This window comes from Brevibacillus jepli (assembly GCF_047229145.1).
GTDB lineage: Bacteria > Bacillota > Bacilli > Brevibacillales > Brevibacillaceae > Brevibacillus.
On sequence record NZ_JBFEFW010000025.1, the window covers coordinates 1 to 56,250 of the forward strand.

62 protein-coding genes, 2 tRNA genes and 1 pseudogene are annotated in these 56,250 nt (G+C 48.1%); 40 read left to right on the forward strand and 25 right to left on the reverse strand.

The window, feature by feature from the left end; all coding sequences use genetic code 11:
• Positions 1-163: 163 nt before the first annotated feature.
• The 4 genes from AB1L17_RS23030 to AB1L17_RS23045 all read left to right on the forward strand — a co-directional run bounded on the left by AB1L17_RS23030 (position 164) and on the right by AB1L17_RS23045 (position 4,995).
• Positions 164-2,167 carry an oxidoreductase gene (locus AB1L17_RS23030; protein ID WP_412847372.1) on the forward strand — a complete coding sequence of 668 codons (2,004 nt, stop codon included), beginning with the start codon at positions 164-166 and terminating at the stop codon, positions 2,165-2,167.
• Between the two features lie 164 nt (positions 2,168-2,331).
• Complete coding sequence (locus AB1L17_RS23035; protein WP_106782606.1) at positions 2,332-2,628, forward strand: hypothetical protein; 297 nt, start codon at positions 2,332-2,334, stop codon at positions 2,626-2,628.
• Between the two features lie 74 nt (positions 2,629-2,702).
• Positions 2,703-3,551, forward strand: coding sequence for a YtnP family quorum-quenching lactonase (locus AB1L17_RS23040; RefSeq protein ID WP_412847371.1), 849 nt, complete (start codon positions 2,703-2,705; stop codon positions 3,549-3,551).
• A 220-nt stretch (positions 3,552-3,771) separates the two neighbouring features.
• On the forward strand, positions 3,772-4,995 hold the full coding sequence (locus AB1L17_RS23045; protein ID WP_412847370.1) for an MDR family MFS transporter: 1,224 nt from the start codon (positions 3,772-3,774) through the stop codon (positions 4,993-4,995).
• 2 nt (positions 4,996-4,997) lie between these two features.
• On the opposite strand, the gene AB1L17_RS23050 is transcribed toward AB1L17_RS23045, so the two are convergent.
• Positions 4,998-5,786, reverse strand: coding sequence for a GDSL-type esterase/lipase family protein (locus AB1L17_RS23050; protein ID WP_412847369.1), 789 nt, complete (start codon positions 5,784-5,786; stop codon positions 4,998-5,000).
• 129 nt (positions 5,787-5,915) lie between these two features.
• Between AB1L17_RS23050 and AB1L17_RS23055 the strand changes: the two genes are divergently transcribed.
• The 4 genes from AB1L17_RS23055 (at position 5,916) to AB1L17_RS23070 (ending at position 8,714) form a co-directional block, all read left to right on the forward strand.
• A complete protein-coding gene (locus AB1L17_RS23055; RefSeq protein ID WP_412847368.1) occupies positions 5,916-6,875 on the forward strand; it encodes an ABC transporter ATP-binding protein in 960 nt (319 codons plus the stop codon).
• Positions 6,841-7,836 carry an ABC transporter permease gene (locus AB1L17_RS23060; protein ID WP_412847367.1) on the forward strand — a complete coding sequence of 332 codons (996 nt, stop codon included), beginning with the start codon at positions 6,841-6,843 and terminating at the stop codon, positions 7,834-7,836. Before AB1L17_RS23055 ends, AB1L17_RS23060 begins: the two co-directional genes overlap by 35 nt.
• 90 nt (positions 7,837-7,926) lie before the next feature.
• Positions 7,927-8,367, forward strand: coding sequence for a small multi-drug export protein (locus AB1L17_RS23065; protein ID WP_412847366.1), 441 nt, complete (start codon positions 7,927-7,929; stop codon positions 8,365-8,367).
• Positions 8,368-8,453: 86 nt separating this feature from the next.
• Positions 8,454-8,714, forward strand: a complete 261-nt coding sequence (locus tag AB1L17_RS23070) for a DUF2573 family protein (RefSeq protein WP_412847365.1) — start codon at positions 8,454-8,456, stop codon at positions 8,712-8,714.
• A 51-nt stretch (positions 8,715-8,765) separates the two neighbouring features.
• Here the strand turns inward: AB1L17_RS23070 and AB1L17_RS23075 are convergent, their stop codons facing one another.
• The 5 genes from AB1L17_RS23075 to AB1L17_RS23095 all read right to left on the reverse strand — a co-directional run bounded on the left by AB1L17_RS23075 (position 8,766) and on the right by AB1L17_RS23095 (position 14,694).
• On the reverse strand, positions 8,766-9,599 hold the full coding sequence (locus tag AB1L17_RS23075) for a DUF1835 domain-containing protein (protein ID WP_412847364.1): 834 nt from the start codon (positions 9,597-9,599) through the stop codon (positions 8,766-8,768).
• Positions 9,600-9,653: 54 nt separating this feature from the next.
• Positions 9,654-10,889, reverse strand: coding sequence for an MFS transporter (locus AB1L17_RS23080; protein WP_412847363.1), 1,236 nt, complete (start codon positions 10,887-10,889; stop codon positions 9,654-9,656).
• A gap of 138 nt (positions 10,890-11,027) precedes the next feature.
• A complete protein-coding gene (locus AB1L17_RS23085; protein WP_412847362.1) occupies positions 11,028-12,428 on the reverse strand; it encodes a hypothetical protein in 1,401 nt (466 codons plus the stop codon).
• On the reverse strand, positions 12,409-12,978 hold the full coding sequence (locus tag AB1L17_RS23090; protein ID WP_412847361.1) for an RNA polymerase sigma factor: 570 nt from the start codon (positions 12,976-12,978) through the stop codon (positions 12,409-12,411). Before AB1L17_RS23090 ends, AB1L17_RS23085 begins: the two co-directional genes overlap by 20 nt.
• A gap of 51 nt (positions 12,979-13,029) precedes the next feature.
• Positions 13,030-14,694 (reverse strand): DNA repair helicase XPB, encoded by a 1,665-nt coding sequence (locus tag AB1L17_RS23095; protein ID WP_412847360.1) that lies wholly within the window; start codon positions 14,692-14,694, stop codon positions 13,030-13,032.
• Between the two features lie 141 nt (positions 14,695-14,835).
• Here AB1L17_RS23095 and AB1L17_RS23100 point away from each other — a divergent pair, with 141 nt between their 5' ends.
• From AB1L17_RS23100 to AB1L17_RS23120, 5 genes are all read left to right on the forward strand, one after another.
• Positions 14,836-16,155, forward strand: a complete 1,320-nt coding sequence (locus AB1L17_RS23100) for a hemolysin family protein (RefSeq protein WP_412847359.1) — start codon at positions 14,836-14,838, stop codon at positions 16,153-16,155.
• A 128-nt stretch (positions 16,156-16,283) separates the two neighbouring features.
• Complete coding sequence (locus AB1L17_RS23105) at positions 16,284-17,291, forward strand: ABC transporter substrate-binding protein (RefSeq protein WP_412847358.1); 1,008 nt, start codon at positions 16,284-16,286, stop codon at positions 17,289-17,291.
• Positions 17,292-17,381: 90 nt separating this feature from the next.
• Entirely contained in the window at positions 17,382-18,443 is a 1,062-nt protein-coding gene (locus AB1L17_RS23110; protein WP_412847357.1) for an ABC transporter substrate-binding protein, read from the forward strand.
• 28 nt (positions 18,444-18,471) lie between these two features.
• Complete coding sequence (locus AB1L17_RS23115; protein WP_412847356.1) at positions 18,472-19,407, forward strand: ABC transporter permease; 936 nt, start codon at positions 18,472-18,474, stop codon at positions 19,405-19,407.
• Complete coding sequence (locus AB1L17_RS23120) at positions 19,400-20,197, forward strand: ABC transporter ATP-binding protein (protein WP_412847355.1); 798 nt, start codon at positions 19,400-19,402, stop codon at positions 20,195-20,197. The genes AB1L17_RS23115 and AB1L17_RS23120 overlap by 8 nt, the downstream gene beginning before the upstream one ends.
• Positions 20,198-20,205: 8 nt before the next feature.
• Here AB1L17_RS23120 and AB1L17_RS23125 read toward each other — a convergent pair whose 3' ends face one another.
• The gene (locus AB1L17_RS23125) at positions 20,206-21,429 is read right to left on the reverse strand and encodes an MDR family MFS transporter (RefSeq protein WP_412847354.1); all 1,224 of its coding nucleotides are present in this window, start codon (positions 21,427-21,429) and stop codon (positions 20,206-20,208) included.
• Positions 21,430-21,559: 130 nt separating this feature from the next.
• Between AB1L17_RS23125 and AB1L17_RS23130 the strand changes: the two genes are divergently transcribed.
• From AB1L17_RS23130 to AB1L17_RS23160, 7 genes are all read left to right on the forward strand, one after another.
• Positions 21,560-23,362 carry an SgrR family transcriptional regulator gene (locus AB1L17_RS23130; RefSeq protein WP_412847353.1) on the forward strand — a complete coding sequence of 601 codons (1,803 nt, stop codon included), beginning with the start codon at positions 21,560-21,562 and terminating at the stop codon, positions 23,360-23,362.
• A 104-nt stretch (positions 23,363-23,466) separates the two neighbouring features.
• On the forward strand, positions 23,467-23,898 hold the full coding sequence (locus tag AB1L17_RS23135; RefSeq protein ID WP_412847352.1) for a tellurite resistance TerB family protein: 432 nt from the start codon (positions 23,467-23,469) through the stop codon (positions 23,896-23,898).
• A gap of 131 nt (positions 23,899-24,029) precedes the next feature.
• The gene (gene surE / locus AB1L17_RS23140; protein WP_412847351.1) at positions 24,030-24,827 is read left to right on the forward strand and encodes a 5'/3'-nucleotidase SurE; all 798 of its coding nucleotides are present in this window, start codon (positions 24,030-24,032) and stop codon (positions 24,825-24,827) included.
• Positions 24,828-24,831: 4 nt separating this feature from the next.
• Complete coding sequence (locus AB1L17_RS23145) at positions 24,832-25,872, forward strand: hypothetical protein (RefSeq protein ID WP_412847350.1); 1,041 nt, start codon at positions 24,832-24,834, stop codon at positions 25,870-25,872.
• A 148-nt stretch (positions 25,873-26,020) separates the two neighbouring features.
• Entirely contained in the window at positions 26,021-26,503 is a 483-nt protein-coding gene (locus AB1L17_RS23150; protein WP_412847349.1) for a hypothetical protein, read from the forward strand.
• A gap of 64 nt (positions 26,504-26,567) precedes the next feature.
• Positions 26,568-27,164 (forward strand): RNA 2',3'-cyclic phosphodiesterase, encoded by a 597-nt coding sequence (thpR, locus tag AB1L17_RS23155; RefSeq protein WP_412847348.1) that lies wholly within the window; start codon positions 26,568-26,570, stop codon positions 27,162-27,164.
• 49 nt (positions 27,165-27,213) lie between these two features.
• Positions 27,214-27,882 carry a hypothetical protein gene (locus AB1L17_RS23160; protein ID WP_409174864.1) on the forward strand — a complete coding sequence of 223 codons (669 nt, stop codon included), beginning with the start codon at positions 27,214-27,216 and terminating at the stop codon, positions 27,880-27,882.
• Positions 27,883-27,937: 55 nt separating this feature from the next.
• Here the strand turns inward: AB1L17_RS23160 and AB1L17_RS23165 are convergent, their stop codons facing one another.
• From AB1L17_RS23165 to AB1L17_RS23180, 4 genes are all read right to left on the reverse strand, one after another.
• Positions 27,938-28,417, reverse strand: coding sequence for a chemotaxis protein CheW (locus tag AB1L17_RS23165; protein WP_412847347.1), 480 nt, complete (start codon positions 28,415-28,417; stop codon positions 27,938-27,940).
• 107 nt (positions 28,418-28,524) lie between these two features.
• A complete protein-coding gene (locus tag AB1L17_RS23170; protein ID WP_412847346.1) occupies positions 28,525-28,836 on the reverse strand; it encodes a branched-chain amino acid transport AzlD family protein in 312 nt (103 codons plus the stop codon).
• The gene (locus AB1L17_RS23175) at positions 28,833-29,576 is read right to left on the reverse strand and encodes an AzlC family ABC transporter permease (RefSeq protein WP_412847345.1); all 744 of its coding nucleotides are present in this window, start codon (positions 29,574-29,576) and stop codon (positions 28,833-28,835) included. Before AB1L17_RS23175 ends, AB1L17_RS23170 begins: the two co-directional genes overlap by 4 nt.
• Positions 29,577-29,775: 199 nt before the next feature.
• Positions 29,776-30,297: an ADP-heptose synthase gene (locus AB1L17_RS23180; RefSeq protein ID WP_412847344.1), complete on the reverse strand. Its 522-nt coding sequence runs from the start codon at positions 30,295-30,297 to the stop codon at positions 29,776-29,778.
• Between the two features lie 94 nt (positions 30,298-30,391).
• Here AB1L17_RS23180 and AB1L17_RS23185 point away from each other — a divergent pair, with 94 nt between their 5' ends.
• Positions 30,392-31,072, forward strand: a complete 681-nt coding sequence (locus AB1L17_RS23185) for a TerC family protein (RefSeq protein WP_412847343.1) — start codon at positions 30,392-30,394, stop codon at positions 31,070-31,072.
• Between the two features lie 31 nt (positions 31,073-31,103).
• Here AB1L17_RS23185 and AB1L17_RS23190 read toward each other — a convergent pair whose 3' ends face one another.
• Together AB1L17_RS23190 and AB1L17_RS23195 are read right to left on the reverse strand one after the other, a co-directional pair.
• On the reverse strand, positions 31,104-32,192 hold the full coding sequence (locus AB1L17_RS23190; protein ID WP_412847342.1) for an HD-GYP domain-containing protein: 1,089 nt from the start codon (positions 32,190-32,192) through the stop codon (positions 31,104-31,106).
• Positions 32,193-32,346: 154 nt separating this feature from the next.
• On the reverse strand, positions 32,347-32,964 hold the full coding sequence (locus AB1L17_RS23195; RefSeq protein ID WP_412847341.1) for a MerR family transcriptional regulator: 618 nt from the start codon (positions 32,962-32,964) through the stop codon (positions 32,347-32,349).
• 238 nt (positions 32,965-33,202) lie between these two features.
• Here AB1L17_RS23195 and AB1L17_RS23200 point away from each other — a divergent pair, with 238 nt between their 5' ends.
• The 3 genes from AB1L17_RS23200 to fabI all read left to right on the forward strand — a co-directional run bounded on the left by AB1L17_RS23200 (position 33,203) and on the right by fabI (position 35,039).
• A complete protein-coding gene (locus AB1L17_RS23200; RefSeq protein WP_412847340.1) occupies positions 33,203-33,928 on the forward strand; it encodes a ZIP family metal transporter in 726 nt (241 codons plus the stop codon).
• A gap of 39 nt (positions 33,929-33,967) precedes the next feature.
• Positions 33,968-34,135 (forward strand): hypothetical protein, encoded by a 168-nt coding sequence (locus AB1L17_RS23205; RefSeq protein WP_412847339.1) that lies wholly within the window; start codon positions 33,968-33,970, stop codon positions 34,133-34,135.
• A 130-nt stretch (positions 34,136-34,265) separates the two neighbouring features.
• Positions 34,266-35,039 (forward strand): enoyl-ACP reductase FabI, encoded by a 774-nt coding sequence (gene fabI, locus AB1L17_RS23210; protein WP_106782677.1) that lies wholly within the window; start codon positions 34,266-34,268, stop codon positions 35,037-35,039.
• Positions 35,040-35,186: 147 nt separating this feature from the next.
• Here fabI and AB1L17_RS23215 read toward each other — a convergent pair whose 3' ends face one another.
• Positions 35,187-37,568 carry a UvrD-helicase domain-containing protein gene (locus tag AB1L17_RS23215; RefSeq protein WP_412847376.1) on the reverse strand — a complete coding sequence of 794 codons (2,382 nt, stop codon included), beginning with the start codon at positions 37,566-37,568 and terminating at the stop codon, positions 35,187-35,189.
• Between the two features lie 70 nt (positions 37,569-37,638).
• A complete protein-coding gene (locus tag AB1L17_RS23220) occupies positions 37,639-39,003 on the reverse strand; it encodes a hemolysin family protein (protein ID WP_412847337.1) in 1,365 nt (454 codons plus the stop codon).
• A gap of 284 nt (positions 39,004-39,287) precedes the next feature.
• Between AB1L17_RS23220 and AB1L17_RS23225 the strand changes: the two genes are divergently transcribed.
• The gene (locus tag AB1L17_RS23225; RefSeq protein ID WP_412847336.1) at positions 39,288-39,911 is read left to right on the forward strand and encodes a YitT family protein; all 624 of its coding nucleotides are present in this window, start codon (positions 39,288-39,290) and stop codon (positions 39,909-39,911) included.
• A gap of 109 nt (positions 39,912-40,020) precedes the next feature.
• On the forward strand, positions 40,021-40,950 hold the full coding sequence (locus AB1L17_RS23230) for an MBL fold metallo-hydrolase (protein ID WP_412847335.1): 930 nt from the start codon (positions 40,021-40,023) through the stop codon (positions 40,948-40,950).
• Here AB1L17_RS23230 and AB1L17_RS23235 read toward each other — a convergent pair.
• The gene (locus tag AB1L17_RS23235; RefSeq protein ID WP_106840203.1) at positions 40,920-41,282 is read right to left on the reverse strand and encodes a hypothetical protein; all 363 of its coding nucleotides are present in this window, start codon (positions 41,280-41,282) and stop codon (positions 40,920-40,922) included. The two genes, AB1L17_RS23230 and AB1L17_RS23235, sit on opposite strands and share 31 nt — an antisense overlap.
• Before the next feature lie 106 nt (positions 41,283-41,388).
• Between AB1L17_RS23235 and AB1L17_RS23240 the strand changes: the two genes are divergently transcribed.
• A complete protein-coding gene (locus AB1L17_RS23240) occupies positions 41,389-42,231 on the forward strand; it encodes a PHP domain-containing protein (RefSeq protein WP_412847334.1) in 843 nt (280 codons plus the stop codon).
• A 131-nt stretch (positions 42,232-42,362) separates the two neighbouring features.
• On the opposite strand, the pseudogene AB1L17_RS23245 reads toward AB1L17_RS23240, so the two are convergent.
• The 3 genes and pseudogenes from AB1L17_RS23245 to AB1L17_RS23255 form a co-directional block, all read right to left on the reverse strand.
• A pseudogene (locus AB1L17_RS23245) lies at positions 42,363-42,710 on the reverse strand (DUF3995 domain-containing protein).
• A gap of 312 nt (positions 42,711-43,022) precedes the next feature.
• A complete protein-coding gene (locus AB1L17_RS23250) occupies positions 43,023-43,478 on the reverse strand; it encodes a GNAT family N-acetyltransferase (RefSeq protein WP_412847333.1) in 456 nt (151 codons plus the stop codon).
• A gap of 87 nt (positions 43,479-43,565) precedes the next feature.
• Positions 43,566-44,075, reverse strand: coding sequence for a YjcG family protein (locus tag AB1L17_RS23255; RefSeq protein ID WP_412847332.1), 510 nt, complete (start codon positions 44,073-44,075; stop codon positions 43,566-43,568).
• A 145-nt stretch (positions 44,076-44,220) separates the two neighbouring features.
• On the opposite strand from AB1L17_RS23255, the gene AB1L17_RS23260 reads away from it, so the two are divergent.
• Positions 44,221-44,379, forward strand: coding sequence for a hypothetical protein (locus AB1L17_RS23260; RefSeq protein ID WP_412847331.1), 159 nt, complete (start codon positions 44,221-44,223; stop codon positions 44,377-44,379).
• Between the two features lie 2 nt (positions 44,380-44,381).
• Here AB1L17_RS23260 and AB1L17_RS23265 read toward each other — a convergent pair whose 3' ends face one another.
• Positions 44,382-45,086 carry an alpha/beta hydrolase gene (locus AB1L17_RS23265; RefSeq protein WP_412847330.1) on the reverse strand — a complete coding sequence of 235 codons (705 nt, stop codon included), beginning with the start codon at positions 45,084-45,086 and terminating at the stop codon, positions 44,382-44,384.
• A gap of 176 nt (positions 45,087-45,262) precedes the next feature.
• On the opposite strand from AB1L17_RS23265, the gene AB1L17_RS23270 reads away from it, so the two are divergent.
• The 3 genes from AB1L17_RS23270 to AB1L17_RS23280 all read left to right on the forward strand — a co-directional run bounded on the left by AB1L17_RS23270 (position 45,263) and on the right by AB1L17_RS23280 (position 46,519).
• Complete coding sequence (locus AB1L17_RS23270) at positions 45,263-45,856, forward strand: phosphatidylglycerophosphatase A family protein (RefSeq protein ID WP_412847375.1); 594 nt, start codon at positions 45,263-45,265, stop codon at positions 45,854-45,856.
• A 484-nt stretch (positions 45,857-46,340) separates the two neighbouring features.
• Positions 46,341-46,417: transfer RNA gene (locus AB1L17_RS23275), tRNA-Ile, on the forward strand.
• Positions 46,418-46,443: 26 nt separating this feature from the next.
• A tRNA-Val gene (locus AB1L17_RS23280) sits at positions 46,444-46,519 on the forward strand.
• Between the two features lie 132 nt (positions 46,520-46,651).
• On the opposite strand, the gene AB1L17_RS23285 is transcribed toward AB1L17_RS23280, so the two are convergent.
• The 4 genes from AB1L17_RS23285 to AB1L17_RS23300 form a co-directional block, all read right to left on the reverse strand.
• Positions 46,652-47,863, reverse strand: a complete 1,212-nt coding sequence (locus AB1L17_RS23285) for a site-specific integrase (RefSeq protein WP_412847329.1) — start codon at positions 47,861-47,863, stop codon at positions 46,652-46,654.
• A 7-nt stretch (positions 47,864-47,870) separates the two neighbouring features.
• A complete protein-coding gene (locus tag AB1L17_RS23290) occupies positions 47,871-48,221 on the reverse strand; it encodes a hypothetical protein (RefSeq protein ID WP_024983301.1) in 351 nt (116 codons plus the stop codon).
• Complete coding sequence (locus AB1L17_RS23295) at positions 48,218-48,850, reverse strand: ImmA/IrrE family metallo-endopeptidase (protein ID WP_122915422.1); 633 nt, start codon at positions 48,848-48,850, stop codon at positions 48,218-48,220. Before AB1L17_RS23295 ends, AB1L17_RS23290 begins: the two co-directional genes overlap by 4 nt.
• An 89-nt stretch (positions 48,851-48,939) precedes the next feature.
• A complete protein-coding gene (locus tag AB1L17_RS23300) occupies positions 48,940-49,320 on the reverse strand; it encodes a helix-turn-helix domain-containing protein (protein ID WP_412847328.1) in 381 nt (126 codons plus the stop codon).
• Between the two features lie 163 nt (positions 49,321-49,483).
• On the opposite strand from AB1L17_RS23300, the gene AB1L17_RS23305 reads away from it, so the two are divergent.
• The 6 genes from AB1L17_RS23305 to recD2 all read left to right on the forward strand — a co-directional run bounded on the left by AB1L17_RS23305 (position 49,484) and on the right by recD2 (position 53,909).
• Positions 49,484-49,720, forward strand: coding sequence for a helix-turn-helix domain-containing protein (locus AB1L17_RS23305; protein WP_412847374.1), 237 nt, complete (start codon positions 49,484-49,486; stop codon positions 49,718-49,720).
• Positions 49,721-49,744: 24 nt separating this feature from the next.
• The gene (locus AB1L17_RS23310) at positions 49,745-49,936 is read left to right on the forward strand and encodes a helix-turn-helix domain-containing protein (protein WP_412847327.1); all 192 of its coding nucleotides are present in this window, start codon (positions 49,745-49,747) and stop codon (positions 49,934-49,936) included.
• Positions 49,937-50,119: 183 nt separating this feature from the next.
• Positions 50,120-50,266 carry a hypothetical protein gene (locus AB1L17_RS23315; protein ID WP_310769124.1) on the forward strand — a complete coding sequence of 49 codons (147 nt, stop codon included), beginning with the start codon at positions 50,120-50,122 and terminating at the stop codon, positions 50,264-50,266.
• A gap of 138 nt (positions 50,267-50,404) precedes the next feature.
• Positions 50,405-51,151, forward strand: a complete 747-nt coding sequence (locus AB1L17_RS23320; RefSeq protein ID WP_412847326.1) for a hypothetical protein — start codon at positions 50,405-50,407, stop codon at positions 51,149-51,151.
• Positions 51,152-51,184: 33 nt separating this feature from the next.
• Positions 51,185-51,358 (forward strand): DUF6906 family protein, encoded by a 174-nt coding sequence (locus AB1L17_RS23325; RefSeq protein WP_197029771.1) that lies wholly within the window; start codon positions 51,185-51,187, stop codon positions 51,356-51,358.
• 292 nt (positions 51,359-51,650) lie between these two features.
• Entirely contained in the window at positions 51,651-53,909 is a 2,259-nt protein-coding gene (gene recD2, locus AB1L17_RS23330) for an SF1B family DNA helicase RecD2 (protein WP_412847325.1), read from the forward strand.
• Positions 53,910-53,951: 42 nt separating this feature from the next.
• Here the strand turns inward: recD2 and AB1L17_RS23335 are convergent, their stop codons facing one another.
• Positions 53,952-54,167 (reverse strand): hypothetical protein, encoded by a 216-nt coding sequence (locus tag AB1L17_RS23335; RefSeq protein WP_412847324.1) that lies wholly within the window; start codon positions 54,165-54,167, stop codon positions 53,952-53,954.
• Between the two features lie 128 nt (positions 54,168-54,295).
• On the opposite strand from AB1L17_RS23335, the gene AB1L17_RS23340 reads away from it, so the two are divergent.
• The 3 genes from AB1L17_RS23340 to AB1L17_RS23350 all read left to right on the forward strand — a co-directional run bounded on the left by AB1L17_RS23340 (position 54,296) and on the right by AB1L17_RS23350 (position 56,042).
• The gene (locus AB1L17_RS23340) at positions 54,296-54,499 is read left to right on the forward strand and encodes a hypothetical protein (RefSeq protein WP_412847323.1); all 204 of its coding nucleotides are present in this window, start codon (positions 54,296-54,298) and stop codon (positions 54,497-54,499) included.
• Positions 54,500-54,628: 129 nt separating this feature from the next.
• Entirely contained in the window at positions 54,629-55,681 is a 1,053-nt protein-coding gene (locus AB1L17_RS23345) for an N-acetyltransferase (RefSeq protein WP_412847322.1), read from the forward strand.
• Positions 55,659-56,042 carry an ASCH domain-containing protein gene (locus AB1L17_RS23350; protein ID WP_412847321.1) on the forward strand — a complete coding sequence of 128 codons (384 nt, stop codon included), beginning with the start codon at positions 55,659-55,661 and terminating at the stop codon, positions 56,040-56,042. Before AB1L17_RS23345 ends, AB1L17_RS23350 begins: the two co-directional genes overlap by 23 nt.
• Positions 56,043-56,250 lie beyond the last annotated feature (208 nt).

The window sequence follows — 56,250 nt, forward strand, 5'->3', positions numbered from 1 at the left end:
TGAACCGCCGTATACCGAACGGTACGTACGGTGGTGTGAGAGGACGGGGGTTAGTCACCCCCTCCTACTCGATTACTAATAAAGAAGAAGGATTCTGTGATGGAGAAGGAGAATCGTATAAGAATAAAATGAATGAGCATTCACTCGTTAGGGGGCAATTAACGTGGAACTTTCGAAAGTATGGGAGCCGATTCAAATCGGTTCGATGATGTTGCCAAATCGGATCATGATGGGGTCGATGCACGTCGGATTTGAAAAACTTCAGGACGGTGTAGCTCGGCTGGCCACCTTTTACGCAGAACGTGCCAGCGGAGAGGCAGGCTTGATCGTGACAGGTGGAGCAGCCGTACATCCAGTGGGTGGAATGGGCGACGTGTATTGCAATGTATATCAAGACACGGATATCGAGAAATTGCGCCAAATCACGCAAGAGGTTCATCAGGCAAAAGGAAAAATTGCGTTGCAGCTGTTCCATGCTGGACGTTATGCGTACAAGGAAGCCACAGGGTTAGACCCGGTAGCACCGTCACCATTGCAGGCGCCGATTAACCGCTGGAAGCCGCGTGAGCTAAGTGCAGAGGAGATCGAGGTAACGGTCCAATGCTTTGCGGATGGTGCCGTCCGCGCACAAAAAGCCGGCTTTGATGCTGTAGAAGTTATGGGTTCGGAAGGATACTTGATCAATCAGTTTTTGTCCCCAGTTACGAATAAGCGTGAAGATGAGTGGGGTGGTGACTTTTTACGAAGAGCTCGATTTGGTGTAGAGGTGGCTAAGCGCGTCCGTCAAGCAGTAGGACCTGATTATCCAATCATCTATCGTATGTCAGGATTAGACTTGATGCCAGATAGTACGACGATGGACGAGACACTGCAATTTGCCAGACTGCTTGAGGAGGCAGGAGTTGATGCCCTCAATATCGGGATCGGCTGGCATGAGTCACAAGTACCGACCATTGGTATGATGGTTCCGCGTGGCGCGTATGTATGGGTGGCTCAGCAAATCAAGCAAGTGGTCAGCATCCCGGTTATTGCCAGCAATCGAATCAACGATATGCGCCAGGCAGAAAAGATTTTGTACGAGGATTGCTGTGATATGGTTTCGATGGCGCGCCCATTTTTGGCAGACCCGCATATCGTTCTGAAAAGCAAGGAGGGACGCTTTGATCAAGTAAACACATGTATTGCTTGCAATCAGGCTTGTCTCGACCATATCTTTGATGGTAAGGTAGCATCCTGTCTGGTTAATCCACTCGTGGGCAGAGAAGCGGAGTGGCAGCTGGTACCGACGGAAAACAGTAAGAAGGTAGCAGTAATCGGGGCTGGGCCTGCCGGCTTGGAGGCTGCTCGTGTGCTAGCAGAACGAGGGCATCAGGTGGTCATCATGGAGGCCAAAAATCAGATCGGCGGCCAATTGAACTACGCAAGACAGGTGCCAGGCAAGGAGGAATTCAATGAAACGCTGCGCTACTACCGCACTGAACTAGCCCGTCTTGGTGTCGAAATCCGGCTGGGCACATTGGCAGAGGCGGATGCATTGATCGGAGAAGGGTTTGCAGAAGTTGTGGTGGCTACTGGGGTCATTCCACGACGTCCTGAGATTCCAGGTGTGGAGCTCACACATGTGGCGGGATATGATGCGGTATTTGAGAAGCGCGCTAAGGTAGGAAGACAAGTCGTGATCGTCGGTGCGGGTGGTATCGCTTGTGATTTGTCCCACTTGCTGATGCACGACGAGACGATTTCACCAAAGGCAGCGGAGTACTTGCAGGAATATCGTATTCTGGATGGGCGAGCTGTACAGAAATTACAGCAGAGCAAACGGAAAATCAGTATGCTGAGGAGAGGCAAGCATGTCGGGGCGGGCTTAGGTAAAACGACTCGCTGGGCAGTTCTCGCCAACCTGAAGCGCCGTGGCGTAGAGATGCTGACACAGATTGAGTACAGCCGGATTGCGCAGGAAGGGGTGTATTTCATTCAGGATGGGGAGGAACGCATGATTCCAGCAGATACAGTCATTGTAGCGGCTGGAGCGACCCCTAATGATTCGTTATACCACGCTTTGCACAATCGATTGCCTGTGCATCTGATCGGCGGTGCCAAAGAAGCAGGAGAGCTCGATGCCAAGCGGGCTATTTTGGAGGGCGCGACGGTAGGAAGAGCAATCTAATGGGCTGAAAAGATTTTCTATTTCGATAATAATTCTTGTAGTATAGTAGTAAGAAAAGTATGTCGTCTTATTAGAAGTTTTGTCGAATGGCTTTTCAACCTTCGTTAATTCTTGCAAAATGAAGTTATATGTTCAAATTCATTTGATTGGGGGCTCTCGCCTTGATGAACCATAATGGCATTCTTTTAGGCAAACGTTACTTCCTTTACTCGTTAGCACCACTAGTTGAGGTGGAGGGATGGACGTTTACGATAGCCCCGGGGTTTAAGATGATTGCAGGCGGGAGTGCCAATCCATTGCAGACATTAATCAGCGTGTACCGAGAGAATGAAAAGGTAGCGCAGCTCGTGCTTCATCATAGACGTAGCGATTCAGATGTAACTGTGCAGGCAGTATCGAGTGATCTCCTGCTAGAAATCGCCCCGGCGACTAGAACGGTAAGTGTAGCAGAAAAGCTGTAAGGCACCCTGAACGGGGTGCTTTTCACTTTCGATCTTAGGTAAGGAATCCGAGCAAGCGAGGAGGCGGCATGATCATGGTAGGGAACGAATGGCAGGTTGGTCAGCTTCAATTTACTTGGCTGAGAGGTGGACTCACGAAGCTGGATGGGGGAGCAATGTTTGGAGTAGTACCCAAGCCGTTATGGAGCAAAAGATACCCACCCAATGAGCAAAATCAAATTCCTTTGCGTGCTGACCCGATCCTGGTCCAAGCTTATGGCAAGCGTATTTTGATTGAATCTGGCATGGGAAATGATCGGCTGACGGAAAAGCAGAAGCGCAATTTTGGACTGGAGGAAGAGTCTCAGATTGTTGAATCTCTTGCTGCAAAAGGGTTGACTCCAGCCGATATTGATATCGTCATCATGACACATATGCACTACGATCATGCGAACGGTCTTGTCTCTATTCGTGATGGACAACTTGTCTCCACGTTTCCACAGGCCGTGATCTACGTGCAGGAGCAGGAATGGGCGGAGATGAGAGAGCCGAACATTCGCTCGAAAAATACATATTGGGAAGACAACTGGCGCCCGATCGAAAATCAGGTGACGACATATGGTGCTTCGCTCGAAGTAGTGCCAGGAATCACATTGCATCATACTGGCGGTCACAGCCAGGGACATGCTATCGTGCGGATGGAGAGTGAGGGTCACCTGCTATTGCACTTGGCTGACATTATGCCTACACATGCCCATCAAAATCCATTGTGGGTAATGGCCTACGATGATTACCCGATGACGTCTATCTTTGCAAAAGAAGAATGGATCAACAATGGGATCAAACAAGGAGCTTGGTTCACGTTCTACCACGATTCTGTTTATCGTGCGGTGAAATGGAACGAGCAGGGAGAAATGATTGATCGTATTGAAGTTGTTTTGTAAAAAGGATGTGTCCAGACCGCCAGAGCTTATTTGGCGGTCTTTTGCATTGTTTATGGGATCAGCCCTATCGAAATTTTGATAACTCTCATAGAAATGTTTCATAATCAAAAAAATTTGAATGTTCATTGACGAACGACAATTGCCTCTCTACAATGGGAACAGCACAGATCATCTGTTCTGGCAGAGATAGAAGAGCATAACAGTGGTGAGGAGAGAGACAATGAGCTGGATGAAGATGCGTTTACAGGAGTTTCACCCGATCGTCTGGTCATTAGTCGTTGGGACCGTGTTCGTCCGGGCTGCCAGCTCGATGAGCATGCCGTTTTTGTTTTTATACTTGTCCAATCATACAGATATGAGCCTGGCAATGATCGGGTTGACTATTGGAGTGGGACCGCTCGCGGGTACAATCGGAGGCTTTGTTGCGGGCGCATGGTCGGACAGGATTGGGCGCAGGCGAGTCATGCTAGGGGCGTTGTACGTGTGGACGTTCGTGTTCGTCGGGTTTGCGCTTAGTAAAGATCCGTGGATTCTGCTTTTGCTCAATATAGCAGGGGGACTCTGTCGATCTTTCTACGAACCGGTTTCACAGGCTCTGATGGCAGATGTAACGCCACAAGAGAAGCGGCTTCGCGTGTTCGGTATTCGCTACATGGCGATTAACGTGGGGGTAGCTGTAGGGCCTATTGCAGGGGTAGTTCTCGCGAAAAGCTCTGTAGCTCTACCTTTCCTGATGACTGCGCTGATTTATTTTATCTATGTGATTAGCTTGCAAGGATTATTGAACAAGTTCGGCATTAAGCAAATTGAAGGTCAAAAGAAAGAAGTCGTTACATTCGGCCGTGCATTCAGTGTTGTGGTGCACGACAAAGCGTTTCGTTTGTACATGCTTGCCGGTGTTTTAGGAGCGATTGGCTACTCGCAGATGTCGTCTACGCTGGCAAAATTCGCAGAAATGACAGTTGTGAATGGAACAGAGCTGTTTGCCATCCTGATGACAGTCAATGCGATTGTCGTTATTGTGATGCAGCTTCCGTTGACGAACTGGGCAGAAAAAAAGACGCCTCTCACCGCGATTGTGGTGGGAAACGTCATGTATGCGGTTGGTGACGTGGGGTATGCATTTGCCAACTCATGGCTGATATTCATCGTGGCGATGGTATTTTTCACAATTGGTGAAATCCTTACGTTTACAGCTGGGGATGTCCTGATTGACCGAATGGCCCCAGAGAGTATGCGCGGCAGCTACTACGGTGCGAAAAGCTTCAGCAACCTTGGCCAGTTCATCGGTCCTTGGATGGGGGGATTGCTGTTGGCACACTACGGAGGTACGACTTTGTTCCTGGTTGTAGCAGCTACATCGTTGATGAGCAGTGCGTTCCAATGGGCGGGTGCACGTGCATTTGAGGCTACCCGCGGCAAGCCTTTGAATCAAGCGGGGTAGAATCACTCCAGCGCTTGCAAGATACGCTCCGCCATGCGCTTGTAGCCTTCAGCATTCGGATGGAAATGATCGGTATACAAATAGTTTTGTTCCTTTCGCAAGAACAAGTCGTAGGTCGGCACCACGAATACTTGCGGGTAGCGGGAAGCGATTTGGGACGCCTGATTATTCCAGTCGAGTACGGGTCCGATAGTGTCGACGGCAGCTTCCGTATTTCCAAACGGATTGTACAACGAAGTATATACGATGGTCGCCGTCTTGTTGACGCTACGAATCTGTTTGATAATCTCTTCATAGTTGGCCGAGAGCTTATTGATCGCTCCGGTCACTTTTTCTTTTTCGATGGTATACAGCCCGCCTGTCTGTCTGAACAAGTCGTTGCCGCCGATCGTAAACAGGATCAGATCAGCTTCAGCGAGTAGCTTCTTTACTTGTTCCTGAGACATTTGCTCCAAAAGTTCCGTCGATTCCTGGCCACTGATAGCTAGGTTCGTCAATGTTATGGTCTGGCCCGCTTTTTTTTCCAGTGCTTGGCGAACGAGTCCCACATAGCCTTGACCACTTGCGTCACCTGCGCCGCGCGTGAGTGAATCTCCCAGAGCGACTACTTTCTGAACGCCTTTTTCTGGCAAGGGAGCAGGAGGTTGTGCTTTTTCAACTGGAGGAGTCGCGGTAGATGGTGCCAACTGCTGCGGATTCATCGCAAGGACAAACCCTGTCGCAAACAATAGAAACGAAGCTAAAGACAAGAGACCTGCCGTGCGCCAAAGAAGTTGGCCGGATGTGCGCATCGGGTATCCTCCTATTCGTTATAGAGTGTATGGTCATGGTATAATGTGGATGGACATCTTATGTCAGTGTACCATAAAAGGAACGCCACCGTCAGTTGACGAGGCGAGACCAAGATAGGAGGGCGCACATTGGCCGAAACGGTCCTCTCAGTAAAAGGATTACGAAAAGCAATTGGCAAAAAGCCGATTATTCACGATATTACATTTGACGTGTTCGCAGGCGAGGTATTTGGTTTTCTCGGGCCAAATGGAGCAGGCAAAACGACAACCATTCGCATGCTCGTCGGTCTGGCTAAGGCGGATGGGGGAGATATTCGCATCGGTGGCATCTCCCTTCAGGAGCAGTTCCCGCAAGCAATTGCACAGGTTGGCTGCATCGTAGAAAATCCGGAGCTGTACAAGTTTTTGACAGGCAGAGAGAATCTGGAGCAGTTTGCCAGAATGAGTGGTGGCATTACACGGGAGCGTATCGAGGAAATTGTCCGCTTCGTAGATTTGGAGCGGGCGATTGACGATAAAGTCAAGACGTACTCGCTGGGGATGAGACAGCGTCTGGGGATCGCGCAAGCACTCTTGCACCGTCCGAAAATATTGATTCTGGATGAACCAACGAATGGTCTGGACCCGGCGGGAATCCGCGAGTTGCGCCAGTTTATTCGCAAGCTGGCTGAAGAAGAAGGGCTTGCTGTTTTCATATCGAGTCACCTTCTCAGTGAAATCGAGATGATGTGTGATCGGGTGGCGATTATCAGCCAAGGGAAGGTCATATCGGTTGGATTAGTCAAAGAGCTGATGGAGCAGTTTGCTGATCAAGTCGATTGGACAATCCCATCCTCTCACATACAAAAGGCAGAGGAAGTACTGCGCAATCTAAAATCAGTGACAGACGTGTGGATGGTCAGCGAGGAACGCTTGAAATCACGCATGGATGTGGACAAAGTGAGCGAGGCTAACCAAGCGTTGGTGAATGCCGGTATTCCTGTGATGGGGATTGCAACGAAGACCGTTACACTGGAGGACCTGTTCCTCACATTGACGGGAGGAGGAGGAAGTCATGGAGCAGAGCATGGTGGGGCTCGTACAGAATGAAACGATCAAATTGCTGCGGCGGCGCCGTTTTCTCGTCGTCGTGCTGATCTTGGCGATTCTCATCCCGATTTTTACATACGCGCAGTACCGATCCGTCGTAACTGCGCAGGAACGAATGGGCACAACCGACTGGCGACCGTTGTTAACTCAACAAATTGTCGATATGCAAAACCGACTGGCCTCAAGCCGTCTTCCCGAAGAATGGCGGGACTTTATCAAGGTCAGAATCGCACAGCAGCAATATTATTTGGATCATGACATCAATCCAATGGCGCCGGGTGGACCAACATTCGCCCGTGGTTTCATGGATCAGGCTATCTCCATGTTTTTGCCAATGATTATCGTCGTACTAGCAGTTGACCTCGTATCTTCAGAGTTTAGTGAGGGAACGGTTAAGCTGCTGCTAACTCGACCCGTAAGGCGGTGGAAGGTCTTAACCAGCAAATACATCACGCTGCTGCTGTTTACTTCTCTCACCGTTCTCACGACACTCATTTTAGCCTATTTGCTCTCTGGAGTCGTGTTTGGCTATTCGGGATGGGACCTGCCTATTTTGACGGGTTTTCAAGTATCGGGTGGAGAGCTGGAGACTTCTGGTGCATTCATGTTGCCGCAATGGCAATTTCTGTTGATGCAGTACGGACTAGGGTGGTTTGTCTGCGTCGTAGTTGCTACTGTCACGCTTATGGTGTCTGTATTGGTTCGGAGTGCGGCTGCAGGGATGGGGATCATGATGGCTGCGTTGATTAGCGGAACGATCCTGACGCAGATGGCATCCTCCTGGGAATCGTCCAAATACTTGTTCGTAGTGAATTTGCAGCTAACCGATTATCTCAATGGAACGCTGCCTCCGATCAAGGGAATGACCTTGCCTTTCTCGCTGACCGTGTTAAGTGTATGGGCGATCGCAGCGCTGATTGTTGCTTATACGGCATTTATCCGTAGGGATGTAACTTCATAATTTGGCAATTTCCGTTACTTTATGAGGTAGTTGCTCGTCTTTTACAATGACGAATAAAGAAGACATCGAGAGGAGAAAGACGATAACAGAATGGAAACGTTATGGAAAGCAGGTTCAGTGACGATATCAGGCATGCTTGAGCTATGGGCAGCAATTCCTGTAGGCTTTATGTTGAAATTACCACCAGTCCTGATCGGGATTTTCAGTGCGGTGGGAGCGATTATTAGCGCAGGAGTTATTATTTTTGTTGGAGGCTCTTTGCGTAACTGGCTATTGAAGCGGGTGGAGAAACGAAGCAAACGCCAAGGACGCATGTGGCAGATTTGGGACAAGTACGGGGTAATCGGGCTTGGTCTCGCTTCACCGCTTTTGACCGGAGCGCCCTTGGGAGCCGCTATCGGTATCTCCTTGGGAGCACCAACGAAAAAGCTCATGTTTTGGATGACAGTGGGCATTATTATCTGGAGTGCGATTCTGACTGCAGGCGTTGCTTTTGGTCTCTTGCAATTCATGGTACCAGAAGCAAAGTAAAAATCTTCCTTTTCCGCGGGAGTGTTTTTTCGTAAAATAAACGAAGGATAGCAATAGATTTTTTTCCCGAAAGTGAGGTAACTGACATGGAAGAGAAAAAAGAAGCGTTGGTCCCTGAGCTGGAGGATCTCGTTCATAAATTTACAGAGCTGTTGACGGGAGAAGCGACTCCTGAGCGTGTGGAAATGGTAAAAATATGGTGCCTGTATACAACCATGGCAAAAGCGATGCCGCCACTGATTCAGCATTGGGGAAGCGAGCCTGAGCATATGGAAGCCCGAAATCAAATTCGGGAAATTATTGAGCAAATCAAGCTGTGGAATCAAGAGAAAAATCAAAAGCATTAAAGGTGGTGAAAAAAACGCTGTCTCTTTGTGAAAGAGGACAGCGTTTTTTTTTTACGTCAAACGAATATCTAACCGACGAAGAGGCATTAACTCTCCTTGGTACTGTAGCAAGTCTTGCTTGATCAGCTCGTGTACTCGGTATATTAAATACGTGTCCCCAATACACTGATCGCTTTCCCCCATGACGGTGCCGATGACACGGGCTGCCTTTTGGAATTTTTTCGATGTATGTTCCAAGAGCGCGGCATCGTAATAATCCTCGGATACCGCTATCACCTCACCATTTTTGTAAACACGCAGCGAGCTTTCAGATTGCGACCATTTTTCCCATTCGAGGATCATGCTTTGCACGAGAGGAGCAGGCATAGCCTTTTTCACCTGATAGGCGTCCATCACCAATTCAGGAGGGAGGGCACCAGCGCTTTTCAGTGCATACACTACCTCATTGTTCCCGGTGTCTTTTACTTTGTAATGGATATCCACACTAAATGCGGTGACATCAATTGTTTCAAACGAGAGGCTTTTTCCTTGCAGCATCGATGCTACGAAGCCCAGGCCGATGATGTCAGATGCGTTTTGCCCATACCACAGCACTACTGTACTACCGTCTGGAATCTGGGAAGGGAAGCTTAGATTGCGTAGCAGATAAGCTTTTTCAGTGATGAGATCATCTACAGAGATCTGTTCCGTTTTCATCAAGAACGATTGAATCCATTCGATCCTGTCATTCATCCCGGAAGAAGAGGACAGCTGGTTCAGCGGTCCAACAGAGAAATCATCCTGAATGCAGATGACCGTATCTGTCTGCAAAAGATTCTGCTTGCGGAAGACCGCCCGGAGAGTTCCGTAGGTTGATAGACCGAAGCAGATGTGAAATTTGTTCATAAGTTTAGCTCCTCTTAATTATCCTCTCATGATTATAGCGTAATTTGAATCAGATCACGATGAAGCTTTCGCGACAGCTGCCTTTTGCTTGAAGATCGGCAGGAGGAACAGGGAGCTGATCGCAAAAAGCAGTCCAGCTGAACCGAAGAGGATGGGCAAGGAAAAGAGTGTTTTGAGCCAGCCAGCCATACTCATGGCGATTACCATCATTCCCATAAATAGTGGCGTAAGAAAGCCGTTGACCCGACCGACGAAACTCGCCTCGCTCGTTTTTAGAAGCAGCGTATTGATACCAATGTGCATGCTCGGAAAGACCAATCCATTGATCAATTGAATGATCATGACAGCCCACATGGAAGTTGACAAGCTATTTCCAAAAGTCCCGATAGCACTCACGAGCAGCCCTGTTGCAATCAGATGATGCGGAGCCAAGCGTTTCGCGAGCTTCATGATCATCACTCCGCCAATCAGCATGCCCGCCCCGTTAATCATCATGAGCCATTGCATGGACTCCTTCGGTAGCTGAAGCCTTTCGACAACAAGAAAAATGAAAAGCGGTTGGATTAATCCAGAAGCAAGCCCGATACATCCGAATACGGCACCCAACGAACGCAAAGTCAAGTTGGACCACACATACCGGAATCCGGCAGCGAACTCCGTCCAAAAGTTCGTCGTGACAGCCTCTTTCTTCTCCATCTGATCGGGTGGGAGTCGGAACAGGACAAACGCCGATAGAAGAAAAGCAGCACCCATAACGGCAATTGCGACCTGAATGCCAAACGACTGGTAAATGAGTGTCCCAATCGCAGGACCGATCGTCATGAAGACAGCCATCAAGGTCTGGAAAATGGCCATCCCTGACTGCAGCTGTGCCTCTGGTACATGCAGCTTCAACAGTTTCATGGACGATGGCTGAGAAAATTGGGAGAGCGTCGCTGAACATAACGTCGCGAAGAAGATCGCTTTCCAAGACCCGAAGGTGAGGGCGAGCAGAACGAGAAAAATGGACAAGGCAGAGAGCAAGTCGCTTGCCACCATCGTCCTTTTCGGCCGCCAACGGTCAGCGAAGGTCCCGCCAATAAACGAGAATAGAAAAATAGGAGCAAATTGGGCAACCGATATGAGTGAAACGGCATAAGGATTGTTGTTTGTCTGATCCATGACAAACAGAAGAACAGCAAAGTTACGTACCCAGATTCCGAATTGCAGGAAGGCACCCGATAGCAAAATCGACCGGAAATACGGATTTTGAAAAATTGTCGGTGCTTGTGTCGGTGATGAATGAGACATGAAGGTCACTCCTTTAATAAACAAAATTAAATTTTGTTTGCTTTATAACAAACATTTTAATTAAGCGTTTTAATAAGTCAACAAAAAAAGACACGATCCTGAAAAACAGGTCGTGTCTTTTGCGTTCCGATAAGCCTTTTACGGATTCCACGTGATTTGCTTGGTAGCATCCATTAATTCATTCAACGTCACACCATGCGCGGTGACTACCACATACAACGATTGGTTGTCAGATTGGGCATTAAAATGAACAGAATGCTGGGCTGCTGAGCCTTTTGCATTTGTTTGATCGAAAGAAACGGCGATAGCTTGCTCTCCGTTGACAGCGAACAACTGTGTAGCGGAGAAAGTCCCTGGGATAGAGAGACTGCGCTTGCCTTCCGTATTACGCACAACGTCTATGCGAATCCAGTCGTTGTTCCGCTTGTAATCTGCTGTCAAACGGTTCACTTTCTGGCTGGTTTCGGATTCGTATTGGACCGATACCGTACTCATCGAGAAGCCATCAGGTGCTTGAGTAAGAGCAGGCACAGGCATATCTGATGCTTGTACAGCCGTGTTCAGGTCCGAAAAGGAAGAGAGCGTAATGGGCTGCTTCGTTGAGGAAGGCAGCGTTGGACCCACTAATGAGTTCTCAGTCGTATCGCCATCAGCGTTTTCCGGCTCAACCTGGGAGGCGATCCCAAAAGTCGTGGGATTCTCAGCAGCAGAGCCATTGGCGTCTTTGGCTGCTACATGCTTTTCAGCTTGCGGTGATTCTCCCGGGAGTGCTGACTTCGATTTAGCAGCTTGATCACCAGCGTTTTCCTGTGATCCACGAGATGTCACGATGTTTTGCTCGTCTTTATTTACTGTACGCGGCTCTGGTGTTGCTACTTTTGCCTCAGGTTTAACCATAGCAATCTCGCCGCCACCCGCTTGCGATTTGTTCGATTGAATTGGCGGAGCAGGAGGTGTAACTGCTGCTGGTGCAGTCGGAGTAACCTGCGATTGCTTTGGCGTAGCCTCTGGGCTCTTTCCTGCTTTTGTCATCGCCTGACTATCGGCAGCTGATGGTGTTGAAGCTATTGCAGGTGCAGGCGTAGATGGTGCCGATTCATTGAATGCATAGGTGTTTTGGTTGTCTTGCTGACCACTTTCTTGTATGGAAGCCATTTGCATTTCACCTGGTGCCAACTGTTGATAGCCTACAAAACCAACTGCCAGTAAGACCGCAGCTGCGCTGACCCAGGCGTATGAAGGGAAGCCTTTGGTCCAACGCTTGTTCGGCATGGTAATTACTGTGCTAGCTTGTTGCTCTGAGGATGCAGTAGCGGCCTGAGGGGGCACACCTTGTCCGGCGGTCTGGTAGATCGCTTGCATGATTCTCTCTTCCAGGTTCGCTTGAGGTAGTGGAACCTCCTTCAAGAACTGCACCTCCTCTTCTGTTGTCATTTGCGTTTCTATCCAAGCGATGCATTCGTCACAGGTTTCAATATGTGCGTGCGAGTCGCTATCTGTGTCATCTAGCCATGCTTTTCTAAATGCCTGGCAGTTCATGTACGAGCCCCCCTTCCTTGCGGGATAACAATTTTGCGAGTTCCTGACGAGCACGCAAGTAACGGACGCGAGCAGTAGATTCGGCGATGCCGAGTAGTGTAGCTATTTTTTCAAACGGATATTCGTGCGTACAGCGAAGGACGATCACTTCTCGATAAGAATCCGACAACAAGGCAAAAGCCTCCTGGATTTCTCGGCGTTGCTCTTTTGTCATGAGCGATTCCTGAGGGGATTCGTCACGTGTATTGGATGGCACATAGGCCAATTGTTCATCCGAGTCGTGGAACTTCCGGCGACGTAAGAAGTCGATGCTCTTGTTTCGGGCAAGCGTATGTAACCAGGAGGAAAACTGGCTGTCCCCGCGAAATGTGGACAATTTTTCATACGCTTTAACAAATACCTCCTGAGTTAGATCCTCTGCATCAGAGCGATTGTTTACCATCTTGTAAATGAAAACGTAGATCATATGCTGATATCGCTGGATGAGGTCGCGATACGCTTCGATGTCGCCTTGAAGAATCCGCTGAATGATTTCGGCGTCGGATTGCATTGAATCTTTGGCCTCCCTTCCCTTATGAGACGCTGGTCATTCGTAAACGTTTCAGACCAGCGTTTCCATTTCTATAATGTCGTATGGATAGCCTTGCTCCACGAGAAAAAGCTGACGATGTAGAGAAAACTCCTGCTCTCTCGTGCCCCGTGTTACCAATGTATAAAAATGGGCGGTGTTGTCATTTGTTTTGGGCCTTAAGATTCGTCCCAAGCGCTGCGCTTCTTCTTGACGGGAACCATACGTCCCAGAAATTTGGATAGCGACGTTGGCATCCGGCAAATCCACTGCGAAGTTGGCTACCTTGGAAACGATCAGGCGTGTAATTTCCCCTTTTTTAAACTGAGTGTACAAAAGCTCTCGTTCTTTGTCTGGCACTTTTCCTGTGATGAGTGGCAGCTGAAGGGCGGTTGCCATCTGATCAAGCTGATCGATGTATTGCCCGATGATCAAGACGCGATCGTGGGCGTGCCTCTCCAATAGCTGGCGGACAACCTCCAGTTTTTTTGGATTTTCTGCCGCAATGCGAAACTTTTGACGAGCGCTGGCATGCGCATAAGCTTCACGCCACTTCGGCTCAAAGGGGAGTCGAATTTCTCGGCAGTGCGCCTCAGCGATCCAGCCTTGTTCTTCCATGACTTTCCACGGAACCTCGTACTTTTTTGGACCAATCAGCGTAAAAACATCTTCCTCCCGCCCGTCTTCCCGGACGAGAGTAGCAGTCAGTCCAAGTCTGCGAGTGGCCTGAATCCCAGAGGTAACACGGAAGATGGGTGCAGGCAATAAATGCACCTCATCGTAAATAATAAGCCCCCAGTCGCGCTCTGAAAAGAGTTTAAGATGAGGAAATTCATCTTCAGCGGTGGGGCGGTATGTAAGAATTTGATAAGTTGCCACGGTTATTGGCTTAACTTCTTTGTTGTCACCAGTGTATTCGCCGACCATATTTGCATCAAGTCCTGTTTTGTCCAAGAGCTCTGCGATCCATTGGCGAACCGAGGTAGTATTTGTAGTCAAAATGAGTGTGGCTGTCTGTAATTGGCAAATAGCACCCAGTCCAATGACTGTTTTTCCAGCGCCGCAGGGCAGAACGAGCACGCCGCTTCCACCTGTTACGGCTCCACGAGAATAGAAGGCATCGACAGCTTCTTTTTGATAAGAGCGCAAGGAGAATGCTCTGCCTTGGGATGTCGTTTCCCGCAAGCTGACTGCACAGGATTCGCCTTCTGTATAACCCGCTAAATCTTGGACAGGAAACCCGAGCTTGATCAGTTCTTGCTTGATCAATCCGCGCGCATAGCTTTTGATGACAAAGTCGCTTTCAAATAGAGCCGCAATCGATTTATAGCTGGTGACCTCCGCTAATAAAAGTGGGTCATCACTCATTAATACGAGTTGATCGCCAATGCGTTCCAAACGAAACAAGCCGTATTTTCGCATCGTTTCTTCAATCTCTTTGATGATGGTTGGAGGAACTCCGTACTTGCTGTAGCTGCCAAGCACGTCCGTTACCTCCTGTGATGTCAAACCAGATGCTGCCGCATTCCAAAGCGATAAGGGGGTAATCCGATAGGTATGGATATATTCTGGGTTCTTGATTAGCTCGGTAAAACCACTGATAGCTTGTCTGGCCTCTGAAAATAAAGGATGCTGTGTTTCCAACAATATCGTCCGATCACTTTGAACGATCAGGGGCAGGTCTGGACGGTACGACAATAGACTCACCTCGTTACAAAAGGCATATGAATCAGCACTATGGTATCACAATCTCGAAAAGAAAGAAAAACGAACAGGTAACAAAATGCCTATGATGGGAAACAATATCCCAAAGCATGGACGGAAGGGATGGCGCGGAGCATGGCAATATGGGGAAGCTTGTTTAATTTGGTCTTGGTCATGATCCTCGTACTCCTGAACGGGTTCTTTGTTGCGACTGAATTCGCGATTGTAAAAGTACGGGAATCGCGCATTACCCAGCTGGCAGCGGAAGGCAACAAGCGTGCTGTTGATGTCGAACGGGTCCTGCACAATTTAGATGCCTATCTATCGGCGTGCCAGCTCGGAATTACGCTGGCTTCATTAGGTCTTGGTTGGTTGGGAGAGCCTGCTGTCGCTCATCTATTGCATCCTGTTTTTCGTTACTTCCAATTAAATGAAACAATTGTTACCAGCATTTCCTTTATTATTGCATTTTCATTGATTACGTTTTTGCATATCGTGCTGGGGGAGCTGGCTCCGAAGACGTTGGCTATTCAATATTCCGAAAGGGTAGTCCTCGCGGTAGCCAAGCCGATTCAGCTCTTTTATAAAATCATGTATCCGTTTATTACGATGTTGAACTGGGCTGCCAGTCGGTTCCTTGCTCTTTTTCATATTTCCTTGGAGCCGCATCAGGAAGCGCATACAGAAGAAGAGATTCGCATTCTCGTGAATGAGAGTCACAAAAGTGGCTTGATTGATCAAACCGAGCTAATGCTGGTCGATAATATTTTTGATTTCTCAGAGACGATGGCAAGAGAAATCATGGTTCCTCGAACGGATATGGTTGTTTTGAATGTACGAGATCCATTCGAAGAGAACGTCAGACTCGTCCAAAACGGGCGGTTTACCCGCTACCCGGTTGTCGATGGCGACAAGGACCATGTTGTCGGAAGTTTGCACATCAAGGATATGCTGACAGGGCTTCTGGAAGGAGAGAAGAAGGATCTCCAGACGTTGATGCGCTCTATATTAACAGTACCGGAGACGATCTCGATCAGTCGGTTATTAACCATGCTGCAAAAACAGCGGGGACAAATGGCCATTATTATTGATGAGTATGGAGGCACCGCCGGACTGGTAACTCTTGAAGATATAATGGAAGAAATTGTCGGGGATATCCAGGACGAGTTCGACGACGAGCGCCCTGAGGTAGAGCGTAGTGACGGTATGCTGTCATTGGACGGCCGTATGTTGCTGGAAGAAGTCGGCGATTATCTGGAGATCGAATTGGAGTCGAGCGAGGTAGACACGCTTGCAGGCTGGATTTATATGCAGATCGACCATCCGCCACGTGTGGGTGATCGGGTAAAGGAAGGGAAGTACGAATTTGTCGTGGGAGAGGTCGACCATTACAGAATCACCAGGGTATTTGTAAAGAAAGTCGGCAAAGCAGAGGAAGAAATCAGTCCCACATAAGTGAGGAAAGGGCTTCTCAACACGTAATAATATGCTATAATGGGACACAAGTTGCATAGATGGCAATGAGCCTAATTGCTTAGGGCAATTAGAGCAGGAGAGAGCAGAGACTAGAGGAGGAAGTACAGATGAGACGAGCAGTCAGTATGGTACTGACCGCATTGCTTGCATTTTCTTTGGCAGCATGTGGTAACGAAACAGGTGGAAAAACAGAAGCAACAGCAGCAAATGCAGGCCAAGAAAAAGTCGTGAAGCTCGGGTTGACGCAATTCGTTGAGCACCCTGCGCTGGACGCGATCCATAAAGGAATCTTGGATGGTTTGAAAGAAGCTGGCTACGAAGAGGGCAAAAACCTGGAGGTAGACTCCCAGAATGCCCACGGTGATATGAATAACACCGTCTCAATCGCACAGAAGTACGCTGGAGATAAGAAGGATATGGTCGTAGCGATTGCTACCCCATCTGCTCAAGCTGCAGCAAAAGCGATTACCGATGCACCTGTGCTTTTCAGTTCCGTAACAGATCCGCTCTCGGCTCAGCTGGTCGGCAGTCTGGAGAAGCCAGACAAGAATGTGACCGGAACGTCCGACAAAGTGTCGATGGAACAACAATTGAAGCTGGTCAAATCATTCCTGCCTGAGCTTAAAAAGCTGGGCGTGATCTATACGACTTCTGAGATAAACTCCGAGGTGCAGGTCAAGGAATTGGAAGAGGCAGCACAAAAAGAAGGCGTAGAAATCATTAAGGCAGGCATTTCGCAGCTGTCCGAAGTACAGCTGGCAGCTCAAGGGCTTGCTAGTAAAGCAGACGCCATTATTATCCCAATTGACAATACGGTCGTATCTTCGTTCGAAGCGGTACTCGGAGCAGCAGAGGAGAATAAAATCCCTGTCTTTGCTTCTGACACCGATACAGTAAAACGTGGAGCGGTCGCTACTTACGGGATCGATTACTACCAAATTGGTAAACAAACAGGCGATATGGCTGCCCGCATTCTAAAAGGGCAAACGGTTGCTGAGACTCCTGTTGAGATTTCGAAACAAGCTGATTTATATATTAATGAAACAGCGGCTGCGAAGTTTGGGCTCACCATTTCTGAGGCACTCAAACAACAGGCGAAAGAAATCATCAAGTAAAAAGAGAGCGCCAAGCTCTCTTTTTATTCTTTTAAAACTGTTTTATCCGTGTTAAAATTGTAGAAAAATTCAAAAGGGGGAATTTATCAAATGTTCAAACAAAAGAAGAGTATTAAAATTTTTCAGAGTTTTTTATTTCCTTTATTGCTTTTGTCTGTTACCGCTTGTGGACAGCAAAGTACTACCCCTGCAAACAATTCTACACCGGCTCCTGCAACGACAACGGCTCCAGCTCCAGCCCCAGCTACTGAAACCAAGCAGCTGACAATCGGGATTGCTCAATTCGTTGAACACCCTGCTTTGGATGCAGCAAGAGAAGGGTTTATCAGCCAATTGGCTAAAAACGGCTACGAAAAAGACAAGCAAGTAAAAATCGATGTGCAATCCGCTCAGGCGAGCATGGATACAGCCATTCAGATTGCCCAAAAATTCGAGGCTGACAAAGTAGATTTGGTGTTGGCGATTGCGACTCCAACGGCACAGGCTGCCGCACAAACCAGTAAGGAAATTCCGATTGTGTTTACTGCGGTAACGGACCCGGTTGAAGCTGGTCTGGTCGCTGCGATGGACAAACCAGGCGCGAACGTAACAGGTACATCTGATATGAACCCTGTTGAAGAGCAATTGAAGCTGATCAAAGAACTGAAAGCTGATGCAAAATCTGTTGGAATCATTTATAGTTCTGGTGAGGTTAACTCCAAAGTACAAGTGGATGCAGCAAAAGCGGTAGCGGGCAAGCTAGGGCTGGAAGTTAAAGAAGCGGCGGTTACCAGTGCGACGGAAGTAAAGCAAGCGGCTGAATCCATGGTTGGAAAAGTCGATGCTTTCTACGTGCCAACGGACAATCTAGTTGTCGCTTCGATTGCCGCTGTTATCGGTGTAGCCGAGGATCAAAAAATTCCGGTAATCGCAGGTGAAGAAAACTCTGTAAAGAGCGGAGCGATTGCTACTTACGGTATCGACTACACGAAGCTGGGCGAGCAAACAGCTGACATGGCAGCAAAAATCCTCAAGGGTGAAGCTAAGCCTGCTGACATGGCTGTTGAAGTGCAGGCAGACATGAAGCTCGTAATAAATAAAAAAGCAGCGGAAAAAATGGGCGTGACCATTCCGCAAGCCATGCTCGACCGTGCAGGACAAGTGATCGAGTAATAAATGCAGTAATTGGAGGATTTCTTCTATGAATCAACTGGCAATAATGGGAGCCATTGAGCAAGGTTTGCTATTTGGTATCTTGGCTCTCGGTGTTTATCTGACCTTCCGAGTCCTAAACGTTCCTGACTTGACCGTAGATGGTAGCTTTGCCTTGGGTGGCGCTATCGCTGCCAAGTTTATTATTGATGGAACCAATCCGTTTTTGGCTACCCTGCTGGCGTTCGTCGTCGGCGGGTTGGCTGGGGCTTTTACCGGCGTCTTGCATACCAAAGGAAAGATCAACGCTCTTTTGGCCGGGATCTTGACGATGATCGCCTTGTACTCGATCAATTTGCGTGTGATGGGAAAAGCGAATCTGCCTCTTTTGCGGGAAGACACGTTGTTCACCTATGTGAAGGATTTGGGCATTCCGTATTTGACTGTGGGTGGAATTCCCTTGCTGTCTGGCGTAGCCATCGTCTTTATCGTAGGTGTGATAGTACTGAAGCTGATAATTGACTGGTTCCTGCATACGGATATGGGGCTGGATTTGCGTGCGACAGGTGACAACTCGAAGATGATTCGCAGCTTTGGCGTGAACACGGATTCGACCACCATCATCGGTTTGGCGCTCTCAAATGGTCTGGTGGCTTTGGCTGGCGCTTGGGTAGCTCAATACCAAGGTTTTGCGGATGTAGGGATGGGTATCGGGATGATCGTCATCGGTCTCGCTTCCGTTATTGTCGGGGAAGTACTGTTTGGCAGCTCTTCGATTTTCAGAGTGACGCTCGCTGTCATTCTCGGCTCGATTGTTTACCGCTTGGTCATTGCATTGGCGCTAGATGCGGGACTCAATCCTTCTGACATGAAGCTGATTACCGCGTTGATTGTTATTATTGCACTGACGGTTCCAACTATTGCCAAGGGCATCTGGAAAAAGCAAGCGGTGCGCTCGGTAAGGGGAGGAAACAGCGATGCTTAAAATTACGAACGTCAATAAAGTATTCAACGCAGGAACCGTGAATGAAAAGATCGCGCTTCGAGACATCAATCTGCACGTCAAACCAGGAGATTTCATCACTGTTATCGGTAGTAATGGTGCCGGCAAATCAACGATGATGAACATGATCTCTGGCGGGTTGACCCCAGATAGCGGCTCGATCACGATTGACGGAAAAGATGTGACGCGTTTGGCTGAGCATCAACGGGCTGGACTGATTGGACGAGTATTCCAGGACCCAATGGCTGGTACAGCGCCAAACATGACGATTGAAGAAAACTTGGCAATCGCTTTGGGACGCGGAAAACGCCGCACATTGGGCTTTGGGGTGAATAATCACAAGCGAGAGCTGTTCCGGGAGCAGCTCAAGCAACTGGATCAAGGATTGGAAAACCGCTTGAAGACCAAGGTAGGCTTCCTCTCAGGTGGTCAGCGTCAAGCGCTTAGCCTCTTGATGGCTACCTTCACAGAGCCGAAGATATTACTTCTCGATGAGCATACAGCTGCACTTGATCCAAAGCGTGCTCAGCTCATTGTGGATTTGACGGAAAAAATCGTGGAGCGCTACACACTGACGACAATCATGGTCACGCATAATATGGAGCAAGCGTTGAACATGGGGAATCGACTGTTGATGCTCCACGATGGGGGAATTATCCTCGATATTCCAGATGAGAAAAAACGGACGATGAAACCGCAGGATCTGCTTCGAGCCTTCGAAACAGCACGCGGTGGAGAAAGCTTCAGTGAAGATCGTTTTTTGTTAACCTAGTGGTAGACTCAGCCTTCCTGTTCAAGCGGGAAGGCTTTTTCGTTCTTGGCAAGATACACGTACATCATGCCTGCACCGATAAGTAAGATCCCCGCAACGATTGTGAAAAGCATCCCTCCGCCATAATGAAGGAAGACGAGGCTGCCCAGGTACGGTCCGCAAGTGCGGGAGATATCCCAGTGTGTACCGGTGATGGCAAAGTAGCGTCCGCGCATCGTGACAGGTGATATTCGTGTGACGAAGGCCATCAGCTGAGTCAGACCGATGCTCTCACCGATGACGAGCAGCACTTGCAGGGCGAGTAGCACAGGTACGTTGTCGATAAAGGCGTAGCCCAATGCGACGATGAGAAAACAAATGTATGAACCACTAATTAACAGGCGGGCAGGTAAGTGCTGTGTCCATTTGACGAGCAAATATTCGAAAAGGAGCAGCATCATACCTTTTACCGCAATGAGCAAGGCGAGCGTTTGCAAATAATTTGGCAGCGTGTCTTTTAGATGAAGCTGGAGGTTTGTCTCCGTTTGCGCGTAAAACAGGCTGATCGGCAAAGACAACATCATGATAGCAAGGGCAGGTCGATAGGCGTGCCAGGAGCCGCGTGAATGAACGCCTGCTGCTTCGTCGGCAGGAGCTTCGGGCAGGGGTGTTTGCGGGATTTTCCACCAGACAGCAACCGCATAGACCAATAGCGAAATAGCAGTAAACAAAAATGCCATAGCAGGATCGTACTTGTAAATGATGACTCCGACTAAAGGTCCCAATGCGGCCCCGATGCTGCTAGAAGTATTGAGAAGGGCAAAAGCGCCGGCCATTTGTGCGGAGGAAATCGTATCTGCCAGATGCGCGCGGCTGGCAGGGATAAACAGGGAGCGTCCAGCGCCGTTGATGATGTACAGGATCGCAAAGCCCAGCATCGAGTCTGCCCAAGCCATTCCGAGCATAGCGAAGCCTTGCAGGAACAGGGCGAGTAGCATGATCGTTTTTCGGCGATAACGGTCCGTGACACCCCCTGCAAATAACGTCAGCAAAATTTCGGAGAAGGGCTGCAAGCCAATCACCAGCATGGTCATGGTGACAGAGCCACCGACGTTCTCGCTCAAGTACAGGACAAGAAACGGAGCAATCATCGCGCTGGATAAAGAAGTGAGTGTTTCGCCGAACAGCCGGACCCATAGAAGTGTCGGATACGTAGCAATAAATCGGCTAAGAGCATTGGAATTATGTGTCATAAGATAGTCCTTTCTCCGGCTTTTCCGGTTCGTTGGTGTTTTTAGAATTGTAAGGTGGCAAAGACAGGAGAAAAAGCGTACGATTAGGCGAATCGTTTTTTCATGTTTTAGCGGAAATGGTGGTGGCAAGATGCAGCTAGTTGAACAATACATTCGTTTATGTGCGGGTCGACCTACTGAAGAGATTGGGCGTCCGCTGGACATATCATTAGCTGAGGTAGCAGCGATTCTATTTTGTACATTGCGAAATGCAACCTTGACCTTGAAAAAAATGCAAAGCCAGGGGTGGGTTGTCTGGCAGCCCGGGAGAGGGCGAGGGAATCGGTCCGTAATAACATGTATGTTAGAGCCTGCAGACCTGGTTTTGACTGTAGCGAAGGAGCTCGTGCAAAAAGGGGAAATCCGTTCTGCACGGGAGATGATTGACCAATATCGTTCAGATTTGCAGGCTTTAGATGAAAATTTTTCACGATGGATGAATAGTCAGTTTGGACCTCGTGTAATGAGGGAAAAGGGAAATAGAGGCAGAGTAGATACATTGCGTTTGTTTTACAATCGACCATTCGCAGGGCTTGATCCCATTCATATTGTTTTGCGCTCCGAGTCACATATGGTCAAGCATCTCTTTGATTGTCTTGTCCGGTTTGATCCTGTCACGAGAACAATTGAACCAGCAATTGCCTTTTATTGGGAGGCAAGTGAAGAAGGGAAGCAATGGACTTTTTACTTGCGAAAAGGTGTCTTATTCCATCATGGCCGTCAGCTTGTTGCGGAAGATGTGCGCTTTTCGTTGCTGCGCTTAATGGAGCATTCCTATAAACATCGCTGGCTAGCCGCTTCTATTGTGTCCATCATGGTGAAAGATGACCACGTGTTGACGATATGCTTGCATGAACGGGATGAACTGTTTTTGCAGGCGTTGAGTAAGGACTATATGGCGATCGTACCCCAGGATTACGTCCAGCAGATGGGAGATCAATTTGCCCAAATGCCTGTAGGAACGGGTCCGTTCCGGGTTGTACGAAACGATGATTCCATGCTCGTGCTGGAAGTGTTTACGCCATATTTTGGAGGACGGCCGTTCTTGGACCGTATAGAAATCTGGTGCGTACCTGGCATGGCCGTGGAAGCACAAGCAGATGAGACGCTCCTGTCTGTAACGGCTTTGGATTATCAACGGGATACGTCCGATCCTGCTTGGAGTGACGTTGTCAGATTGGAAGATTGTTTTCAATATGTCAGCTTGAATGGGGCGAAGGATGGTCCGCTGTCACATCGGGCGTTTCGGAGGCTCCTTGCCTCGATGATAAGTGGACGAGCTTTGAGACAGGATTTGCAGGGGGCGAGAGAGCGTGCAGTTATCTGGGGTGGAGCCGACTCGTTCCATGAAAAAGAAGAGGTGCCGGATTCACGGGAGCTAGCTCGTATTTTCGAAGCGTGCGGATATCAGGGCGAGGCGTTGCTCTTGTATACGTATCCAGATCCCGATCACGTAGAAGATGCCGAGTGGATTTTGAATTCGTGCAAGGAATACGGAATTGCCATAGAGATCAGGTATGCGTCCCCAGAAGAACTTGCCTTGCCTTCCTTATTACGAGAGGCAGATTTGGTTGTAGATAGTGCCAATGTGGACGAGAGGGCGGAACTGTCTTTGCGAGAATTTCTTTACGCGGGTGCGTTGAGTATTTCTCATCATTTAGATCCGCTTGGAAAGGAAGAGATTGAACATTTGATGAGCCAGATGGCGTCTGTCCAAACATCACAAGACCGACAACCTTACGTGGACAGCATCATGCATACGCTTGCGTCGTACAGTACGTTTGTCCCTTTGTATTCAAATCGGGTAGAAATGATTGCGCATCCGCGGTTATCTGGGGTTAGTCTGGATGCCTATGGCTGGATTGATTTCAGGCGCATTTTTGTTAGGGAATAGCATAAATTTGTCACATAATCGTGTGAAACCGCTTTCGTTTTTCATCGTATTATAATTATGTAGATATATTATCGTGTTCATTACGTTTTTTTTGAGGAGGAACCATGCCGGTGTATACCAAAATCGAAAAGGACAAACACATTTTGTTTGCTTCCATTCGCTTAATGATTTGCGTCGGGCACGCCGACGGTTATATAGGAAATAAAGAAATGGACCGCATTCATGAAATCGTGAATTCGGAGCATTTTACATTGAAAGAACGGCAAATTTTAATGGATGATATGGACTATCCGAAGCGTCCGGAGGTCATCGTGGAAGACTTGGTAGCCATGACCCAAGTAGAAAAGCTCGTCATGATGCGCAAGCTGTATCATATGGCATTGATCGATCGAAAGCTATCGCCGTCAGAGACAAAAGAGATTGCACGGATCGCTTGCCTGATTGGAATCTCGGAGGAAAAGCAGGCGCAAGTCGAAGAATGGATTCGCGAAGGCATTGTCTGGCGTGAACGCTGGAAAGAAATTGTAGGTGAATAGCGGGGGCCCCAATATGATTGGGGTCCTTTCATTTTGGCAGAAGCTTGGCGCGGCCTTGTTTTCTACAGTACAATAAGAAAAATATCGTTTTAGCGAGTTGTTTGGCTATCGATGAAGGAGGAGTCCTTATTTTGCGGATCTTGGTTACGAATGATGATGGTATCGATGCTCTTGGTATAAAGCGGTTGGTGGAAGCATTGCTCACTCTGGAGGGGGCAGAGATCTATATAGTGGCGCCAGTCGAAGAAAAAAGCGGGGTTGGACACGGAATCACGTATCGTAGTGCCCTTGCACCTGAACAGCGCGATTTTTATGGAATGCCAGTGAAAGCGTGGGCGATCAATGGCAACCCTGCTGACTGTGTAAAAGCTGCATATCACCTCCTGTTTGAACAAGGCAAAAAGCCGGATATTGTATTCTCGGGGATCAATGTCGGGACGAATCTCGGACGTGACATTTATTACTCCGGTACGTGCAGCGGTGCCAGAGAAGCGGTTATCTTGGGGGTTCCAGGTGTAGCGCTCTCCTATGATAACTGGTTCGATCAAGACAATTACGGCGATGTAGTGGAGATGATTCGTCCAATCGTAAAAGAATTCAGCGATCGGGCAATCAAAGGCGAGCTGGCGTCGGAGGTATTCTGGAACATTAACATTCCGCATGTCCCGTTTGCAGAGGTAAAAGGCATGGTGCCGGCTACCTTGTCTATGAACCATTATGAAGACAAATACAGCGAAGAAGCGGAAGGCTATTATTTGGCGCGCGAATATCCTCAAGTGATGCCGCTTGCAGAGCCGCTGGACTACGATTTGCTCAAGCACGGCTATATCGCGATTACCCCCGTCCACATTGACGCAACGGATCGGACGCTACTAAAACAAATGGATAATTGGGCAATGCTGCAAGCATGGGGAAAACAGGAGGAATAGAGAAATGAATGAGGAATTTTACCCTCCGCTCACTCCCGATGACACCCTGCGTTCTCCAGACGAGTCAACGCAGGGGGAGGTTCTCGATCCTGTTGTTTATCACGATTTGTACAAGCTGGCAGAAAAAGAGGGGCTTCCTTATTTTGTCCGTCTAAGTGGTACAGGTGAAGTGGAGCTGTATTTGGTGTTCGAGTCGGTGGATGCTTTCAGTGAGCAGACGAAAGACGCCGTTTCGCTCGAGTTCAAGACGTATCAGAATAAACTGCTTGCTGTCATTTGGACGCTGTCGGACCCATTGAATCCGCTAGGGTTTCCCTTGACGTTCGATATTGCGCGCACAGAAGAGAGGAGCATGGCCTTACAACTGCTTGAGCAGCCGTACGCCGCTCTGCACTACTTGGCTTACGCGGATGGGGAGCTTACCCACATCTATTCAGAGGCGATCTCCTTTTCTCCAGCAGAAGTGGCTCGTACGCAGGAGATGATTCGCGCGCTCTATGAGGGGACACCGGATACACTACCCGTAGAGGCACAGGTGCGTGAGCAAGAAACAGAAAGCCTACCAGCGATGAGCTTGCCGTCATCTGTTTTCACAGAAACGGGGATGGCGTTCGTATTGCAGTACAAGCGCATGCGGGATACTCATGGTGAAGAGGGGGCCCAGCATTTATTGATGAGTACGGTGCAGCAAGCTATCTGGGTCATGCGAAGGCACGCGCGAAGCGAAGTCCGGGATACTTCCTTTACAGTATGGGCGGCGGAAGCAGACGATTACGTCATGATCGTGCTGACTCCCAGTCTCTCGCATTTGTTCGAGGTGGTTCATATGTCGGAGGATGAAGCGAACCCGTTTTCACGCTTTTTGATGACCTTGCCGGAATATGTGCAGACGCAGGACGCTTCTCCCTTGCAGCTGGGGGCCTTTCCACTTTTGCGCTATGAAAGCGGTCACCTCTATCATTTGGAGCTGGATGAAGACGTACAAAAGCGTCTCGCGCAGGAGTTTGCGAAAGCGTTTCCAGGAATGCCAGTTCCTTATCTGTAATTGTTGAGAGATTGTGAAAAAAGACTCTTCACGGAATTTTTTGCTGTTCGATGAAATAAGGGTAAATAAGTCATTTTTCAACAAAGGATACGACAAGCGAGAATTCGAAATAAGTAAGACAGACAATCCATTGGGAGAGGTGACGACGATGTACGCTGTAGAACCCAATTTGTTCCAGGCTGTTTCTGATTGCGCCCACCGTTTTCAAAGGGAGATTGAGCAACTGGCACAACGTCATGCACTTACGATCGAAGGAGGGCTTCCTGCCCTAGAGCTACAGGTCCATCCGCAGTTTCAGGCTTTGCTGGAGTACAACCTGTGGGGGGAAGCCGGTCTCGTTGTTATTCATGGTAAATTACATAAGCGTGATCACGTTTGGACAGATTCCTTTTCTGTCATGATGAAGTTTTCATTGACGCATGATCCGAGTATCGATATCGAAGGGAAGAAGCAGCGGATAGAAGAGATTTTATTCGGGGAGGCGGAGTACTTCTGGAATATCCCTCCCGCCGGTCATGTTGGTCATAGTGAGCTGACCTTGCGCTTTACGTACCAGCCTGGATCGGAGCGTCTTGCAGAATATGTCAGGACGGTTTTGGGAATCGTAACCGGAAAGATGATGGCTGCCTAACGCGGCATGAATGGGAAATGGCTCTCCGTCACTGGAGGGCTATTTTTTTCGAAGGAGGCAAGAAATGCGTTTATTCATTGCATTAGATATTCCAGCCGAGGCTGCTCTTTATATTGCTGATGTTCAACAACGGCTCAAGCAAGATGTGACCGCTGACAGGTGGCAGTCTCTTTCCAATTTGCATTTGACCTTGCATTTTCTCGGAGAAGTCCAAGATTCGCTCGTTCCAGCCATCTGTGAAGACATGGATATCGTCAGTGCGATCATCGAGCCATTTACGTTGCGTATTGGCAGCTTCGGGGTTTTTCCGAATGCCCTGCATCCACGTGTGCTCTGGCTGGGACTGCGCGGTCAACTCTCCCCTCTCCAGCAGCTTCATTTGCTGTTGGGCAGACGGTTCGAATTGCATGAAGGCTTGTCCTACGATCGGAAGCGGTATCGGCCGCATATTACGCTGGCACGCGGGCCACATCGCGATGGGGATGAGCTTGCCCTCCCGGATTGGAATGAACGTTATCTAGCGCTGGAGCCACCGCAATGGAAGGCGCGACAATTCCATTTGTATCGATCCGAGTTGTTGCCGCAGGGGGCGGTACATACGATTATCCACACGAGCACGTTTGATAAAGATCACAGCAAAAAACAAGCGTTGCCTGAATAGACTAAGAAGAAAGGATCAGGGAAGCCTTCCAGAAAGCGGTGGAAAACGGATGGGTGAGTTCACGACCGGCATTCTTTATCCACGCAAATACGAACCGAAAGTACTGATTGCCTTATCCAAGACTGAGCAGCCACACTTCCACAGAAACGTCAACAGCGACTGGAACGCATTTTTCCTGCAGGATGAGTGGCTGGAAACCTCCACGACGCTTGATTTTTTGCTGAGACTGTCCAAGCAATTCGTACCCCTCCTCTGGTTTCATGACGCTGAGGATAATGGCTGGGGCTTTCGTTTATTCGATGCAGGCTTCGAGGTTGCGTCAGCGACAATTAGCTACTCGCTCGATGTAGAAATGGCGGAGGCCGAGTTTGGCAGGCTTTACCCGGAGATTGACCTGCAGGAAGGAATCGTAGACAGCGAGGATGTTCGGCAAAAGTATGAAGACATACTGGAGAGGGTAGTGCGTTCGGAGTTGTATCGGCGAGAGGTAGGTAAAGGCATCACACGAATCAAACCGCAGTCTTTTAGTCGGATCGTGGGTCCGAAACAGATTCAGCAGTTACGTTCCCTTTTCGACTTGCAGCTTTTGACGAACGTCGATGACGATACGGGAGCTTCACTGTTGTACGACTCGGTTGACCTGTTCAAAGAAATATTGGGAATTGAAGAAATGGTGTGGGTGAACTATGCCTATTTAGCAAGCGGAGGCAGGGAGTAAGGAGAACAAAAGAGAACAAAAGCCCGGTGCAAGATGGCACTGGGCTTTTTGCAACTTATTTCTTTTTCCACTGTCCAAAAATCTCGTCCACATCAAGCAGCATGATCAGCTTGTCGTTCAGACGGGCAATACCGTGCAAATACTTGCCTTCCACTCCGGCGATAATGGGTGGTGCAGGCTCGATCAAGTTCTGCTGAATATTCATGACCTCAGATACAGCATCTACGATGATCCCGATATTCAGTCCGTCCATCTGCAAATCAACAAAACGTGTATCATCCGTTTCTTCCAAAGGCTCCAAGCCAAACATTTTCCGCAAGTTGATTATCGGTAAGATCCGCCCGCGCAGATCAATAACTCCCTCGACATAGGGTGGTGATTTAGGAAAACGCGTGATGGGCAGTGGCTTGATGATCTCACGTACGAGCGAGATCGACAGTCCGTAATACTCGTTCCCCATTTTAAACAAAATCTGTTGGTCAACTGTAGCGTCTGCGTCCCAATCCGTACCGTTGCTTCTTTTCGTCATTTCCATGTGCACTATTCCTCCCCGGACCGCTTTCCATGTCTTTACCCATATTGTACCATGGACAAACCTCCTCAGGACGTTTTTTTGTCCGAGGCAAAGACTTATGGACTATTTCAGGGGATGATTTGCAAGGAAGCGAGAACGACAATGGTCATGCTGACACCAAAGCTGAGAAAAGCATTTTTGCTCAACGCCATGACGATGAGGCAAGCAACGCCCGCAATCAGCAGGATCGGTTGAAACACGAGCTCTTGATTTTGGACGAATAGCGCCGGAAAAATGAGTGCGGCAAAGATTCCAACAGGAATAAAGGTCAGCCCGTTTTTTAAGCGAGGCGACATCCAGTGACCGGGTAAGCGTAAAAAGGCACGCCTCGAAATATAAGTGGCGATTGCCATGATGACAAACAACCAGAACATGCTCATGCAGTCTCAGCTCCTTGCGCGGAATTCGTATCGAGATTCGGCTCTTCCTTCTGGTCACTCGGCAGCGCATAGCCGATAAGAAATGCAACGAGACCTGCTACCAATAGATGAAGCCCGTTCGGCAATATCATGGCTACGCCGACAGCTAAGCCGCCACATAACAGAAATGTGAAGATGCGAGTAATGGAAGTGAGCTGAAAATAAGAGAGTGCAATAAACATAGCAATATAGCTAAAGCCAAGCCCTAATTTCTCCGGATCAGGTATCCATTGTCCTGCTACTGCTCCAAGCCACGTGCCCATAACCCAACAGAAATGCAAGGAAATACTTACGCCGACGATGTAAGCAACGTCAGGTGGATGATGACGAAAACGATTGAGTGTGACGGCGTACTGCTCATCGGTCATATAAAAGGCCAGTGTATTTACTTGCCCAGCAGAAAATCGCTGATAGTAAGGAGATACGGAGAGAGCCATCAAAAAATGGCGGGTATTTAGAAGGCAGGTGGTAATAATAATGGCCCACATGCCCGTATTTTCCGTGATCATCGCGATCGCGCTGTACTGTGCAGCCCCTGTGTATACAAAAAAAGACATAGCGATGCTTTCCCATGTAGTAAGTCCTGCTGCCAATGCCATCATGCCGAAAATAACCCCAGATAAAATATAGCTTGCTATGAGAGGCAGGGCATCCCAGACGCCTTGCCGAAGTGATTGTGCGGAATGTTGTGACACTTTCATGGTGAATCCTCCTTTTGACTCTGCAAAACCTGACTGATTACCCTTCCGCTTCTCATTCGGAATACGCGCGGCAAGCTGCTTATTTGTCTCACTATACGCATAATGAACGAAAAATAAAAGAGCCAATTTTCTTTTGATAAAAAGCCATCAGAAACAAACAGACCGACAAGCGTAGGCTCATCGGTCTGTTTGTTGTCGTTTAAGGCTCGCGAAGATCGTTCAACGAGATTCCTTGTTCGAGCGCAAAATCAAAATCGTCCACATCGTAAAATTGAACAGGCACGATATATTCCAATATCCGATCCTGATAATCAGGCTGGTCAGTCAGCAGTGGGGCCTCATAGCGCATGGATGTCAGTAATAGCTGCGTCTCTACAGGATCAAATATTTCTCCCCACATAGCATTGTCTTCTACTTTCACAACCGTCAGGGTTACCCCGTTCGGAAATGTAAAAGGAACTTTGGACCATGGGGCAATCAGTCCTTTTTCCATTCGCTTGCGGTTGAATGGATCGGCAAAAAACTGGCTCATTTCCTTCATAATCTGGCGCACATACTGATCATCACCAGAATAGGGCATGATAGGTTCAGGACTCTGGATAAATTCGTCCAATTCATAGATTGTCGACGCGGGTATCAGATATTCTACTGGTTGCGATGGGACCATCAACTCCCCGTAGATAGCCAACATGATCGCTTCAATAACGAATTGTTTCGACATTTCGACAACCCTCCTCGTTACCATCATACAAAATATCGGGGCCACCGGACAAGGGTGGCGAGTAGGGCAAATCGTACAGGGAGGGAGTATCCATTTGTTCGAATCCGCCTTTTTTTCATCGCTCTTGCTTATCATCACGATCAACATCGTGCTCAGTGGAGATAATGCAGTAGTCATTGCCATCGCTTGTCGGAGGCTTCCTTCCGAACAACGGAAAAAAGCAATTTTGTGGGGAACGTTTCTTGCTATCATCGTACGCGTGATTGCTACGATTCTTGCTGTTTATTTATTGAAAATCCCGTATTTGTACATCATCGGCGGTATGATTCTGCTATGGATCAGCTACAACCTGCTGCGAGAGGATGACCGGGAGGAGGCAATCGACTCTAGTGAAGATTTGGTTCAAGCGGTCAGGACGATTGTCGTGGCAGATGTGATGATGGGGCTGGACAATGTACTCGCCATTGCGGGAGCGGCGAAGGGGGATATCGTCCTCATCGTTTTGGGACTTCTCATCAGTGTGCCTCTCATGATTTTTGGCAGTCAGCTCATTCTAAAAGCAATGGAGCGCTTCGCCTGGCTTGTTTATGCTGGTGCGGGTGTTCTGGCTGTTACCGCAGCGAACATGATTTTGATGGAGGAAACGGTGCATGAGTGGCTCGCGGGGAGAGTGTGGCTGGAATATGCAATCAAAATCGGGCTGGTTGCTCTCGTACTCGTTGCGGGGTATTGGCAGCGTACGCAAGTGAACAGTCGGAGTACAGCAAAAAACTGAGATGAAGGACTCTCAGTTTTCTTTTGGGGGGCTATAATGTTTTGACGATCGTAACGCTCATCCAATCTTTATCGTAGAGATCGATTTCATAAGGGACGGCTACTTCAGATCCATCTTCATTGGTAAGAATACGGATCGTCGGTCGATTCACTGCAAGCGCGTTCACCTTGGAAACGACACCCGTATGCCCTGTACTTAGCAAGACGGTAGAAGCTATCGGATAAATAGCGACGTGCTGCAGGAATAGCTTAAGCAGATCGAGGTCGAAATACGTATTCCCCGTTGCAAACAAGTACTCGGTAGCATCGCTCGGCGAGTAGCTTTTCCGAAACGGACGTGGGGAAACAAGGGCATCGTAAACATCTGCGATTGCGACGATCCGTGCATACTCGTGAATGTTTTTCTCACAGAGCTGACGGGGATAACCGGTTCCGTTGTATCGCTCGTGGTGCTGTAGGGCACAGTGTGCAGAGACGACGGAGATATTGTGTTGATTCCGCAAAATATTGAAGCCTTCTTCGGTATGGTATTGAACGCGCTGACGATCCTCTGCACTTAGCTCGGTTCTCATGCTCCAGAGCTCCTTGGGAACCTGCGTCATGCCGATATCGAATAAAAGAGCCCCAATACCTAACTCCATCATCTGCTGTTGATTGTAGCCCTTGGCCATACCTACCACGCCTGATAAAATCGCGACATTGACAGCGTGGTGAAAAAGGTAGCCATCCAACACGTGCAGACTGGACAGGTTGACCAAGATGTCTTTGCGGCCACTCAAATCTTGAAAGATTTCCCGAAAAACCTTTTGAAAACTGCTCCCGAAATCAGGAACGGACGTACGGCGCTTGATCTGTGGCTGATCCATGAGGGTGGTCATCGTTTTGTACACGGCATCCACCGCTTCTTTTCGCGTCTCATCGCGGATTACATCTTCCGGCATGATATCTTCCGTGTGCTTGTCTTGAATGTAAAGGGTATCAATTCCCAATTGAACCAGCCGTTCGATGTAACGGGGAGTCAGTTGTACCCCGATCCCCAACAGAACGTTTCCATTTTCCTGAAACACGCTCTTGGCGATGACATCACCCGGCTTCACCGAAGTAATATGCAATTTTCTCACAACGAAAGCCCCAGTCCTTTTTCAACAGAATGTAAATAGTCCTGATTTTCAGTCAGTTAATGTAGTACCATTTTATCATAATAAAAGGATGTGAGACTACCGCTGTCGATTTACTTCTTGTAATTGTCATTTTTTTCCGTATCAGAAAAAATGATTATTGTTCGGCAGCGCGATCCGAACGTGTGAACCAGCGGAATGGATTGAGTGACCAGCGAGGCTCGTGGCGGGCATAACGCTCTTTTCGACGAGTCAAGCGCTGTTGCATGAGATCCATTTCAAACGTAACACGACGCATTTCCAAGCGAAGTGATTCTTGCATTTCTTCGATATCAGCAATTTTTTGGAGGATGGTTGTTTGCATATTGTTCATGGAGGACAGTTGTGTCAGCTCCTGTTGAAACTGGACCAACGCCTCTTGGACGGACAATTCCATTTCTCGCATTCCCGCTCCGAGCTTATTGGTGGCACTGAGTGTGACCGCGGTCTCTTCTGCACCCGCAAGCTCTTCTTCCATGAGCATTTCCTCGGACAGGCGTCCTTCTTCTATTAGTTGGCGCTGAATTTCTTTTAACGAGCTGTTGCCATTATCTTTTCGTTCCTTCACTTCTTTAAGCAGTTCAAAGCCTGCTTCGCTGATCAAATAGTGACCCTGCGGATTTTTCAGACGTTCCTGTGCAGGTACGAACAAGTCCAGCCAATTTCGTAGTGTACGAACATGCACATCAAGGCGATCAGCTACCTCTTTTGAAGCCATCCAAACTTGTACATCCATCCAGAATCACTCCTTTTTTTCCTCTCGGTATTCCCGGTGGACTCATTATAGCACCAAAATTTTCCGGGTAAGAGAGAATCGACAAAGGTTCTAAAAAGTAGTGGAGTTTCGTCCGATTTGGACAGATCGTCGTATTTTGTCAGATTCAGTAGGCTACTCATAATGACCGGGACAGGCGCGTAATATGGAAGGAGTATGAGTATACATGTCTTTGCTCATTGGGTGAGGAGAGGGCCAGATGATGCAATCTGTTTTCTGGATAGTTCTCTTGACTGCTGCCTTGGCGAGCAGTATCGGGGGACTGCTGTTATGCCTGCGTGCCTGGTCATCCGAGGCGTTGTTTGCGATGATTAGTGCTGGCGCAGGGCTTCTGCTGGCGATTACGCTGCTAGATTTGATGCCGCATGTCTTTTCCGACCAGAGCTTGTGGATGATGCCGTTTGTGCTTGTTGGCTTTGTGACGCTTTTTGCTTTGGAATTAATCAGTAAGTCTAGCGGAGAGTTTGGGTCCACAGGAGTCATCGGGGTCATGACCGGATTTTTGCTGCATGCATTTGTCGAAGGGGTCTCACTGATCGCTAGCCTGCGGATGGATTCCGAAGTAGGGGTATCTGTACTGGTCGCTATGCTGCTGCATAAAATCCCGGATGGCGTTACGATTGCCTCCCTTTTGCTCGCAGCGACTAACTCGAGGAAAAAAGCAATTTGGGGGGCGACATCTCTCGGAATCGCGACGATTGCGGGAGCGCTAAGCTTCGGATTTGCTGAGCGAATGTTTCCGCCGAATTGGTCCGGGGTCATGTTGGCGATGACAACCGGGATCTTTTTGTATGTATCAGCCAGTCATCTCGTCCCTTATATCGGGCAAACCAAAAAGGCACAGTACGGGGTGTACTTTGTCGGAGCCATGGCCGTGTATTTGATTCTGTCTGCATATTTGCACGCGAACCACTTGCATGCATAAAAAGCCATCTTCCAAGCCAGTCTAGTCTGGAGGAAGGGAGTGTGGACTGACAGCATGAACCATCAAGAGCAACTGCAATCAGATGATCTATTGCAGTCACTGACTGAATTCCCGGTCATGGGGACTTCGCTGAATCCATTACAGGAATCTTGGGCTTCTTTTGAAGCGCTACCTGCGCCAACCGATCAGCCTGCAAGCACAGATTAAGTCGTATTTCCTATGGCTTTTGTCTTTTCACAGCCCCTTTCGTTTTCTCCTCTCGATTATCGCCTCTCGTATCCTTGGACAAGATCGGTTATAATGCAGGGGAATAAGTTGGGAAAGGGGCAAATACATAATGAATACATTGTTGCAAGGAAAGAACATCGTCATCATGGGTGTAGCGAACCACCGCAGCATTGCCTGGGGAATTGCGCAATCCTTACATAATGCTGGAGCGAATCTGATTTTTACATACCAAGGAGAGCGTCTTCGTGAAAACGTGGCAGCGCTCACAGAAAAATTGGGCGTAGAGTCGCTGTTGGTCAATTGCGATGTCACGAAGGATGAGGATGTCGAAGCAGCTTTTGCTGTAATCAAAGAAAAAGTGGGCGTCATTCACGGTCTTGCTCACTGCATCGCGTTTGCGAAGACAGAAGAGCTCGAAGGTGAGTATGTCAACACATCCCGTGAAGGCTACGCACTGGCGCAAGACATCAGCGCATTCTCCCTGGTTGCAGTTGCTCGTGCAGCTCGTCCGTTGATGACAGAGGGTGGAAGCATCGTGACCTTGACTTACTTGGGTGGCGAGCGTGTGATTCAGAACTACAACGTGATGGGTGTAGCCAAGGCTGCTCTTGATGCATCTGTTCGTTATTTGGCGAACGATCTGGGCAAAGAGAACATCCGCATCAATGCGATCTCCGCTGGTCCAATCCGTACGCTGGCTGCAAAAGGAATCCGCAATTTCAACGCCGTCCTGAAAGAAATTGAGGAAAAAGCTCCATTGCGCCGTACGATTGATCAATCGGAAGTAGGCGACACAGCTCTCTTCTTGTTCAGCAATCTCTCCAGAGGAATTACAGGTGAAATTCTGCACGTCGATGCTGGCTACAGCATCATGGGCGGCTAACCCGAAGTACATTTACCAAAAAAGAATAACAGGCCCCCGTTCCACGCATACTATACCAAAAATGCGTAAAAGGGGGCCTGTTTTGTGTTTCCATTGATTACGAACATGGAAGAGTTCTTGATTTATATGGGCGGTGGCTTTCAGTACTTACCTGCCCATCTCGGCGATGAATCGGGAGGTGCGGGTCTTTCTACCGAATCGCTCCCGGGGGATACCGATACACAGGCTGTGACGGGCCCGGGTAATCGCGACGTATAAGAGGCGACGTTCTTCCTCGAGGGCACCGGAGCCGCCTTTTCGCAGTTCATCCAATGTGTACTCGTGAGGAAGGGCACCTTCCACCAGATCGGGCAAGAAGACGTGGTCGTATTCAAGACCCTTTGCTCGATGGATGCTTAATACATGTACAGCCTCGTCCGGGAGTGGTCGCATCGTGCGCCACTCTTTTTCTTGTCGTGCCATCTGATCGATATAAGCCAAAAAATCGCGAATGGTCGCATGGCGCTTGGACGCCGCCAAAATTTGCTGCAGCTCGTCACTCCAACGTTCCCGGCCATCTTCCCGGTCTTTCGCGCGTTTTTTCAGATAGTCGCGCAGCTTGCCATCCTCATAGATGAGCTCTATGGCCTGGGCAGGCGGAACATCCTTGCATGCAGTGAGAATCTCGTTGATGTGCTGCATGTGCTTGCGTTGATACGGCTTGAGCTGTGTCAAATGCGGAAGAACGTGCAGGATGGGCTTGTCTTCGATGATCGCTTGGCTGCGCAGGGCATTCCACATTTCTCCTGAGATGTAGAGGGTCGGCAGTATTTCTTTGAGCGCATCGGTGTCATCCGGGTTCAATGCGAGCCGTAAATAGTGAAGCGTCCAGCGAACCGTCTGGCGCTGGTAAAAGGAATCTTCTTCTTGTGTGTAATGAAAAGGAATACCGGCCTCGCTCAGGCGCTCCAAGATCGGTCGCGCAGATTCGTTGGTGCGGTACAAGACTGCGCATTCCCCCAGTATCGCCCCATGCTCGCGACGCTGGACAATTTCATCTACGATACGGGAAGCTTGTTCCTCTTCGTCTTCAGGCTCGAATATATACGTGTCGCCTTCCTCGTGATGAAAGGACTGGCATTCTTTTATCCAGCGCTCCCGGTTGTGACCGATCAGGGAGTAGCCAAGACTGACAATCGACGAGTGGGAACGGTAATTGACCTCCAGTGTGAATGTCGTCGCCTGCGGAAAGTCTTTGGTAAAGCCCAAGATGTACTGCGGATCACTGCCGCGAAAGCCGTAAATGGACTGGTCGTCATCACCAATCACGCACAAATTGTTTTGCGGAGCGGCGAGCAGCTTGACTGTCTCGTACTGAATGCGATTGATATCCTGAAACTCATCGACCATGACATAGGCAATACGCTCCTGGTAACGGCGCAAAAGCGGAGCATCATCGCGCAGCATTTCGTAGCAGCCAATGAGCATGTCGTCAAAATCAAACCAATTATGCTTTTTCTTCGTTGCCTCGTACAGCGGATATAGCTGGATCGCCCGCTTTTCTGCATCGGTAGTCGCTTCGCGATACGCGACCTCTTGTGGGAGGATATATTCGTTTTTCCACCTGCTGACGATGCCGAGTGCTTCCGTGATCTCCGTTTCTTTTAACGTGACAAGGTCGTCATGACCAAGCAGTGCGCCCGTTTCACGCATGAGCCGCCATTTTTGCCAATCTTTTTTCAAGAGACGCTGCTGATCCCAGCGTTCTGGCTGATGATGCAAGAGCATTCGATAAAAGATGCTGTGGAACGTTCCGGCAATCAGCTCACGTGCTTGTCCAGCGGGAAGCTGCCGGGCAATGCGCTGGCGGATTTCATCTGCAGCCTTCGTCGTAAAGGTCACGACCATGATTTGATTCGGCTTGACGCCTAGGTCCGAAATGAGGTGAGTCGTGCGTGCTGTCATGACGCGCGTCTTGCCACTGCCTGCTCCGGCGAGGATAAGCAAAGGCCCCTCGGTCGTGTGGACCGCTCGCTGCTGTCCCGGGTGCAGCGAGTGATCGCGCATTTGCTCAGCCATGTGCGAGATGGTTTTCTTCGGCATCAAGCGTTTGCGGAAAACCGGCGGCTTAGCAGCTGGTGGGGGAGGTGTCGTGCTCGTACCTATCGTCCTTTTTTTCGGAAGGCGTAAAGAGCCAATCGTAGTTGGATTCTCTTCGTCTAAGACTGGCTCACTTTGCTCCTGGGTCGAGAAAGCGAGTGGTTCCTCTGTAGCAGCCAAGACAGACTGAAAGGCAGTTGCAGCTGTCTCATCTATTGCATGCAACGAATCGAGGGGAGCAGGACCGTTTTCTGTCAGGAGCGGGCATTCAGCTCCTTCTGAATGGCTGAAGTAAGGCTCAAAGCTGATGCCAGCGTGAAGACGAAGCGCCGATGCACAGGCTGGACAGCGTACCTTGTCCTGTCGGGCAGCCATACGCCAATACGGTATGCGGTTGTAGTTCTCGGGTAGCAACAGGATGGGTTTGTTGTCTAGTAAGGCATAGTTCATCATGACACCTCGGAAACAAGAAGTGCCCCCTGTCGGCAGGGGACACTTGCCATTATTGTTGAGAGTACGATTAGGAGTGCAGCGACATGATACCCTCAGGCAGAGAAGAAGATTCTTCTGCTCCCAGGTATGTAATGCTCACCCGTGTAATGCGATGGTTTTCCAGTTCACTGATTGTAAAAAGATAGCCTTGAAACGTGACGGTTTTGCCCTTTGCTACCTCTTCGTTTAACTGGCTGTACAGCCAGCCGGCAATGGTATCCACTTCGTCGGAAACGACCTCAATCGTGATGTAATCATTCAGTTCTGTCAAGAGAGTTTTACCGGAAACCGAGAGCGTATTGCTGGCGCTTTCTTCAATTTCAGGGCGTTCATTTTCATCGAACTCATCCTGAATATCCCCGACGATCTCCTCCAAAATGTCCTCCATTGTTAAGATCCCTGCCGTTCCGCCGTACTCATCAATGACGATGGCGATTTGGGAACGACGTTTTTGCATTAAGCGCAGGACATGGCTAATCTCCATTGACTCCGGTACCGTGAGTAAGGGGCGGAGGAAATCTTTTAGCTCTGCCTGGCCGGTCGTCAACGCAGAAAGGTAAAAATCGGAGGTGTGCACAAAGCCAATCAGCCTGTCCTTATCCTCATGCGCGACGGGAAAGCGTGAATGGCGCGATTCTCTCATGATTGCGAGGTTTTCGTCAAAGGTGTTGTCATCGTAAAGGCAAATCATATCAATCCGTGGGATCATGATTTCCCGGGCAAGACGTTCGGAAAACACGAACACATTATCGACTAACGCCATCTCGGTTTGGTCAATATGACCACTTTTATGACTCTGGTTCATGAGAAGGCGAATTTCTTCTTCCGTATGAGCGGATTCGTTTTCGGTGGCAGGCTCTATCCCTAAGCGTCTGATCAGCAGATTGGCTGCTCCGTTTAAAAACCAGATGAGCGGATAGCTCAGCTTGTAAAAAAACATGAGCGGTGCGGCGGTCCACAGGGAAGTGGCCTCCGCTTTTTGAATCGCCAATGACTTAGGCGCAAGCTCTCCGAAAACGATATGTAAAAATGTGATAATAGCAAAGGCGATCGCTAGTGAGGTCGGACCGACCAAATAAGAAGGGAATTGAAAAAATGCCATGATGGGCGCGACGTAATGGGCGACGGCAGGTTCACCGACCCAGCCTAATCCGAGCGAAGCCAGTGTAATTCCGAGCTGGCAGGCGGACAGATAGGCGTCGAGCTCTCGCGTGACTTTTTGTGCGTAGCGGGCACGATTATTGTTGCCTTCACTTACGAGCTGGGTCAGACGAGTTTGGCGAACTTTTACCAACGAGAATTCTGCTGCGACGAAGAAGCCGTTCAGAAGAACCAAAAACACCACGAGCAGCAGATTCAGCGTAATCTCCCCTATCGGACTCTCCAAGCACACCTCCGCCTCCCGCAGTGCGAAAGGTGGAGAATTCACCTCCGATACGATAATGGTATTTTACATGTACGACCAAAAACGGATAAATATTCGTTATATACAGGTAGCCACTGTTCCTTTAACTAGGCTACGATATAGGTTTTCTTGTTACTCGTAAGTATACCAATAGGTCAACCGAACAGTCAAAACGTTCCGAGTAGATCGAGCGCATTCCAGCCAATGCTTGGACATACCTGAATCGTTCAGATCATACACATAAACGAGCACGGTCCGAGGAGGGGAGCAACGTGTACTGGCTGCAAAAAAGTGTAGCGATTCTCACAGGAAGCGTGCTTTTAGGTCTGGGAGTCAACCTGTTTTTGGTTCCGCATCGCCTGATGGACGGGGGCATGATCGGGATTGGATTGTTGGCGACGTATTACATGCAGATGCCGCCGGGGCTCGTGATGATTATGGTCAGTATTCCTGTGTATGTCATCGTCTTTTTTTATGATCGCAGATTGTTCTTGCACAGCTTTCACGGCATGCTGATTTCTGCTTTTTTTATTGATATTCTCTCGGACCTGCGAGCTTGGAATGTGTGGTCAACATCTGTTTCCGCAGTTACTGGCGGCGTGTTAATCGGGATGGGGATCGGTTTGATGCTTGCCTACGAAACGAATACAGGCGGGACAGACCTGCTCGCGCAATTTTTAGCCAGAAGGTACAAGCTGCGAGTTGCCTTGCTGATTTTTTTCATAGATGGCTTGATTGTACTATGCTCGATTCAGACAATCGGGATGGAGCGAATGATTTTCTCCTTGTTGACGATTGTCGCCGTTGCGGCAACAACACATATGTTTAGTGGACTTGGGCGACCTTTGCCGCCTTATACGATTATTGGCCCGCTTCGTTCGCGACTTAAGCGCTGAGCGTTCTCCACTTATGTATGTGAGCAAGAACAAGAGATATTCGAGCGGGGAAGGGGAAGGCGTCATTTTGGAGAAAATAAATAGGAAAAGGATGAAATGAGGGACTTTTGTGTCTGCACAACCATTTCAAATGATAACAGAGCGCGTCGGCTATTTTCCCGGTCATGTCAACATTGGCCTCGTCATCGGGGAGCATGGAGCGATCCTGATCGACTCTGGTCTGGATACTCAGACTGCAAAAAAACTCAAGAAAGGACTGGACGCTATCGCCCAGCCCTTGTGTGCAATCATTCAAACACACGCTCATGCCGACCACTTCGGTGGCAACGCATACTTGCTCGGATGCTGGCCCGAGGCTAGTGTTTATGCGCCACCGCTGGAAGAGACGATTATTCGAAATCCCATTCTTGAGCCAATTTACTTAAACATGGGTGCAGCACCACTTGATGATCTCAAAAACAAGTTCTTGCTGGCACAGCCTTCGCGGGTGGACCACCTCCTTCCACTGGATGAAGGGATCGAAATTGCTGGCATACCGTTCTTTATCCTTTCTCTGCCGGGACATAGCTGGCAGCAGGTTGGCGTTGTTTGTGACGAGATTTGCTTTGCCGCCGACAGTTATTTAGGCGAAGAGGTATTGGAAAAGCACAAGCTTCCGTTTCTTGTCGATGCGCATGAGACGATACTCAGTCTTCATAAACTACTTGCGACCAACTACAAGGGTTACTTGCCTGGGCACGGAGCATATACCACCACCTCTCATGATGCGGTGAACAAAAATATTGCTTGGCATGAGCGGATTTTCTCAGTGATCTGCGAGATTTTAAAAGAGGAGAGAACGCCAGAAGATGCGTTAGCCCTCCTGTGTGAGCGTTTACACATTACGATAGAAAATGCGTCGAGCTACGTCCTGTTTCGGACGGCCTTCATGGGGTACCTGGTCGGGCTTCAGAAAACAAAGAGGGTGGCTTACCGGTTTGAACAAAATCGATGGTTGTGGAGAACGGTTCAGGATGGAGCGGAGGGAGCAGAAAGGTAATCAGCGATTTCTGCTAGCTTATGCTCTGCAGCTTCGCGGACGGCCTTCGGAATGAAGAAAATTTCTTCGGATGATGTGTTCATATAAAACTTCGCTTCCAAATACGGATGACCCAGTTTGACATTCAGCTCCCCTTTTCCCGTTGTTGTGCTAGTGTAGTTGGTAGGGATGCGCAGGAAATACGCGCTGCTGCTGGCGGAATCGTACATGACGACATCGTACGTGGGCATACTGTCCCCGCCAGATCGGTGGAACCCTTGCTGCCGCAGCATCTTGTCGACATAGGAGAGTGGCTGAACGACACCGGTAAGGGTCTTGTTTTTTAACCGCATGGACATCCTCCTCGGCTCAACCATTGAGAAATCAGGCTTAATCTCATACTATGTATGGCGATACCAATTCAGACTTGTAGAAAAAGAAAAGAAGGAGTGGATGAAGATGCAGCTTAAGGCAGATTTACATACCCATACAAAAGCGTCAGACGGCACCTGCGAGCCTGCGGAAAATGTACGTTTGGCCAAGGAGGCCGGCCTCACTGCGCTGGCGATCACGGATCACGACACGGTAGCCGGGATTCCAGAAGCAATCGAGGCGGCCCGCGCACTCGGTGTGGAAATTATTCCGGGGGTCGAAGTCAGCTCAGTGGGGAAGGGGCAGGATATTCACGTTCTCGGTTATTTTGTTCCGTATGAAGACCCTGCTTTTGAAGAGCGTCTCTTCCGTTTGCGAGAGACAAGGCATGAGCGAAATCAGTTATTGATTGCACGGCTGCAAGAGCTTGGTATCAACATAACGCTGGAAAATGTATACCGACGCAAGCAAGGAACGGATAAAAACATCGGGCGACCACATATTGCTGAAGAGCTGATCGAGCTGGGAGTCGTTTCTACTATTGCGGAGGCCTTCGATAAGTATTTAGGCAAAGGGGGAGCGGCTTATGTCAATCCACCGCGCATTACACCGCAAGAAGCCATTACGCTAATCCAAGAGGCGGGTGGAGTGGCGGTGCTCGCTCATCCAGGGCTGTATGACGATGATGAGCTGGTGCAGGAGCTGATCGTATTCGGACTAGACGGGATTGAAGTCAATCACCCGGATAACGATGAGGAACAAAGAATGCGCTACAGCAAATGGGCAGAACAACACGGACTTGTCGTGACAGGCGGCTCTGACTTTCATGGCTGGCGCGGAGAGGAACCGTTTCATGCCATGCTCGGAACTCATACGGCGTCGATGGAAGCAGTAGAACAGCTACGTGCGATCGCGGCGAAGCGGAAGTAACGAGAGACCCTCTTCTACTAGCTGGAAGAGGGTCTTTGGTGTTCTTACAACAACGCCAGTATAAATGATATCCCTAACCACAAGCATAGCGGGCTAAACAATGCTGTATCCCAGCGGGCAAACTGGGTGTTTTACACTTTTTTAAAAAAGCCAACGTAATTGAAGTCTCCTACAGCGCGCAGGATAAATACAGCTGCACCCACGATGCATCCCCATTGAATCAGAGCAGGTGCTACGATTGGCGCGAGATAACCACTCTGAGCGAGCAAAAGTTAATTGGCAAACGCAAGCAAGCAAGCAAGCAAGCAGGCGACGACGATCGTTCCGCCTTTCCGAGGTGAAAAAATTCGACGCGAATGATCGGCCGTTGTGGGAATCGCGAATTCAGTGCCCCATTTTCCTCCCAATGCCCAATAAAAATGCAGTAAGGAAACCATCAATAAAAAGAGAGCAGAAGAGATTGATAAAACATGCGTCATAGAAAGCCTCCTATATTGTACATTGGGATTTATTGGAAAAGATACGCATCCGTATGTTTTGGGTGCGAAAATCCCTGTAACGGGATGTCTGTCGGGCTGGGGAGCTGTCTCAAATCCAAGTCATAAAATGCTGCAAGGGCGCGGAAATGTCAAAAAGGTGCTTCAAGCTCTCTTCGCACGAGCCACCAATGAGGAAGCCTCAAACCATGTAAACTCCGTGCAAACGAAAAACAACCTCGCTTCGCTTTACAATCATAGCGAAAACGAGGTTGTTTTTCAGGCTAAGGTAATCGGGATACCCCGCAGCAATGTTTATTCGCGTATGGATTTGACCATCGCAATATGCTCGATACCCGCGTCGTCAAACAGGTCACCAAAAGGTTCATAGCCAAGCTTTTCATAAAAACGTTGCGCTTGTGTCTGTGCGTTCAGCTTCAGGCTGTCATAGCCGTGCTGCTTCGCTAGCTCTTCCATCACGAGCATGATTTGGCGGCCCAGTCCAGTACCGCGTTCTGTCTTGGCAACGGCTACTCGCTCGATTTTTCCCACACCAGGTGCATATGTACGCAGACGGCTTGCCCCTACAGGCTTTCCATCGCGGTAGGCCACAAAATGAATCGTTCCGCCATCTAGCGTGTCATGTTCGTCTATCTCCAGCTCTTCAGGAACTTCCTGTTCGTCGATGAAAACGACTCTGCGCACGGATAGAGCATCCGCCAATTCTTGTTCAGTCGTGACTTTATGGATCTGGTAGGTTTGTTGTTTCACTGGTAATCGTCCTTTTTTAGAAAATATCCCTCCCCACGAAATCATACGCAGGGAGGGTAGTTGATTGCTGCATGAGTATAGAGCTGCTTATTTTTGGAGAAGGAAGGTCTGGTAAACGCTCCAGATGCCATCCTCGAGTTGATAAACCAAGTGGAAGCGATCAATTTCGCTGGTCAGGTCGATTTTTGCCATGCTCAGTTGTCCGGTTACATCTCGCAGCTCATCGTCGGACAGGTCGCGCCCGATGGTCAGATGCGGTACGTATGCGTAGGTTTCTTTTTCATTCACACACTGATTAGCAATCTTTAGATGTAGCTCGTTAAATGGTTCCTTGTTTTGCACAGCCAAATAGATCACGTTGTTGGTAGGGTGGAAAGAAGATACCCGATGGAAATGAGCGGAGAAGCTATCGGTAGAGGAGGCAACCTGCTCCAGATGGCTCACCAGCTCAGGCAGCTTCGCTTCGTCCAGCTCAAAGGCTTCCTTCAAACGGATATAGGGAGGAACCAAAGCATAGCCCGGGTCATAACGTTTCCGGTAAGAGTTGGCTACTTCTTGCACCTTGCTAGATGGGAATATAACGATACTGTACATCATCAGAACCACTCCTCCTTACTATCGATCATGCTCTACAAGATATTATTTTAACAGAAAATTCTTCATTTGTGTAATGTTAAGCGTGGGTCCGTATATTCCTTACGCCAAAGGAAAGACTGTGTAGTGCAAGGAGGTGCCGCACTGCATGTATACGGCCATGATGATCACATTCATTTTTCTCGTTCTGCTTCTACTGTCTGTGCTGACCTTCACGATCTTGACTGCGATACGAAAAGGAGAATTCGAAGAGGTACTCGTATCGCCTATCAAGGATGAAGGTCCACAGGAAGAACAGCCACGGTAAGTTTACCCGTAAAGCGTCTTTAGCATACGCGGTAGATTACGCTGCCAGTGGCCCCACGTATGGTCACCCTCAAACGTTTCATAAACGAGGGTGGCTTTTTTCGTGCGCAAAAGATCGCGCAGTTCTTCATTCGATGCGAGAAGATTCAAGGTGCCACGGCCAGTGCTTACAGCCGTTTCCTCCGTCCCGATTTCCATATAGAAGGTTTGCGGTACCGCAAAGTCTGTGTCAGCTACTTGCCGATTTAGCTTTTCGTCCATTGCAATCGACTGGCATGCAACTTGTCCAAACGTATGCGGATAGGCCAGTGCAGTGAAGAGGGAGACGACGCCGCCCAACGATTCACCAAGCAGTGTGCGAGCGTTGCCCAAAGGATGGGTGGAGTAATGCGTGTCGACATAGCTCACGACTTCATCGGCGAGAAAGCGACGGTAGGCGATATGATCCTTGCCGTCCGGATGATAACGGTCATGTCGTTTACTTTTCTCGACAGGGAGAAAGACAGCAATGATATCTGGCAGTTCTTTATCCTGATTCAGCTGATCCAGCAAAGTCGCCATTCTGCCCATCGCCAAGTAGTCTTCCCCATCCTGTACGTAGAGGACAGGATACGAGTAGAGTGGCGAGTAGCGTTGGGGTGTGCAGACAATCAGTTTTTCCGGCGTCCCCAAATGCCGGCTGTCCAAGATGATTTCCTCAAGGGCCACTGCGGTGTCCTCCTTATTAGGATATTCTGTTCATTATTATACAGGAGCGGCCGGGCATGCCCAAGAGTTTGAGTGCAGGGTCAGGCTGTGGGCGAAAGATTGTCGCAATTTGGTCAGCGTGTGATACTATGGTAGGAAACGACTTCACTCGATTTGTGGAAGGGGTTGTCTCTTATATGAAGAAGCAAGTACACAGCATCGAAGTCAGAAACGCAGCGCTCGCACGCCTGGCAGAGCGAGGAGTAACGGTGGAGGACATCGCGGAGATCGTGTATCTGATGCAGTCGCCGTACCATCCCGATCTCACAATGGGGCAGTGCATCGAGAGCGTGAAAGCCGTCTTGGAAAAAAGGGAAATGCAGCACGCCATCCTGGTTGGCGTTGAGTTGGATACGTTAGCGGAAAAGGGACTCTTGTCCGAGCCTCTCCAGTCGATTATCGCGTCGGATGAAGGATTATTCGGATGCGACGAAACATTGGCGCTAGGTTCTGTATTTGGATATGGAAGTATTGCCGTGACCACTTTTGGACATTTGGATAAGCACAAGGTCGGGGTGATCAAAAGGCTGGATACCAAGTCGGGAGAGGGACGTGTACACACGTTTTTGGACGACCTTGTGGCGAGTGTGGCAGCCAATGCGTCTAGCCGGATGGCTCACCGGATGAGAGATGAGCAAGAGGCGGAGTTGGCGAGAGGTGAGGCGTTGAAGATTCAGGAGGCCGAGCTGCACGTGGAGGAGAAAGGGAAAGGGACGGAGCAGGCGGGTTAGGTTAGGGATGAGGGAGATTGTTGTGATCGTTACCTAATTATCTTGTTTGTTTTGCTGGAGGGTAGCGAGGACGTTTGCGAAGCTAGGTCTTTGTGAAACTAGGCCTTCAATGCTCTTCAGAGTTGCTTTTAATGATAGGTAGGTTTTGAGGTAAATCGTAGATGCCATTTCTTCACCGGTGCAGTTCATGGATGTGATGCAGTTTTGAGTGTGATTCTAGGTTTTGTATGTGATCCCCCTGTCTTGTCGGGAGGATGTGGACGGTAGCGGTGGAGAATGGCTTTTTGTTTGCAATCTTGGGTGGAACACAGCTGAACATAGATGATTAGGGCTTTTTTTATCGTAAAGCAAGTCTGATTTCACTGGGTTTTTTAGTGTTCTTTTGGTACGAGTGAAAATTTTTACAAGAAATTGTTCATTTCCTCTTGAAATCCATTAAACGATGCTGTATAGTAATAAATGTGATCGACGTCCGATACGATTCGGGCCCTTAGCTCAGTTGGTCAGAGCGGTCGGCTCATAACCGATTGGTCGTAGGTTCGAGTCCTACAGGGCCCACCATTTAAACGATCACACACATATCCCATGATCCGGTAGCTCAGTTGGGAGAGCACCATCTTGACAGGGTGGGGGTCGCTGGTTCGAACCCAGTCCGGATCACCATAACAGAAACGCCAAAAGCCTTGAAAATCAAGGCTTTTTTTGTTGTAATAACCGCCTGAAAAAGACTAATACAGGCGTCAAAACTCATAATTGGGGACGGGCTGGGGACGAATTTTTTGGCCGTTGTGACCATCAGGCCTTTTTACTTTTCGGCTGACTGTCGAAGAGAGATTCAAAATGTTTAGCAGCCTCCTGGTCAGCAGATCGTAAAGCGTGACCATAAATGTTCATGGTCGTAAGGATGTTAGCATGTCCGAGACGTTCTGAAATGATCTTGGCATGGACACCTTTGTTAATAAGAAGAGTGGCCGAAGTATGTCGCAAATCGTGAAAACGGATGTACTTCAGCTTGTGCCGCTTCGTAAAACGTGACCACCAAGTCTTTACGCTGGAAGGGTAAAGTGGTTTTCCGTTCCAGGAGGAAAAGACGAAGAATCGATCGCCACCTTCCCATAGTTCCTCTGATTGCATCCGTTCCTTGCTAGTCTGAACTTTCAACGCCTTCAGATCATGATATAAACTTGGGGGAATGGACACGATCCGGACCGAATTTTTTGTCTTTGGTTCCTTTACAACGTAGCCGATCCCCTTCACGTAAGTAAGCGATTGGCGGACATCAATGGTACCGGCCTCCAGGTCAACATTTTTCCACTCCAATCCAAGCAGTTCTCCTCTTCTCAGGCCAGTTGTCAGTGCCAAGGCAATCATGACTCTCCACATCAGCTTTTCATGTTCCAATGCCAAGAACAGTTGGTGAGCTTCGGCTTCGTCATATACGCTCATTTCGGCCTGTTCAACTTTCGGCTTCTTTATCCCGTCCATAGGGCTTGTTTTAATTACCTTCCACTCAACAGCACGGTTAAATATATTTTTCAAGACGCGGTGGATATATTCGATCATCCCAGACGATAACTTTCCCTCCTTGCCGTCTTTCCGGGAGCCTTCTTCTTCAAGTTTTTTTATAAAGGTGACGATGTGGAGAGGTTTGATCTGATCGAGACGCATGTGGCCGAATTCAGGAATAATCCGGTTATTAATTTGGATCAGATAGTTCTCTAATGTTTTAGCACTTAGTTCTCGTTTGGCATACTTTTCTCTCCATTCGTCAACAAACCCAGCCAATGTCATCTTTTCGGGGGAAATATACTCACCGGCCTCAACCTCCATCTTGAATTTAAGCCACTCACTTTCCAGATATTCTCTGAGCTTCTTCGTTGTTTTCAATAACGCCTGATCTTCAACCTTAATGACTTTTCTTTCACGCAACCGTTCTCCATTAGGTCCATACCCCAATTCAACGGTTAAACGCCAAGAATTAGCGCCGCGTTTTTCAATGCTTGCCATGTTTGGTTCACCTCCATGGATTCATCTGCAGGATTTCTTCGAGATCTGCCACCTGCAGCATCAGAAATTCGGCATCCCAATAATCTAGCATGTTTTCCGTCGCGCGCCTACGGAGAGGGTCAAGCCGAATCCCGAACTTCCCTGGTTTATCTTCGCTCACGGTCAGATCTGCAAGCGTCACCGTTATCCCCATGCTGTCCGACGAGAAATCTTCCGCTCCCTGTCGTTGGAAGGGAGCAGCTATGGGGATATAGGCTATATCTTTGTTCCAATCAAGTTCCCCCTTCCGAAAATTGATGACGTACCAGAGCGGGGCCAGCTCCCCCTCGAAATAATCGTAAAAAACTGCAATTTTCATCGTATTACAACTCCTTGTCCTTTTTGAAATTTTCTTTTTATTGCAGTCAGAAAGAGCCTTTTTGTTTCGTCTGACCAGTTTGTGGGATCTGCTTTGCTGTACTGACTCTGAAGATAGGTAGCAATCCTCTGACTGTATTCTTCCTGGCTGATACGGCCTCTTATCTGATTGAATCGACGGGTCGCCAGAGAAACGGGAACATTGAACGTATGAGCCAAATACAAAGGAATTTCATTCTCGTAGACCGGCAAAACAAGTTCCTGGACCATGAAGAAGGGAATTGCTGCATACTGCTGGAACAGGGAGGCTTGCATCTCCTGTAGGTCCCGGAAAGTCTTGGGGAGAGTCCTCTGATCACCTACGTGACGGAGTGGATGGCATAACTCATGAAAAAATTCACTCCGCAAAGAAGGCTCGTCCAAACGAGAGTCGAGAATGATCATGAAATCATTAAAGCCATCGTCAATCCAACGGGCATGAGATTTTGTCGGGAGATAGGAAATTTCACCCCCAAAAATGTTTGCAATCCGGTGAATATCAAGGTCTTCTGGCGTGAAGATGGAATGTGCGAGGTATTTTTCAGCAATCCATTCCTCAAGTGGTGTCATTTTGTAGAGTGTTAGATTCATTGAATACCCCTCCTGACAAAACGTATGTTCGTATATATAGGTGAAAATAATAGCCCAAAGGGCTATGAAAGCTACACTAGAATAAAGGATTATTTTTCCCGTTCCTTCGCTCGTCTTTCTTTCATCCTACGGAACAGTTCCAAGCTCTCTTTTAAATACTCAGCTTCCTCTTCGGTAAGATCTTCTCCGCCAGTAATAAAGGCAAGGCCCATGCGCGCGTTTTTATCGTCCTTTTTGTCGGAAGAGGAGGGGGAGTCCATTCGTTCTGGGTTGTCAGTCACACCAAGAAGCCAATCAACCGAACAGTTGTACACTTTAGCTATTCTCGTCAGCGTCTCTTTGTCAGGAGATCTATAATCCCGTTCGTAATTGGATACAACTTGAGATGATATGCCAAGTCTCTCAGCTGCTTGGGATTGCGTCCAACCTCGCTGTTCCCGAATGCTCTTTAATTTTTCGCCGAGAGTCATAGTAATCACCTCCATTGATTATAGTCTATCACGGATAAACGCACCGTTTAATAAAATAAACAAAAAGTTTATAAAAAACCATTGACTAAACGAATCGTTTACAATAAGATGAGAATATAAGATAAACGATTCGTTTAGAAGTGAGGTGATTAAGTTGATTCCGGTGCACGAACGAATCGAGCAGATCAGGGTCCAAAAAGGCATTTCAAAAGCATTTCTGGCAAAGAAGTTGGGCATAACAGCAATGGGCTATCATTATCTGGCTACTGGTCGTTCTCCGATTAGTACGGATAGGTTGCAAATCATTGCCAAGGCATTGGGTGTTGATCCAAGAGATTTTTTAAGCCCTGAACTAAACGATTCGGTTAGTTGTTCTGAAGACGAACCACAAACCGCCTGAATGGCGCGGAAAGGAGGAAATCCCATGGGACGAGGGACACTGACCCCCGCTGAATGTGCGAAATACATCGGCGTCCACCGTGACACGATTTACGCGATGGTTCGCAAAAAGGAAATCCCGCATTTTCGGGTTCGCTCCCGCATTTTCTTCCGAGTTGAGAGCATCGACGCCTGGATGCGTGAACAGGAACAGAAAAACACCAAGTCTTCGGCCTAGTAACTCAACATCTTTTTGAATATTCTAGCTGTTTCTCTTTCTTAGTTCTATTCCTGCTTTTTCCTACTCGCTGTTTTCATTATCTCCACTTTACGCGATTGTCATGCTGCACGGAGGAGTATGATGCCCGGTATTTGATCCAGATCTGTCACCCAACAACGGAATCCGAGGAGGGAGATCCATATGGAACGTTCCTTGGTAGAGGAGGCATTCATCGAGCTGCAAGATGCTCAGTCCAATTTGAAGGAAACAGGTACCTCGTCACCCTTTTTGCTTACGGAACCTGGATTAAAAAAAGCAGAATCCATATGCACAGATACCAAAAAGTAGTGGTTACTCAGGGGAAGTTAGTCTTCCCTATCGTTTTTCTTACAAGTTGAAACTGAGTAGTAACAAAAGGACACGATCATAAAGGCGCTTGTCCATTTGTTAGTGGTCAGATTCGGAAAAAAGTGAGGAGGGGTCGTTATGCAATACGTTGAGCTGATGGTTTTGAGCGGTCGGGAACACAACGTTTTGAATCTTCTCAAGAAGAAAATTGAAATGCTGGCTGAGTCCGATGATTCATACGCGTTCCTGAAGGATGTGGTTGTATGCCACTTCCGGAAGGGGGTCTCTCAGGTTTCTCACCGCGTCAAATATAGCTATGAGAAGGGGGTGAAAAGCTACCTGTTTATCGGTGCCGATCTGATGAATTGGACCACCGATCAACTGGAGAAGTTGTATTGCGTTTTAACAAGCGGCATCCCATTTGTGATCGGGTTGGTTCGGAAGTGGCAGCAGATTCAACAACGGCTGTTTACTTCTCAGGAAGAGATAGAACGTATGGCTCGTAATCTCGGTACAGAATTGGAGCCGGAGATTCGCCTGGTGTTACCTGAAAAAGAGACTGACACTGTTCAGGCGGTTGAGATCCAGGCTGCAGTTGAAGAAGCCAAGGCTGAAAACGTGGTTCGTAAGCGCGTGTCTTTCAAGGAGATGGTGGAGCGCTTCAAACAAAAAGTGAGTTCCATTGGGCAGAGGATAGAGGAAAGGGAGATCGGTCGGAAATCCAAGCGGGTTCTTTCTCTTTCTTACGACTTTGTTCTTGATTTGATTAAGCGACACTTGCCCCAGGCGATCCAACCCAACGTGTTCATCCCGACAGAATGGCTAATCAAGTGGCTGCCGGTACTCATTGAAGAAGAGATGAAACATCAAGGCTCAGTGGCTTAACGGCGGAAGTGAGAAGAAGAAGGAGTTGAGACAGTGAAAAACGGTAAAAACCTGACGCGAACGCAAAAACTCGTACTTCTTAGCCGCAACCTCAATCCGAAGGAATGGTTAATAAGCAAAAAGTTGCCCGATATGTGGCTGCTCGTTCATCGACGGACAAAACAAACATTAGCATTATCGCTCAATAGTAGTTCAGATGCGAGTTAAATTCCCCTGTAGACAACATTTCATCAGCTTGTTGGATATTCTCCTGACATTGTTTAATCTGTACAGCTTTTTGAGGAAAAAACAGTAGAGGGAGATAACAATGGATTCCTTTAAACCAGCGAAAATAATTGCTAGCATCCTTTGGCTTGTTACTGTGATTATTATGTTTTATTGGGGGGAGAGATGAGGACATGTTGTTTGATCCATAGTGTAAGCCTGTAACCCGAGTTGATTTCGTTACCAAACTTAAAACTACTATATCAAAAAAGTGACACAACGAGGAGGTGTAACATTGAGTGGGAAAACCGGAACATTAGTCCGTTATAAGTTTCGGCAACCGAACAACGACTTCATTGTTGCCATTCTTAAGCAAGACGATGGCGAAGAAATTACCATCATCGGGACTATTTATGGGGTTGAGCCAAACGAGAAAATCACGGTTTACGGCGATTGGTTTAAACATCCCCAGTTTGGCGAACAGTACCGTGTCGAGCGTTGGGAACGTCCGATTCCGAAAAGCAAGGAACAGGTAATTGCTTTCCTTTCATCGTCCTTGGTGAAAGGCTGCGGGGAGAAAAGAGCCAAGCAGATTGTTGATGTCCTGGGTGAGAACGCATTAGATATTATCATGAAAGAAGGAGAAGCTTGCTTGCTGCCGATCCGTGGAATTGGTCAGCAAAAGGCTTCGTCTATTGTCACCAGTGTCCGGGCATCGTTTGAGGTTCAACAGATCATGATGGAGCTGTCACAGTACGGGATAAGCACAAGTATTGTCGTGAAGGCCTATAAAGAGTTTGGCTCCAACACGCTGGATATTATCAAGCGGAATCCGTACCAGCTCACCAAACTGGATCTCATCGGTTTTCTTAAGGCGGACGAAATCGCAAAAAGAATAGGCATCATGCCCAATTCGATGTTCCGGATTGAATCCTGTGTGGATTATGTTCTGAAAAAGATGTGCTTCGATTTTGGCCATTGCTTCATTCCAGAAGCAGAGTTGATCGATGAGGTTCTGAAGGTTCTCAACCACAACACGGACGTACACATTACACGGGAAGAGGTAGAACAGGGGATTTTTCAGCTGGAGGAAAACGGCCGCCTCATCATTGAGGAAGAGGGAGTCTATCCTCCTTTTTTGTATCGCTCCGAAAAGAGACTGGCCCAACTCCTGCTCAAATTTATGCGCAGCGGCAGTAACAACGTAAACATGGCTGCTATCGATACTGCCATCAAAGACTACCAGGTTCGTTCCAAAATCGTATTGGCGGAAGGACAACGTGAGGCGATCCGGAAGTTGTTCACGGAAAACCTGTTGATCTTAACCGGTGGTCCAGGATGCGGGAAAACCGCAAGCGTAAAAGCCGTCATTGATGTGTATCAACGGCTTAACCCAGTGGCAAGTATTGCTTTGGCTGCACCGACAGGACGGGCCAGCCGCAAACTGACGGAGGTAACCGGACTGGATGCAGCTACCATTCACAGACTCATTAACTTCCGGCCGGGAGAGGAGCCTGAATTCAACGAGAGCAATCCGCTTGAAGCAAATTTACTCATCGTCGATGAAATATCCATGATGGATATCCAGCTGGCCGATCTGTTGTTTAGAGCGATCAACCCGAACAAAACGAAAGTACTACTGGTAGGGGATCAGGATCAGCTCCCTTCCGTGAACCCAGGAAATGTACTAAAAGACATGTTAGACGCTGGCGTTCCGCACGTGCGGCTCACAGAAGTCTTTCGCCAGGCGCAAAACAGCCAGATTGTTACCAATGCTCACCGGATCAATAAAGGCGAGTCAATTGTCATTGATCCAGCGAAACAAGACTTTTACTTCATCCAGCGGGAAAAGCCGGAAGAGATCGCTGCTACGATTCGGAACAGCGTCGTGAGGTTTACGCAGCTTGGATACACCGCTGCAGATATTCTTGTCCTCAGTCCCATGAAAAAGGGGCCGATCGGAACGGAAGAGTTAAATCGTGTGCTCCAGGAAACCCTCAATCCCTCTGCCCCCAATAAGGAAGAAATCGTGGTCGGGAAAACAGTCTTTCGAGTCGGGGACAAGATTATTCAGACCAAAAACAACTACGCGAAAGAGGTTTATAACGGCGATATCGGTAAGATTGATCGGATTGATTACCTGCTGGACAAAGAAGGGCACGTAACGGAAGAGAAAGGTCTGTACTGCACGATCAACGGCCAAGCGGTGACATACACAAAGGAAGAATTACATGAGCTTCAACTGGCCTATAGTATCACCATACACAAGTCGCAGGGAGGGCAGGCTCCCATCGTCATCATACCGGTATCGACCAGTCATTACATCATGCTTGCGAGAAATCTCATTTACACCGGAATCACCCGAGCCGAATCCAAAGTAGTCTTGGTGGGAACCAAAAAAGCCTTGCAGATTGCGATTAAGAACAACAAGATTGTGGCACGTAATACGAGACTAACCAAACGAATCGTTGAGGACATTCAGCTATATGGACTGAACAAGGCAGCCCCGACTCTTCCTAATTGGGAGGAGAGAAGGGCTGTTGATTTTTCCTAGCTTATAAAGCTTGGGATGCCATTCATTACAGGAGAAAGGGGGTTAACTTGGATACCGCCGGCCAGCATTGCCGAATAACTCAAAAACGTGCCGGTAGAGTCGCACGTGCATGTCCGGAAAAACGAAGGCGACTTGGCCTGCGGCAAGATCAAGACAGTCATCCTGCTCAATGAGAAATGGAATCTCCATGGAGACTAAGGCATCACGAAGGTAGCTGACCTCCGACCAGGGGATTGCGTAGTAAAACGACTTTTGCATACGTTCACACTCCTTTGCTCGATTTTAGCGCAGGAGAGTGGGACAAAAAAGAAAATGCCCCCCGCAGGGAGCCGAATACAGGTTCGCTACTAAATTAATATCATGGCTATCCGCATGGGGAACGGAAGATGAGCGCTCCAGAGCAATTATCCTTTCTGCAACCAGTGAACGAAAGAGAGGTTCGTAAAGCTGTTGTAAAAGAGCTGAAGGCATACACAGCCCTCCGTGTAGCCGTGCAAAATAAACAAGAGCAGACCGAGAAGAGGATTGATCAACTGTTTCCGGAGTGCACTTTCGAAAGTAGGCCGCCGCACTCCTCGATCCCTGTCTAGTACTCTCATTATCAATACGCCAATCCTGTCCCAAGTTCAGACGCGGAGGGTGGTTGTTAAAAAATAGTAAATAAGCAACAGGATATAATTCCCTTTTGTCGAAAGTGAAGTAGACAGGAGGCCGATAAAATGAGTGAATTCATCCAACTAAAAAAGTTCCGTGATATTAACTTAAACGATCCATTCTTCGATTCCCTTAAATCTGATTACCCAGGATTTGAAGGCTGGTTTACTAAAAAGGCAGATGAGAGAGCATACGTTTTTGAGAATGAAGAAGGATTCCTAGAAGCTTTTCTGTACCTAAAAAAAGAAGAGGGACCCGTGTTGGATATTAGACCAACACTTGATGGTCGAACACGTGTAAAAATCGGAACGTTAAAAATTAATCCACATGGAACTAGACTCGGCGAAAGGTTCATAAAGAAAGCCTTTGACTTTGCTGTTAGTAACGATCTTGAAGAGTTATATGTAACTGTGTTCCCTAAACACGACGCTCTGGTAAAACTATTTCAAAAATATGGTTTCGTGGAGTACGGTAAAAAAGGTGATACCGGTAAAGAAGAGTTGGTTTTACTCAAAAATTTCAATGCATTAACGGGAAATGTATTATTAGACTATCCGAAGATTAATGCCGAGGGGGTAAATAAATATTTATTGTCAATATACCCCGATTTCCATACAAGATTATTTCCCGATTCGATATTAAGGAACGAAAGTTTCGATGTGATTGAAGATGTTTCACATACGAACAGTATTCATAAGGTTTATATCTGTAAAATGAAGGTAGGGCAACTAAAACGTGGAGACGTCTTAGTAATATACAGGACAAGTGATAATCAAGGGCCAGCTCGGTTTAGGTCTGTAGCTACTTCAATTTGTGTTGTGGAAGAGGTAAAAAGTAAAAAGGAGTTTGCTAACGTAAACGATTATCTAAAATATTGTAGTCCATATAGTGTCTTTTCAGAAAGTGAGTTAAAAAGTTATTACGCAAGATTTAATAATTTCTATGTAATTAAAATGACATACAATTTTGCTTTGAGCAAGAGGTTAACAAGAGGTAAACTGATCGATGAAGTAGGCATAGATGAAAATGCATATTGGGGATACATCCAGCTAAGTGATAGACAATTCGAGTTAATTCAAAGAAAAGGTGGTATAAATGAAAGCCTTATTATCAATTAAGCCAGAGTTTGTCGAAAAAATCTTCAGTGAAGAAAAAAAGTATGAATTTAGAAAGATAATTTTTAAACGCGACGTTGATACAGTTGTAATTTATTCTACGATGCCAGAAGGTAAGATTGTAGGTGAGTTTCGGGTTAAGAATGTACTTCACGACAACATTGAAGGACTATGGAAACAAACTTCTGAGTATGCAGGGATAAGTTATGAGTTTTATAAGAAATATTTCGGTAATAAAAAAGTAGCCTACGCCATACAAATAGGCGAGGTTATTAGGTATGAAACACCAATTGATCCTAAATTGATAGACCCATCGTTTGTTCCACCACAATCATTTTGTTATACAGATATGGAGTATGTTTAAGCACCCTACGTAGTGCTTTTTTTTCATGGCGGTTGTTGAGATGTAGTGAGACAATTCCGTAGACCCAGAAACCGGTGAAGTTTTCTATGAGGAGCAAATCCTCCGCCGCCCCGACGAGATCATCAAGGTATTCCGGCCAGCTGGCATCAGCGTCAAGTTCGTGAAAATCAAAGCCAGCCAGAAGGCAAAGTGACGGCTCAGAAAGCTG

Coding starts and splice junctions, on each gene's coding strand:
- AB1L17_RS23035 (WP_106782606.1), top strand. CDS start 2,332: ATGAACCATAATGGCATTCTTTTAGGCAAACGTTACTTCCTTTACTCG.
- AB1L17_RS23040 (WP_412847371.1), top strand. CDS start 2,703: ATGGTAGGGAACGAATGGCAGGTTGGTCAGCTTCAATTTACTTGGCTG.
- AB1L17_RS23045 (WP_412847370.1), top strand. CDS start 3,772: ATGAGCTGGATGAAGATGCGTTTACAGGAGTTTCACCCGATCGTCTGG.
- AB1L17_RS23050 (WP_412847369.1), bottom strand. CDS start 5,786: ATGCGCACATCCGGCCAACTTCTTTGGCGCACGGCAGGTCTCTTGTCT.
- AB1L17_RS23060 (WP_412847367.1), top strand. CDS start 6,841: ATGGAGCAGAGCATGGTGGGGCTCGTACAGAATGAAACGATCAAATTG.
- AB1L17_RS23065 (WP_412847366.1), top strand. CDS start 7,927: ATGGAAACGTTATGGAAAGCAGGTTCAGTGACGATATCAGGCATGCTT.
- AB1L17_RS23070 (WP_412847365.1), top strand. CDS start 8,454: ATGGAAGAGAAAAAAGAAGCGTTGGTCCCTGAGCTGGAGGATCTCGTT.
- AB1L17_RS23075 (WP_412847364.1), bottom strand. CDS start 9,599: ATGAACAAATTTCACATCTGCTTCGGTCTATCAACCTACGGAACTCTC.
- AB1L17_RS23080 (WP_412847363.1), bottom strand. CDS start 10,889: ATGTCTCATTCATCACCGACACAAGCACCGACAATTTTTCAAAATCCG.
- AB1L17_RS23085 (WP_412847362.1), bottom strand. CDS start 12,428: ATGAACTGCCAGGCATTTAGAAAAGCATGGCTAGATGACACAGATAGC.
- AB1L17_RS23090 (WP_412847361.1), bottom strand. CDS start 12,978: ATGCAATCCGACGCCGAAATCATTCAGCGGATTCTTCAAGGCGACATC.
- AB1L17_RS23100 (WP_412847359.1), top strand. CDS start 14,836: ATGGCAATATGGGGAAGCTTGTTTAATTTGGTCTTGGTCATGATCCTC.
- AB1L17_RS23105 (WP_412847358.1), top strand. CDS start 16,284: ATGAGACGAGCAGTCAGTATGGTACTGACCGCATTGCTTGCATTTTCT.
- AB1L17_RS23110 (WP_412847357.1), top strand. CDS start 17,382: ATGTTCAAACAAAAGAAGAGTATTAAAATTTTTCAGAGTTTTTTATTT.
- AB1L17_RS23115 (WP_412847356.1), top strand. CDS start 18,472: ATGAATCAACTGGCAATAATGGGAGCCATTGAGCAAGGTTTGCTATTT.
- AB1L17_RS23120 (WP_412847355.1), top strand. CDS start 19,400: ATGCTTAAAATTACGAACGTCAATAAAGTATTCAACGCAGGAACCGTG.
- AB1L17_RS23125 (WP_412847354.1), bottom strand. CDS start 21,429: ATGACACATAATTCCAATGCTCTTAGCCGATTTATTGCTACGTATCCG.
- AB1L17_RS23130 (WP_412847353.1), top strand. CDS start 21,560: ATGCAGCTAGTTGAACAATACATTCGTTTATGTGCGGGTCGACCTACT.
- AB1L17_RS23135 (WP_412847352.1), top strand. CDS start 23,467: ATGCCGGTGTATACCAAAATCGAAAAGGACAAACACATTTTGTTTGCT.
- AB1L17_RS23145 (WP_412847350.1), top strand. CDS start 24,832: ATGAATGAGGAATTTTACCCTCCGCTCACTCCCGATGACACCCTGCGT.
- AB1L17_RS23150 (WP_412847349.1), top strand. CDS start 26,021: ATGTACGCTGTAGAACCCAATTTGTTCCAGGCTGTTTCTGATTGCGCC.
- thpR (WP_412847348.1), top strand. CDS start 26,568: ATGCGTTTATTCATTGCATTAGATATTCCAGCCGAGGCTGCTCTTTAT.
- AB1L17_RS23160 (WP_409174864.1), top strand. CDS start 27,214: ATGGGTGAGTTCACGACCGGCATTCTTTATCCACGCAAATACGAACCG.
- AB1L17_RS23165 (WP_412847347.1), bottom strand. CDS start 28,417: ATGGAAATGACGAAAAGAAGCAACGGTACGGATTGGGACGCAGACGCT.
- AB1L17_RS23170 (WP_412847346.1), bottom strand. CDS start 28,836: ATGAGCATGTTCTGGTTGTTTGTCATCATGGCAATCGCCACTTATATT.
- AB1L17_RS23175 (WP_412847345.1), bottom strand. CDS start 29,576: ATGAAAGTGTCACAACATTCCGCACAATCACTTCGGCAAGGCGTCTGG.
- AB1L17_RS23180 (WP_412847344.1), bottom strand. CDS start 30,297: ATGTCGAAACAATTCGTTATTGAAGCGATCATGTTGGCTATCTACGGG.
- AB1L17_RS23195 (WP_412847341.1), bottom strand. CDS start 32,964: ATGGATGTACAAGTTTGGATGGCTTCAAAAGAGGTAGCTGATCGCCTT.
- AB1L17_RS23200 (WP_412847340.1), top strand. CDS start 33,203: ATGATGCAATCTGTTTTCTGGATAGTTCTCTTGACTGCTGCCTTGGCG.
- fabI (WP_106782677.1), top strand. CDS start 34,266: ATGAATACATTGTTGCAAGGAAAGAACATCGTCATCATGGGTGTAGCG.
- AB1L17_RS23215 (WP_412847376.1), bottom strand. CDS start 37,568: ATGAACTATGCCTTACTAGACAACAAACCCATCCTGTTGCTACCCGAG.
- AB1L17_RS23235 (WP_106840203.1), bottom strand. CDS start 41,282: ATGCGGTTAAAAAACAAGACCCTTACCGGTGTCGTTCAGCCACTCTCC.
- AB1L17_RS23240 (WP_412847334.1), top strand. CDS start 41,389: ATGCAGCTTAAGGCAGATTTACATACCCATACAAAAGCGTCAGACGGC.
- AB1L17_RS23255 (WP_412847332.1), bottom strand. CDS start 44,075: ATGATGTACAGTATCGTTATATTCCCATCTAGCAAGGTGCAAGAAGTA.
- AB1L17_RS23260 (WP_412847331.1), top strand. CDS start 44,221: ATGTATACGGCCATGATGATCACATTCATTTTTCTCGTTCTGCTTCTA.
- AB1L17_RS23270 (WP_412847375.1), top strand. CDS start 45,263: ATGAAGAAGCAAGTACACAGCATCGAAGTCAGAAACGCAGCGCTCGCA.
- AB1L17_RS23285 (WP_412847329.1), bottom strand. CDS start 47,863: ATGGCAAGCATTGAAAAACGCGGCGCTAATTCTTGGCGTTTAACCGTT.
- AB1L17_RS23290 (WP_024983301.1), bottom strand. CDS start 48,221: ATGAAAATTGCAGTTTTTTACGATTATTTCGAGGGGGAGCTGGCCCCG.
- AB1L17_RS23295 (WP_122915422.1), bottom strand. CDS start 48,850: ATGAATCTAACACTCTACAAAATGACACCACTTGAGGAATGGATTGCT.
- AB1L17_RS23300 (WP_412847328.1), bottom strand. CDS start 49,320: ATGACTCTCGGCGAAAAATTAAAGAGCATTCGGGAACAGCGAGGTTGG.
- AB1L17_RS23310 (WP_412847327.1), top strand. CDS start 49,745: ATGGGACGAGGGACACTGACCCCCGCTGAATGTGCGAAATACATCGGC.
- AB1L17_RS23315 (WP_310769124.1), top strand. CDS start 50,120: ATGGAACGTTCCTTGGTAGAGGAGGCATTCATCGAGCTGCAAGATGCT.
- AB1L17_RS23320 (WP_412847326.1), top strand. CDS start 50,405: ATGCAATACGTTGAGCTGATGGTTTTGAGCGGTCGGGAACACAACGTT.
- AB1L17_RS23335 (WP_412847324.1), bottom strand. CDS start 54,167: ATGCAAAAGTCGTTTTACTACGCAATCCCCTGGTCGGAGGTCAGCTAC.
- AB1L17_RS23340 (WP_412847323.1), top strand. CDS start 54,296: ATGAGCGCTCCAGAGCAATTATCCTTTCTGCAACCAGTGAACGAAAGA.
- AB1L17_RS23345 (WP_412847322.1), top strand. CDS start 54,629: ATGAGTGAATTCATCCAACTAAAAAAGTTCCGTGATATTAACTTAAAC.
- AB1L17_RS23350 (WP_412847321.1), top strand. CDS start 55,659: ATGAAAGCCTTATTATCAATTAAGCCAGAGTTTGTCGAAAAAATCTTC.